Here is a 49342-nt window from a genome sequence, read left to right on the forward strand (position 1 = left end):
CCGTGCCGCCCGGCGGCACGCAGCCGCACCTCGACCTGAGACCGGGCCAGCCGGATCTCTCCGCGTTCCCGCGATCCGCCTGGCAGCGCGCCTACGTCGCCGCGGCACGATCCGCAGCCACCGACGAGCTCGGGTACCCGGCCGCCGCCGGCATGCCGACCCTGCGGCGCACGATCGCCCGCTATCTCCGCCGCGTGCGCGGCATCAGCGCGAGCCCGGATGAGGTGGTGATCACCCTCGGCACCGCGGCCGGTGTGAGGCTGCTCGCGCGCGCCCTCGTCGCACGGGGAGCCTCCGAGCTGGTCGTCGAAGAGCCAGGGTGGCAGGTGCTGCCCGCGGTCGCCCGCGACTGCGGGTTGAGGATCACGCCGTGGGCCGTCGACGAGGAGGGGCTCGTGCTCGAGGGGCTTCCCCGCGCGGACGCCGCGCTCGTCACGCCCGCCCACCAGTTCCCCTCCGGGGCCGCGATGTCACCGGAGAGGCGGCGGGGGCTCCTCGCCTGGGCGTCGGCGCACGGCGCGTTCGTGATCGAGGACGACTACGACGCCGAGTTCCGCTACGACCGGCGCCCGGTCGGCGCGCTCGCCGGCCTGGATCGCCACCGCGTCGCCTACCTCGGATCGGTCAGCAAGACCCTCGCTCCCGGGCTCCGACTCGGCTGGCTGGTGGTCCCTCCCGAGCTGCGCCCGGCGGTCGACGCGGTGCTTCCGCTGCACGCGCTGCCGTCCGCGCTGGATCAGCTCGCCCTCGCCCGGCTGATGGAGTCCGGCGCGTACGACCGGCACCTCCGCGCGATGCGTCACAGATACCGCGAGCGCCGCGACGCTCTGGTGGCGGCGCTGCATCGCGAATCGCCCGGGACCGTCGTCGGCGGGATCGCGGCGGGTCTTCATCTGTCGCTTCCGCTGGGCGACCCCGGGAGGGCTCAGGAGGTCGCCGCCTCCCTGGCCCGAGCCGGCGTGCTCGTCGCCGGCCCGGAGCGCTACTCGAGCACGTCGACAGGGGCGATCGTGCTGAGCTACGCCCGGCTCCCCGTCGAGCGCGCGCCGGAGGCGGCCCGCCTCATCGCCCGATCCCTTCGCTGACGCGCACGTCGGCGGCGACGCTCAGCTGAGGCTGCCGGCGCTCCCCGCGGCCGCGAGGAAGAACGCCCCGAGAACCACCGCGAACACGAGGAAGAGCACGGTGAGCACAAGGAAGATGTAGCCGAGCACGAGCCCCGTGACCGCCATCCCCTTGCCGCCGAGGCCCTCGCGCCGGATCTGGCCGAGCGCGATGTGCCCGAAGATCACCGCCGCGAGCGGGAGCAGGGGCGTGAACCATCCGATGACCGGAATCCACGAGACGAAGACCGGGAAGGAGGACAGGATCCCGAGGATCATCGCCGTGATCGCCGTCCCGCTGTTGCGGGGTCCGGCGGGCACGAGGTAGGCCGGGGCGTACACCTGCATCGGCTGCGACGGCGCATACTGCGGCTGCGTCGGCGGCTGCAGCGACTGCGGCTGATGCTGCGGCGGCTGATCCGGATACGTCATGCGGCTCCCCCTCGGTCTGCGCTGTGCGCGGTGCGCTCTGAGCGTAGCGGTCCGACAGGAGGCGAGGGACCGCGGCGCATTCCCGCACCGCGCCGCGTGCGACGGACCTTCACAGCTCGTTCACCTTCGGGCCACCGTCACGACAGGCGGATGGGGAGGAGTCCCCCTAGGTTGCCGGAGTCGGCCATACAGCTCGACTCGTCCCGGGCCGGCATCCTCCTGCATTCCACATACCCGGAAGGTACTCATGCAGACCACCCTGAAGCGCGGCCTCGCGCTGACCGCGGGCCTCACGCTCGCATTCGGACTCGCCGCCTGCTCGTCCACCCCCGCCGCGGAGGAGACCCCCGCCGGCGACGCGGCCGCCGAGGCTCCCGCGACCGAGGGCACGTTCGCGAAGGACGAGAACACCATCGTCTTCGCCACGCTCCCCGACCACGAGGGCGCCGACCAGGATGCGCAGCCGATCGCCGACTGGATCGCCGAGATCACCGGCAAGACGGTCGACTTCTTCCCGGCCACCGACTACACCGCCGTCGTCCAGGGGCTCGCCTCGGGTCAGATCGACGTGGCGCAGATCTCGGCCTTCACGTACTACCAGTCGCAGGCGGCGGGCGCTGAGATCGAGCCCATCGGCGCGCAGATCACCGAAGAGGGCGCCGAGCCCGGCTACTACTCGGTCGCCATCGCCAACCCCGAGTGGGACGGCTCCACTCTCGCGGACTTCGCCGACGAGCCCATCTGCTTCGTGAACCCCACGTCGACGTCGGGCTTCGCCGTGCCCATGGGCGGCCTTGTCGGCGCCGGTGTCGAGGTCGCCGACGAGAACATCATCGCCCCCGAGGGCGGCTCGCACGACCTGAACGCCGCCAAGGTGGCCGAGGGCACCGAGTGCCAGGTCGGGTTCGCGCAGGACATCGACGCCGACCCGCTCATCGAGTCGGGCGACCTCGTTCAGGTCGAGCGCGTGCTCGCCCCCGGCGCTCCGATCGTCATGCAGGCCGCGCTGCCCCAGGACGTCAAGGACCAGCTGACCGCCGAGATCGCCGACTCGACCCAGGAGTCGCTGACCGACGCCGGCATCGAGCTGAACGACTTCCTCAAGGAGAGCTGGTTCGGCTTCGGCAAGGTCGACGACGCGTACTACGACCTGATCCGCGACCTCTGCACCGAGGTCGCCGACAAGGTCGAGGCCTGCCAGGCCTGACCTTTCCAGGATGGGGGCCGCCCGCGGGCGGCCCCCATCCCGCCCTTCCCGGCCCCGACACGGAAAAGAACTGAGATGACGAACCCCGCCTCCCCTGCCGTCGAGATCACCGGCCTGGGGAAGACCTACCCCGGCGCCGCAAGCGCCGCTCTGACGGGGGTGTCGCTGTCGGTCGCCCGTGGCGAGATCGTCGTGCTGCTCGGCTTGTCCGGATCGGGCAAGTCCACGCTGCTGCGGCACATCGACGGGCTCGAGAGCCCGACTGCCGGAACCGTCGTCTCCCTCGGTGAGGACGTCGCCTCGCTGAAGGGCCGCGCCCTGCGCGAGCTGCGGGGCAAGATCGGCTTCATCTTCCAGCAGTTCGAGCTCGTCGGCCCGCTGACGGTGCTCGAAAACGTCCTCGCCGGCGCCCTGTCGACGCTCTCCGGTCCGCGCATCGGCATCTGGATGTACCCGGCGTCGCTGCGCCGCAAGGCGCTCGAGCACCTCGAACGGGTGGGCCTGCTCGAGCGTGCCTACCAGCGCGCCGACACGCTCTCCGGCGGTCAGCAGCAGCGCGTGGCGATCGCCCGCGCGCTCATGCAGGACCCGGAGATCCTGCTCGCCGACGAGCCGGTCGCATCGCTCGACCCCGAGTCGAGCAGCCAGGTCATGGCCCTCATCCGCGAGATCGCGGCCGAGCGCGGCCTCACCGTCGTCTGCTCGCTGCACCAGGTCGAGCTCGCCCTCGGCTGGGGCGACCGCATCGTCGGACTGCGCGCGGGCGAGGTCGTCCTCGACACCTCGACCGACGGCCTGAGCAAGGACCAGGTCATGGAGATCTACGGCCGCGTCGCGACGTCCACGAGCGAGATCATCGCCATCGAAGCAGAACTCGCGGCCGCCCGCGAGCAGGTGCTCGCCGGAGAGATCCGCCACGCCGCCGCCGCCGAGCGCCTCGCTCAGGACACCGCGAACGAGGACCCGGCATGACAACGCTGACCGAGGCGGCCCCGGCCTCCCTCGCGGAGCGGATCGCCACCGTCCCGCGCCCTCGGCCTCGCCTTGCGACGATCGTCAGCGCGGCGACGCTCATCGCCATCGCCGTCCTCGGGGTCGTGTCGTTCATCGGCCTCGACTACAGCGTCAAGACGCTGGATGCGACGTGGGGCAACATCGCCCGATTCCTCGGCATGGCCACGCCCATGCAGTGGCCGGGCTGGGAGGTCTCGGGAGTCCGCGGCTCCGAGGGCACCGTCTACACGACCACCTGGGTCGGCGTCGAGCCGATCTGGCACATGGTCGACATCATCCTGCTCACGCTCGCGCTCACGATCGCCGGCACCGCGGTCGCCGTGCTGCTGTCGATCCCCGTCGCGTACGGCGCCGCCGCGAACACCAGCCCTCACCCCGCCGTGCGCGCCATCTGCCGTGGCATCGGCGTCGTCTGCCGTGCGATCCCCGACGCGGCCATCGCCGTCTTCCTCATGTTCCTCTGGTTCGGCGCGGGAATCCTTCCCGCCATCGTCGCGGTCGGCATCCACTCCGTCGGCATGATCTCGAAGATGTTCGCCGACGCGATCGAGCAGACCGACGAGGGCCCGCGCCAGGCGATCCGCTCGGCCGGCGGATCCGACGTTCAGCAGTTCTGGGCGGGAGTCTTCCCCCAGGCGCTTCCCGCGTGGATCGCCGTCGCGCTTCACCGCGCCGACATCAACCTTCGCGGCACGGTCATCCTCGGCTACGTCGGCGTCGCCGGCATCGGCGCTGAGCTCAGCGGTGCCCTGCACGCCGGGCCGGCAGGCATGCGCCGGGTCATCCCGCTCGTTGTCATCATCATCGCGCTCTGCATCGTCTTCGAGGTCGTCTCGTCCGCGATCCGCGCCAGGCTTCTCAACGTGCGCCCTACGGGCAAGGGCGCCGGCGACACGATCGTGCGCAACGCGATGAAGCTCGCCGAGAAGGCGGCCGCGGCGAGGTCGGACGATCGCGCCGCACGCATCGAGACGACGATGCAGCGCCCGTGGGATGGCGCGCGCGTGAGGACGATGATCTGGATCTGGGCGGGCGTCCTGATCGTGATCGCCTCGTTCGTCTACGTGCAGCCCGATCTCACGCGCCTCTACTCGGACTGGCGCTTCGATCAGGTGCACAACGAGGCGCTCGACCGCGCCGTGTGGCCCATCACGATCGGCGACCGCGGCTGGGACACGGTGCTCGCGGCGGCCTTCGTGACACTCGAGGTCGCGTTCGCGGCGACCCTCATGGGCGCCGTCATCTCGGCCGTCGTCGGTCCCCTGTCGGCGCGCAACGTCGCCCCCAACAGTGCGGTGCGCAACTTCTTCCGCGGCCTCGCGGTGTTCATCCGCGCAGTGCCCGATCTTGTCGTGGCGATCCTGTTCATCATCGCGACGGGATTCGGCCCGCAGGCAGCCGCGCTCGCGCTGGGCGTCGGCGGCGTCGGCCTCCTCGCGAAGCTGATCGGCGACTCGATGGAAGAGGTCGACAGCGGCCCGGAACGCGCCCTCGTCGCGGGCGGATCCACCCGGTCGCAGGTGTTCTTCGCGTCCACGGTCCCGATGTCGGTCCCGGCACTGGTGAGCCACGTGCTCTACCTGCTGGAGCAGAACATCCGCTCGGCGACCGTGCTCGGAATCGTCGGCGGCGGCGGCATCGGCTTCCTGCTGCTGAACGCCATGAACGGGCGTCATTTCGACCAGATGCTCGCGTTCCTGCTCGTCATCATCGCGATGGTGGTCGTGGTCGAGTCGGCGTCGCTGCTGATCCGCCGCGCCCTGAAGTGATGCCCGACCGCTACGACCTCGCGGTCGTCGGCGCCGGCATCGTCGGCCTCGGCCACGCCGCCGCGGCGATGGAGCGCGGCCTGAAGGTCGTCGTGATCGACCGCGCCACAGCGATCACCGGCGCCACGGTGCGCAACTTCGGCCACGTCGGCACGACGATGCAGGCCGGCGAGGGCCGCGACTACGCGGAGCGGGCGCGGGAGCTGTGGCTGCGCTACGCACCGCGCGCCGGGTTCTGGCTGCGTCAGACCGGCACGCTCATCGTCGCGCACGCCGAGGACGAGCTCGCGGTGCTGAGCGAGTCGGTGCCCGGTCAGCTGCTCGACGGCGAGGCAGTGCGCCACCGCGTGCCCGTGCCCGGCGCGATCGGCGGCGCGTTCCTGCCCCGCGACCTGCAGGTGGACCCACGGGAGGCGGCGCCCCGGCTCGCCGACTACCTGTCGCGCCGCGGGGTCGACTTCCGCTGGCGCACCGCGGCCCTCGGCGTCGAGCCAGGCATGCTGCACACGAGCCGCGGCGAGATCTCGGCGGCCGCGATCGTCTTCGCCGTGAACTTCGACGTCGACCATCTCTTCCCCGGCATCGCCGAGGAGCACGGGATCGTGCGCTGCGGGCTCGACATGATGCTCGCCGACGGCGTCGGCCTCGGGGTGCCGCTGCTGACCGGATCGTCCCTGCTGCGGTACTCGGCGTTCGCCGGCACGCCGTCCGTCGCCCGGTTGCGCGAACGCCTGCGCACCGAGCAGCCCGAGCTGATCGCGCACGACGTGAACCAGATGTACACCGAGCGTCCCGACGGCACGCTCGTCGTCGGCGACACGCACTACCGCGACGTGACCGTGACGCCGTTCCAGGACGAGGCGGCGTTCGAGCTGCTGGAGCGACGCGCGCGCGAGCTGTTCGGCCGATCCGAGCTGCGCATCCGCCAGCGCTGGCAGGGCGTCTACGCGTCGGCACCGCGGGACTTCCTGCGGGCCGCCCCGATGGACGGTGTGCGCGTCGTGTCGGTCACGACGGGCATCGGCATGACGACGGGCCTGGGCCTCGCCGAGTCGGTCGTGTCGGACCTGTTCGGCTGATCGCGCCGCGACCGGTCGTTGAGCGGAGTGAGCGCCAGCGAGGAGTCGAAGCCATCGGTCGTGGACCTGTTACGGCGGCTTCGACTCGCTGGCGCTCGAGCGCCAGCGAGGAGTCGAAACCACCGGCGGTGCGCCGCGGGTCAGTCCTCGCTGCCGAAGATCCGCTTCAGGATGCCGGTCTTCTTCTTCGGGTTGAGCTGCTTCTGCAGGTACACGGTGCCGAGCCAGCGGTCGAACTTGTAGCCGACCTTGCCCATCCGGCCCACCTCGACGAAGCCGAGCTTCTCGTGCAGCGCGATCGAGCTCTCGGCGCCCTTGTCGCTGATCACGGCGACGAGCTGGCGCAGGCCGATCTCCTCGCAGGCCTCGATGAGCGCCTCGAGCAGCGCGCGCCCGAGGCCCTTTCCCCGCGCCGCCTGGCCGAGGTAGATCGAGTTCTCCACCGTGTAGCGGAACGCCGACTTGCCCGCCCACGGCGACACCAGCGCGTATCCCAGCACCTGGCCGCTCGGGCTCACTGCCACGAGGAACGGCAGGCCGAGCTTCTGCAGGTGGTCGGACTTCTCGCGCCACCGCTTGTGGCTCCAGGCCTTCTCGTCGAAGGTGACCACCGAGTTTCGCACGTAGTAGTTGTAGATCTCGCGGATGTCGGGGATGTCCGCGGGCGTCGCCGGCCGGATCTCGTACGTGAAGGGCCGCTCGGGGTCGGGCCGCTTCTGCAGGTGCCGCGGCAGCACGCGGCGCTTCTGGTACTCCTCCTCCAGCATGGGTCTCAGCCTAGGCGGGGATGCGCCAGTCGATCGCGGCGGCGCCCTGCTGCTCGAGCAGGGAGTTCACGCGCGAGAACGGCCGGGATCCGAAGAATCCGCGGCTCGCCGACAGCGGCGAGGGGTGCGCCGACTCGACCCGGGGCACCGCGCCGAGCATCGGCTTCAGGCTCGAGGCGTCGCGCCCCCACAGGATGGCGACGAGCGGCGCGTCCCGCTCGACGAGCGTGCGGATCGCGTGCTCGGTCACCTTCTCCCAGCCCCAGCCCCTGTGCGATGCGGGAGAGCCGGGACGCACGGTGAGCACCCGGTTGAGCAGCATGACCCCCTGGTCGCTCCAGGCCGACAGGTCGCCGTGCGGCGCGGGCGCGATGCCGAGGTCGTCCTGCAGCTCGCGGTAGATGTTGCCGAGGCTCCGCGGCAGCGGGCGCACGTGCTTCTCGACCGCGAAGGACAGGCCGATCGGATGCCCCGGGGTCGGGTACGGATCCTGGCCGGCGATCAGCACGCGCACGTCCGCGAGCGGCCGTTGGAAGGCGCGCAGCACGTGCTCCCCGGCCGGCAGATAGCCATGCCCGGCGGCGACCTCGCCGCGCAGCCTCTCCCCGAGGGCGGCGATGTCGCCGGCGACGGGCGCGAGCGCCTCGGCCCAGCCCGGATCCATCAGTCCGGCCGCGGCGAGCTCCGGCAGGGTCATCGCCATCTCAGGCCGATGCCTCCAGGCCCGCGTCCTCCTCGCGCACGGTTCCCTTCCATGACCACGGGAAGTCGATCCACAGATCGGTCGCCTTCCAGGCGTAGTCCGGCTCGATGATCGTCGTCGGCTTGGTGTAGATCGTGACGGAGCGCACATCCGCTCCCCGGCCCTTGAGCAGGTCGACGGCGAGCGCGAGCGTGCGACCCGAGTCTGCGACGTCGTCGACGAGCAGCACGCGGCGTCCGTCGAGGTACGCCATGTCGAGCTCGGGGGGAAGCACCTCGGGAGCATCGAGCACCGTGCCGATGCCGGTGTAGAACTCGACGTTCAGGGCGCCGCAGTTCTTGGCGCCGAGGCCGTACGCGATCGCTCCGGCCGGCAGCAGCCCGCCGCGCGCGATCGCGACGACGACCTCCGGCTCGAAGCCGTCGGAGAGGATGCGCCGCGCGAGATCGCGGGTCGCTTCGCCGAAGCCGTCCCAGGTGAGCCGCTCGCGGATGTCGGTGTCTGCCACGCAGGTCCTTCCAGTCGTGTGTGGGTGATCAGTCGCGCGGCGTCAGGGGGCCGCGCGCGAGGATGTGCTGGGCCGACTGCGCGACGGGGCGCATGGTCACCAGGTCGAGGTTGACGTGGCCGGGCGCGTTCAGCGAGTAGGCGATCACGTCGGCGACGTCCTCGGCCACGAGCACGCCGTCGACGCCCTCGTACAGCGCGTCCGCGGCGGCCTTGTCACCCAGGCGGTTGAGCGTGAACTCCTCGGTGTGCACCATGCCGGGGGCGATCTCGATCACCCGGATCGGCTCGCCGTTGAGCTCCTGCCGCAGGGCCTTGACGAGCATCCCCTCCCCCGCCTTGGCGGCGTTGTAGCCGCCGCCGCCCGGGTAGGCGACCTGCGCCGCGGTCGAGGTGACGAACAGGGTGTCCGCGTGGCCCGATCCGGATCGGATGGCGTCGCGCAGCTGGGGCAGCAGGGCCTTCACCAGACGCTGGGCCGAGAGCACGTTGACCTCGAACATCCAGGTCCAGTCGTCCGCGTCGCCGTCCTCGATGCGGTCGGTGCCGCGGGCGCCGCCGGCGACGTGGACGAGCGCGTGGATGCCGCCGGTGGCCGCGATGTGGGCGGCGAGCGCGTCGATGTCGACCTGAGCGGTGAGGTCCGCCGCGAAGACCGCGGCACCGGTCTCATCCGCGAGGGCCTGGAGTCTGTCGGCGCGGCGCGCGACGCCGAGCACGTCCCATCCGCTCGCCCGCAGGGCGCGCACCGTGGCGGCCCCGATCCCCGAGCTCGCTCCCGTCACGACCGCGCGCCGCGGGGCGCCTGCTTCGGTGTTCGTCACCTCTCAAACCTACCGGCCGTCATGCGGACGTATGTGACGCCGCGTGTCCGCTCCGTTGCCCGGCTCCGACGGCGGACGTAACGTCGGTGCAAGGCCGCGCACGGCCCGCCGACTTCACCCTGACCGGAGGTTCCCATGGCCGAGAACACCTCGTCGCCGCAGCTGCGTTTCGAGACCCTGCAGATCCACGCCGGCGCTGCGCCGGATCCGGTCACGGGCGCCCGCGCGACGCCGATCTACCAGACGACGTCGTACGTGTTCCGCGACTCCGACCACGCGAAGAACCTGTTCGCGCTGGCGGAGCCCGGCAACATCTACACGCGCATCCAGAACCCGACGCAGGATGTCGTCGAGCAGCGCCTCGCCGCCCTCGAGGGCGGCACGGGCGCGCTGCTGGTGGCGAGCGGGCAGGCCGCCGAGACCTTCGCCGTGCTGAACATCGCGCAGGCCGGCGACCACATCGTCTCGTCGTCGTCGATCTACGGCGGCACGTACAACCTGTTCAAGTACACGCTCGCGAAGCTCGGCATCGAGGTCTCGTTCGTCGAGAACCAGGATGACCCCGGCGCCTGGCGCGCGGCCGTCCGCCCGAACACGAAGCTGTTCTTCGCCGAGACGATCGGCAACCCGCAGATCAACGTGCTCGACATCCGCACGGTCGCCGACATCGCCCACGAGAACGGCGTGCCGCTCATCGTCGACAACACGATCGCGACGCCGTACCTGATCCGCCCCTTCGAGCACGGCGCCGACATCATCGTCCACTCGGCGACCAAGTTCCTCGGCGGTCACGGCACGGTCATCGGCGGCGTCATCGTCGACGGCGGCCGCTTCCGCTGGTCGGAGAACGGCGAGAAGTTCCCGGGTCTCACCACGCCCGACCCCTCGTACCACGGCGCCGTCTACACCGATGCGGTCGGCGACGAGCTCGCCTACATCATCAAGGCGCGCGTGCAGCTCCTGCGCGACCTCGGCGCCTCGATCGCACCCCAGAGCGCCTGGCAGCTCATCCAGGGGATCGAGACCCTGTCGCTGCGCGTCGAGCGCCACGTCCACAACGCGCAGCAGGTGGCCGAGTGGCTCGAGAACCACCCCGACGTCGCGACCGTGAACTACTCGGGGCTTCCCACCTCGCCCTGGTACGCCGCGGCGAACACGTACGCCCCGAAGGGCGTGGGCGCGGTGCTGTCGTTCGAGCTCAAGGGCGGCGTCGACGCGGGTCGCACGTTCGTCGACTCGCTGCAGCTGTTCAGCCACCTGGCGAACATCGGCGACGTGCGCTCGCTCGTCATCCACCCCGCCTCGACGACGCACTCGCAGCTGACCCCCGAGCAGCAGCTCAGCGCGGGCGTCACGCCCGGCCTCGTGCGGCTGTCGGTCGGCCTCGAGAACGTCGACGACCTGATCGCCGACCTCGAGCAGGCGCTCGCCGCGGCGCGCAGCATCTCGTCTGCCCGCTTCGCGGGGTAGTGCATCGAACGCGATCGATCGCTCGCCCGACGCTTCGCGCCGGGACTCGCGCTCGATGTGCTGTCACTCCGCTCCATCGACGACGGACGTCACATTCTCGGGACGGTCGGCAGTCGCTGCGCTCCACGCTCACTTCGTTCGCACCGCGCCTCCCTGACGGAAGAGCCCGCCCCTCGTAATACGGCACGGTCTCTCCCCGCGGCCCGGGCAGAATGAAGCGCATGGACTGGCAGATCTCCGAGGACACGGTGCCGTCGAGCATGGTGACGGAGGCCGACGCCCGGTCGATGGTCGGCCGTCCCCCGGCCTCGGGCGCCTGGCGCGACGGCGACCCGGCCGGCGACCGCCGGTTCGCCTCCTTCGGCGAGCTGCGCCTCGAGGGCGGCGGCATCCTGCCGTCCTTCCGGATCGCGTACGAGACCTGGGGCGAGCTGAATCCGGCGCGCGACAACGCCATCCTGATCGCGCACGCGCTCACGGGCGACAGCCACGTGCGCGGCGACGCCGGCCCCGGGCATCCGACGGCCGGCTGGTGGGGCGACATCGTCGGCCCCGGCGCCCCCATCGACACCGACCGCTGGTTCGTGGTGGCGCCGAACATCCTCGGCGGCTGCCAGGGATCGACGGGCCCCGCGAGCATCCACCCCGACGGCGAGGCGTGGGCGGCACGATTCCCGTATCTGACCGTGCGCGATCAGGTGGCGGCGCAGGCGCGACTCGCGGACGCCCTCGGCATCGACGTCTGGGCGGCGGTGATCGGCGGCTCGATGGGCGGGATGCACGCGCTCGAGTGGGCCGTCGGAGAGCCGGATCGCGTCGCCCGCCTCGCGGTGCTGTCGGCGCCTCCCGTGACGACGGCCGACCAGATCGCCCTGAACTCGGTGCAGCTCGAGGCGATCCACATCGACCCGCGCTTCCGCGGCGGCGAGTACTACGAGGCCGCGGCCGGCGACGGACCGCATCGGGGCCTGGCGCTCGCCCGCCGGATGGCGCTGCTGAACTACCGCAGTCCCACCGAGCTCAACTCGCGGTTCCAGCGCTCGTGGCAGTCGGGCGTCAGCCCGCTCGGGCACGGGGGTCGGTTCGCGGTCGAGTCGTACCTCGACTTCCACGGCAACAAGTTCACGCGGCGCTTCGACGCGAACTCGTACATCCGACTCGTCGGCGCGATGGACTCCCACGACGTCGGCCGCGATCGGGGCGGCGTCGAGGACGCCCTCGGCCGCGTGACGGCGACGTCCCTTGTGCTCGGCATCGACTCGGATCGCCTGTTCCCCATCGACGGCCAGCACCGGATCGCGCGCGGCATCCCGCGGACGCTCGACGGGGACGAGGCGGTCGTGCTGAACAGCGACTTCGGGCACGATGGATTCCTGATCGAGACCGCCGCGGTCGGAGCGCATCTGCGGCGCCTGCTCGCGAGCGACTGACCGAGGGGAGCCGCCGATGGATCCGGCATGGACCGCCGCGCTGCTCGCCATCGCCTCCGGCACCGTCTCGGGCCTGCGTCCCTACTTCGTCGTGCTGACGCTCGGCGCGGTGAAGGCTCTCGTCCCGCTCGATGCCGCCGGCCCCGCCGCCGGCGTGATCGAGGCGATCCCCGACATGCTCGCCCAGCCGTGGGTGCTGATCGTGGTGGGCCTGCTCGCCCTCGGCGAGGTCGTGGTCGACAAGCTGCCCTACCTCGACTCGGCGTGGGACGGCATCCATCTCGTCCTGCGTCCGCTGTTCGGCGCGGCGCTCGGCTACGGCATCGGCGTCGACGAGGGAACGGGCGTGGCCGTCGGCGCCGCCGTCGCGGGCGGTGTCACGGCGGCGGGCGTGAGCTTCGGCAAGACCGCGACCCGGGCAGTGGTCAACATGCTGCCCGAGCCGGTGTCGAACGTGCTGGTGAGCTTCGGCGAGGACGCCGCGGCCGTCATCCTGCTCGTGCTGAGCTTCCTGCTGCTGCCGCTCGCGGCCGTCCTCGCCGTGCTGCTGCTGGTGGGCGCCGTGATGCTGATCGTGCGGATGCGGCGGAAGCTCGCCGAGCGCCGACGGCGCGCCGCCGGGGCCGCGGGCTCGAGCTAGTCGAGCCGCGACCCCGCGGTCAGACGCTCGCGAGGGCTTCGGCGACGACGTCGAGACCCTCGTTCAGCAGCTCGTCGCCGATGGACAGCGGCGGCAGGAACCGGATGACGTTGCCGTACGTGCCGCAGGTGAGGACGATGACGCCCTCGGCGATGGCGGCCTTCGCGACCGCCGCCGCCAGGGCCGCATCCGGCTCCTTCGTGGTGGGATCGACGAACTCGACGGCCATCATGGCGCCGAGACCGCGCACGTCGCCGATGCGCGCGTCACCCGCCTGCAGCGCGGTGAAGCGGTGGCGGATGATCGCGCCGACCTCGGCCGCGCGTGCGGGGAGGTCCTCGGTCTCGTAGGCGTCGATCGCGGCGAGCGCCGCGGCGCAGGCGATGGGGTTGCCGGCGTAGGTGCCGCCCAGGCCGCCGGGGTGGGCGGCGTCCATGATCTCGGCGCGGCCCGTGACCGCGGCGAGCGGGAGGCCAGCGGCGAGCCCCTTGGCCGTGGTGATCAGGTCGGGCACGATGCCGAAGAGCTCGCTCGCGAACATGGCGCCGGTGCGGGCGAACCCGGTCTGCACCTCGTCGGCGATGAACACGACGCCGTTGTCGCGGCACCACTCGACGAGGGCGGGAAGGAAGCCGTCGGCGGGGACGATGAAGCCGCCCTCGCCCTGGATCGGCTCGATGATGACGGCGGCGACCTGGTCTCCGCCGATCTGCTTCTCGATCATCGAGATCGCGCGCGCGGCGGCCTCGGCGCCCGTCAGCCCGTCGCGGAACGGGTACGACAGCGGGGCGCGGTAGACCTCGGGGGCGAAGGGGCCGAACCCGCTCTTGTATGGCATGGTCTTCGCCGTGAGCGCCATGGTGAGGTTGGTGCGGCCGTGGTATCCGTGGTCGAAGGCGACGATCGCCTGACGGCCCGTGTGCTTGCGCGCGATCTTGACCGCGTTCTCGACCGCCTCGGCGCCGGTGCTGAACAGGGCGCTCTTCTTCGCGTGGTCGCCGGGGGTGAGACGGTTCAGCGCCTCCGCCACGGCGACGTACGACTCGTACGGCGAGACCATAAAGCAGGTGTGGGTGAACGCGGCCGCCTGGCGCTGCACGGCCTCGACCACCTTGGGATGCGCGTTGCCGACCGTTGTCACCGCGATGCCCGAGCCGAGGTCGATCAGGGAGTTGTCGTCGGCGTCGACGATCACTCCCCCGCCCGCGGCGACGGCGGAGATCGGGGCGGAGTGACCGACGCCCACGGCGACGGCCTCGGCCTTGCGCGCCAGCAGCTCCTGCGAGCGGGGCCCGGGGATCGCGGTGACGAGGCGGCGCTCCTGCGGGAGGGAGGGACCTCCCACGACGGTGCCGGCGGCGAACGACTCAGTGGTGACGGTCATGCGCCGATTGTAGGCGGCGCCGCGGCATCCGGCCGGAGCTCAGGCCTGCAGGACAGGGATGCGCTCCGCGCGCTTCTCGAGCGCGAAGCTCGCGAGCACCATGCCGACGCCCAGCACCGCCAGGACGATGCCCAGCCACGCCGGGGCGACGTAGCCCCAGCCGAGGGCGATCACGCCGCCGCCGAGGGCGGCGCCGAGGCTGTTGCCGATGTTCATCCCCGAGTGGTTGAGGGCCGCCGCGATCGTCGGGCGGTCGCCGGAGACGTCCATCAGTCGGGTCTGCACCGCGGGCCCCGCCAGCGCGCTGATCGCGCCGAACAGCAGCATCGCGATCACCAGCGTCACGGGGTTGTGCGCGGCGACGCCGACGACCGCCGAGCCGACCGCGAGCAGCACGAAGGCGGCCACCAGGGCGCGCGCGAGGTTGCGGTCTGCCACGACGCCGCCCACGAGGTTGCCCACCGTCATGCCGAGGCCCGTCGCGACCAGCACGATCGGCACGGCCCACTCGGGGGCGCCGGCGACCTCGGTCATGATCGGCGAGATGTAGCTGTAGATCGCGAAGAACGAGCCGAAGCCGATCGCGCCGACGCCGAGCGTCATCCAGACCTGCCCGAGCCGGAAGACGCCGAGCTCGTGCCGCAGGGAGCGGGATCCCTCGCTCGGCATCGACGGGACGACGAGCGCGATCATCAGCACGCCGAGGGCGAAGATCCCGACCACCACGGCGTAGGCGGTGCGCCATCCGGCGACCTGCCCGAGCCACGTCCCGAGCGGCACGCCGACGACGTTCGAGACGGTCAGACCGCTCATCACGATCGAGACCCCGCGCGCCCGCTTGCCGGGGCCGAGCAGGTCGGCGGCGACGATCGCCGCGATGCCGAAGTACGCGCCATGCGGAAGGCCGGCGATCAGCCGCGCGATCGCCACGGTCTCGAAGGTCGGCGCGAGCACGGTCAGCAGATTGCCGACGAGCAGCAGAGAGGCGAGGACGATCAGCACGAGATGACGCGGGAACCGCGCCGCGTAGCCCGCGATGAGCGGAGCGCCGATCACGACGCCGAGCGCGTACAGGCTGATCAGCAGGCCGGCCTGCGCGATCGCATCCGCCTGGCTCGTCGCCCAGGCGGTCGCGAGCAGGTCGCGTGCGATGCCGGGAAGCAGCCCCATGGAGACGAATTCGGTCATGCCGATGCCGAAGGAGCCGATGGCGAGGGAGAGGAGCGCCCACATCGCCGCCCCCCCTCGACGGGGTCGAGGAGGTCATGCGTACAAGCCTAAGGGGCTCCGGAGGGCTCCGAGCGCACGGCGGCCGGGACCGGGGTCAGCGGTCGGACTCGTCGATCGCCGCCTCGAGGCGGGCGATCTTGCCGTCGATCTCGCCCGAGTAGCCGGGGCGGATGTCGGCCTTGAGCACGAGCGAGACGCGCGAGCCGAACGGCATCACGGCCTCGGTGGCGCGCTTGACGACATCCATCACCTCGTCCCAGGTCTCGCCCTCGATCTCGGTGAACATCGACGTTGTGCGGTGCGCGAGGCCCGACTCGCGCACGACCTTGACGGCCGCGGCGACGGCGTCGTGAACGGATCCCTCGGGGTTCTCGGCGTTCGAGCCGGACGGGGCGACGGAGAAGGCGACGAGCATTGGTTGTCTCCTGTTTCGTGATCAGACGGCGGCGGGAGCCGGCGCGACGGGATGCCGCGCGGCGGAGCGGATCGGCACCCGCGCGAGGCGCACGATCGCCCAGATCATGAGGATCACGAGCACGATGTTGCGCGCCGTGAGGACGGTCACCGCGGTGACGTCTGCCGCGAGGAGACCGCCGTAGAGCAGCGGGTACACCGCCTGCGTGAGCGCCGCGGCCAGCAGCCCCAGCACCACGAACGGACGGGCGCCGCGCCGGTCGAGGACGATCCAGAGGACGAGCGGCGGGATGAGCCAGTCGTGGAACTGCGGGGATCCGACCTTGTTCAGCGCGATCAGCACGACGACCAGCGCGAGCGCGAGCGGGGGAAGCAGCCGCACGATCGAGGCGCCGCGCCGGGCCTTCAGCGCGCCCAGCAGCACAACGGCGACCGCGGCGAGCGCGAGCAGCGGCGTCATCGCGGCGATCACGAGGTCGACGTTCGGGCCCGTCACCTGGAAGGTCAGGATGTTCTCGTCGTAGAACAGCCACCACCCGTCGAGGTGCAGGGCCGCGCCCCAGAGGTACACGCTGCTGACCGGCGCCTCGAGCTGGAGTCCCCGGCCCGTCTGCGCCGTCACGAAGCCGAGCAGGTGCGCCGCTCCCCCGGCCAGCACCACGACGGCCACGACCAGAGCGGAGGCGACGAGCGCTCCCGTGACGACCTCGAGCCGGCGGCGGAGGGCGACGAAGGCCGCGGCGAGGAGGGCCACCGGCCACACCTTGATCCACGCGCCCGCGGCGAGCAGCCCCGCGGCGAGCACGGGGCGGCGGACGATCCAGAGCAGCCCCACGATCGCGAGCGGCACGGTGATCGCGTCGATCCGGTACATCCCCACCGGCCCGAGCAGCAGGATGAACGCGAGCCAGAACCACGCGGCCGTCGACCGCGAGCGCGACCGGCCGTCGCCGAGCAGTACCCAGAATCCGGCCGCGTTGCACAGCGTCACGAGCACCGCCCACGCGACGGTGTAGCCCCCGAGCCACGCGAAGGCGTGCGCGAGGATCATCGGCGCGAGCGCGAGGTGCGGGTAGACCCACGACTCCGTGATCCCGACGATGGATGCCCCGTGCAGGGCGGCGTTCGACCACGGCTCGTAGACGAAGTACACATCGCCCATCGGCTGATTCGGCAGCTGCCAGCCGAGCCAGCCGACGAGCACGTGGACGAGCGCGAAGGCGAGCCAGGGAAGCAGTCGCCGACGCACGATGCTCATCCTAGGAGGCGCCGGTGTCCTGCTCACGCGCGGCGAGCGCTGCGGCATACGCGGCGGGGAGGTGCGCGGCGACATCGAGGGCGGTGATCGGATGCCCCGTTCCGCCTCCGGTCACGCCGGCGGCGAGCCGCGCCGCGTGGCCGTGCAGCCAGGCGCCGGTCGCCGCGATCTTCGCCAGGGCCTCGGCGTCGACGGGGCCGGTCGCCGCCGCCGTCGCCGCCACGGCGCCGATCGCCCCGGCGAGCACGTCTCCCGTTCCCGCGGTGGCGAGCCACGGGGTGCCGGCCCGCACGACCGTGAACCAGCCCGTGGGCGAGGCGACGATCGTGGCGGTGCCCTTCAGCAGCACCGCTCCCCCGAGCGCCACCGCCGTCTCGCGGGCCACGAGCAGGCGCTCGTCGAAGCCGCGCTTCAGCCGGCCCTTGAGGGGGTCGTCGCCCTCGACGTCGTCGACGCCCAGCCCCAGCGGGATGCGCACCTCGGCGAGCTCGCCGTCGTGCGGCGTGACCACGATGGGGCCGCGCGACTCGGCCGCGAGGTCGAGCGCTCCGGCGTCGACGACCACCGGCGCGCCCGAGCGCAGGATGTGGATCATCGCCGACCGCACGTCGTCGGGCCGCGTGCGCGCGTCCACGCCCGAGCCGATCACCCACGCGTCGGCCCGGCCCTCCCCGGTCACGACCTCCGGCCGTCGCTGCAGCACGAGCCGCGCGACATCCGGGTCGCCGATCCAGCGCACCATCCCCGCGCCGCTGCGTGCCGCGCCCTCGGCGCCGAGCACCGCGGCACCGGGGTACGCGGGCGATCCGGTGCGCAGCGCCACCACGCCCCGGGAATACTTGTGCGAGGCCGCCGTTGGCATCCGGAGGACCGATGCCGCATCCGCCGCGGTCCACTCGCGTGCTTCCATGCCGTCACCCTAATCCCCGTCCCGGGCGCCGTCCCGGTCACGATCGGAGTTCCATGAGCCTGCTGTTCACCCCGCTGACGCTGCGTGATGTCACCGCCCGCAACCGACTGTGGGTGGCGCCGATGTGCCAGTACAGCGCCGAGGACGGCATGCCGAACGACTGGCACCACGTGCACCTCGCGCAGTTCGCCTCGGGCGGTGCGGGCCTGGTGGTCGCCGAGGCGACCGCGGTGGTGCCGGAGGGCCGCATCTCGCCGCGCGACGTCGGGCTGTGGAACGACGCACAGCGCGAGGCGTGGCGACCGATCGTCGCCGCGATCCACGCGCGCGGAGCCCTCGCCGGCGTCCAGCTCGCCCATGCCGGCCGCAAGGGATCGACCTGGTGGCCGTTCGCGGGACAGGACGGCACCGTCCCGTCCGAGGAGGGCGGATGGACCACCGTCGCGCCGTCGGCGATCGCGTACCCGGGATTCGCTGCCCCCGTCGCGCTCGACGCCGCGGGCATCGCGGCCGTTGTCGAGGCCTTCCGCGCTGCGGCGCGGCGCGCGCTGGACGCCGGCTTCGACGTACTCGAGGTGCACGCCGCGCACGGCTACCTGCTTCACGAGTTCCTCTCGCCACTCACCAACGAGCGCGAGGACGAGTGGGGCGGCAGCCTCGAGAACCGCGCCCGCATCGTGGTCGATGTCGTCCGCGCCGTCCGCGCGGAGGCCGGCGAGGGAGTGCCGGTGCTCGTGCGCTTCTCGGCCTCGGATGCCGCGCCGGGCGGCCTCGTCCCCGAGGACGTCGCGCAGGCGGCGCGCTGGGTGGCCGACGCAGGCGCCGATCTCGTCGACGTCTCGAGCGCGGGCCTGGTCGCTCACCAGCAGCTGTCCGTGGGCCCCGGCTACCAGGTGCCGTTCGCGGAGCGCATCCGCGAGCTCGCCGAGGTGCCCGTCGCCGCCGTGGGCATCATCACGACGGGCGAGCAAGCCGAGCGGATCCTGCAGGACGGCTCGGCCGACGCGATCTTCGCGGCGCGCGAGTGGCTGCGCGACCCGCACTTCGGACTCCGCGCCGCCACGGAGCTGGGCGAGGACCCCGAGGGCCTCTGGCCGCCGCAGTACCTCCGCGCCTTCCGCCCGCGCCGCTGAGGCGCTGAGCCCGCGCCGATCGGTGCGGATCGGCCCCTCCGCGTCCGCGGGAGGGCCGATCCGCACCGCAAGACGTCAGCGTCGGCGTCGTGTGGCGTCGTGGACCTCGCCGATGAGCTCCTCGAGGATGTCCTCCAGGAACAGCACCGCCGTCGTCCGCCCCTCCGCGTCGCGCACGCGCGCAAGATGGCGGCCCTGGTGGCGCATCACCGCGAGGGCGTCCTCCAGGTCGGTCGTCTCCAGCACCGGCACCATGTGATGGATGCGCTTGGGCGGGATCGGACGCGCGTACTTCGCGGGCACGTCGCCGTCGTCCGCGGCCTTCAGGACGTCCTTGAGGTGCACGTAGCCGACCGGCTCGCCCTCCGGATCCACGATCACGTAGCGCGAGTAGCCGTGCTTGGCGACCGCGCGCTCGATCTCATCCGGCGTCGTCGTCTCCGGCAGCGAGACGATCTCGCTCAGCGGCACGGCGACGTCCTTCGCCTTCTTGTCCGTGAACTCGACCGCGGCGGCGACGGCTCCCGACACGTCGTCGAGGACACCCTCGCGGCGCGACTGCGTCACGATCGTCGCGACCTCGTCGAGCGTGAACGTCGACGCGGCCTCGTTCTTCGGCTCCACACGGAACAGGCGCAGCACCGCGTTCGCGACCCAGTTCAGCGCCCAGATGACCGGATGGAACACCTTCGACACCCACACCAGCGGCGTCGCCAGCAGCAGCACGGCACGGTCGGGAACGGAGAACGCGATGTTCTTCGCCACCATCTCGCCGAACACCACGTGGAGGTACGACACGAGAAGCAGCGCGATGACGAACGCGACCGTGTCGACGAGCCCCTCGGGCATGCCGGTGAGACCCAGCGGCCCCTCCAGCAGGTGATGGATCGCCGGCTCCGACACGTTCAGGATCAGCAGCGAGCAGATCGTGATGCCCAGCTGCGAGGTCGCGAGCATCAGCGTCGCGTGCTCCATCGCGTACAGCGCGGTCTTGGCGGCGCGCGAGCCGCGCTCGGCGAGCGGCTCGATCTGCGAGCGGCGCGCCGAGATGACGGCGAACTCGGCGCCCACGAAGAAGGCGTTCACGAGCAGCAGCACCACGAGCCATGCGATTCCGGCCCAGTCGTTCATCGCTCGCCTCGCTTCTCGGAGCCGCGACGCGACTGTCCGGCACGCGATCCCTGGTCGCTCGAGCGCCGCTCGATGATCGGATCCGGCTCGGGCGGCGGGTCGGGGGTGAACCGCACGCGATCGACGCGGCGTCCGTCCATCCGCTCGACCGACAGCGTCCCGCCCTCGATGCGCACGGAGTCGCCCACGCTCGGGATGCGCTCAAGGACGCTCATGATGTAGCCGCCGACGGTGTCGTAGGCGTCGTCCTGGGGCACCTCGACCTCGGCGCGGTCCTCGAGTTCGTCCGGACGCAGCTGGCCGGGGAACGTGATCGAGTCGCGGTGGCGGACGACGCCGGCCAGGCGCCGGTCGTGCTCGTCGGCCACCTCGCCCACGATCTCCTCCACGAGGTCCTCGAGGGTGACGACGCCCGCGGTGCCGCCGTACTCGTCCACGACCACCGCCATCTGGTAGCCGCGCGAGCGCAGCTCGGACACGAGCTGGTCGAGGTGCACGGTCTCGGGCACCCGCAGCGGCTCGGTGGCGAGCGCGGCCGCGGGGACATCGGCCCTGCGCTCGCGCGGCACGGCCACTGCGGCCTTGAGGTGAACGACGCCGACGATGTCGTCCATCGACTCGTCGAACACCGGGAAGCGGCTGTGGCCGGTCTGACGCGCGAGCTCGATCACGTCGTCGGTCGAGTCACCGGCGGCGACCGCGTGCACCCGCGGGCGGGGGGTCATGACGTCGCCGGCGCTGAGGCGCGAGAAGTTCAGGCTGCGGTCGAGCAGCGTCGCGGTGTCCTCCTCCAGCACGCCGGCGAGGGCCGACCGCCGCACGAGGGACGACAGCTCCTCGGCCGTGCGCGCGCCGGAGAGCTCCTCCTTCGGCTCGATGCCGAAGGCCCGCAGCACGGCGTTCGCGCTGCCGTTGAGCAGGGCGACAGCGGGGCGGAACACCGCCGTGAAGGCGATCTGGAACGGTGCCACGAGCTTCGCGGTAGCGAGAGGTACGGCCAGAGCGAAGTTCTTCGGCACGAGCTCGCCGAGGATCATCGACAGGATCGTCGCGATCGCGACGGCGACGACCGTCGCGATGGGCGCGACGGCGGCCTCCGCGAGCCCCCACGACAGCATGACCGGCTCGAGAAGATGCGAGAACGCCGGCTCGAGCGTGTAACCCGTGAGCAGCGTCGTGAGCGTGATGCCCAGCTGGGCGCTCGAGAGGTGCGTGGAGGTCTGGCGCAGCGCCGCGATCGTCATGCCGAGGCGCGTCTCGCCGCGATCGCGGCGGGCCTCGAGATCCGCGCGGTCGAGGTTCACCAGGGCGAACTCGCTCGCGACGAAGAGGCCGGTGCCGACCGTCAGAAGGAGCCCCACGCCGAGCAGGATCAGGTCCATGCGGACCCACCTCCGCTCATCGCGAAGGCCGGGCAGTGGGGCGATCTACTACTGGGAGGGTCGTCCATAGGTATCCGAGTCTAGGGCCGGCGGCTATGCGGCGGCCGAGGAATCCGAGCGCCGCTCTCCACATCCGCCCCCCCACCAGCGGTGTGCCCGCGCGTCCGGCGCGACGCCGGGCGCGCGGGCAACGGCGTCAGAGCGCCGAGTCGTCGCCGGTCGCGACGTCGGCCGCCGGGGCCGCCTGGCGCACCGGTGCCGCGGGCGTGGTCGCGGGGCGCATGCCCTCGCCGATCGCCTCCCCGACCGCGCGGCCGGCGATGATCGCGGAGAGGTCGACGCCGGTCGCGGCCTTGACCGCGTCGAAGGTCGCGCGCATTCCCACCGCCTGCTCGTTCGCGAGGTGCGCCGACGCGCCGCCCTCGCCGCCGAGCACGGTGATCGATCCGACGCGCTGGTAGCCCTTGGCGAACTCGGCCATCATCGGCACAACGGCCTCGATCGCACGCTGGGCCATGAGGGCCTCCTCGTGCTCCGCGATCGCCGCGGCCTCGGCCTTGATGGCCGCGGCCTTCGCCTCACCCGCGAGCCGGATCGCCTCGGCCTCCGCCTCGGCGCGGAACTTCGTCCCCTGCGCCTCCTGCTGCGCCGAGAACGCCGCGGCCTCGGCCGCCGCGCGCGCGGCGGTCGCATCGGCCTCGGCGGCAAGGCGCACCGTCTCGGCGTCCGCCGCGGCACGGGTCTTCAGCTCGAGCGCCTTCTGCTCGGCGATCATCGCCTGCGCCTCGGCCTCCTTGAAGCGCGCGTACGCCTCGGCATCCGCGGCCTTCTGCTGCTCGTACGCCTCGGCATCCGCCTTCTGCTGGCGCTCATACGTGGCGGCCTCGGCCACGCGGCGCACCTCGGCGTCGAGCTTCGCCGACTGGTTCATGGCGGCCTGCTCGAGAACCGCCTGCTCGAGCTTCTCGCGGGCGAGCTTCTCGGCGGCCTCGGCCTCGGCGTTCGCGCGGCCGATCTCGGCCTTCGCGTTGGCCGTGTTCTTCTGGTACGCCGTGTACTCGACGAGGTTCTGCTCGTCGGTCGCGATCTTGTTGCGCTGCACCTCGCGCTGCGCCGAGATGCTCGCCACCTGGGCGTCGCGCTTCACACGCTCGATCTCGCTCGCGCCGAGCGACTCGATGTAGCCGTTCTTGTCGGTGATTCCCTGGATCTGGAACGAGTCGAGGATGAGACCCTGCGCCTCGAGGTCGCCCTTGATGTTCTCGGCGATCTGGTCGGACAGCTGCTGGCGATCGCGCATGAGCTGCTCGACCGTGAGCATCGCGACCACGCCGCGCAGCGAGCCCTCGAGCTGCTCGCGCGTGAACTGCTCGATCGCGTTGTCCTGCGACGCGAAGCGCTCGGCGGCGCGGCGCACCTGCTCGGCCTCCGAGCCGATCTTGAAGAGCGCGACACCGGTGACGTCCACCGTGACGCCGTTCGACGACTGGGCGGTGGGCTCGACGTTGATCTGGCGGGCCCGCAACGAGATCAGCTCGGCGCGCTGCGTGATCGGGTTGACGATCGCGCCGCCGCCCGTGACGACCGTGATCCGGGACGTCGCCCCGTCCGCGCCTCGCTGGTTCTTTCCGACGATCACGAGCGCCTCGTCGGCCTTCGCGATCCGGTACCAGGCGCGGAACAGCAGCAGCACGATCAGCGCGACGACGATGACGCCGACGACGATGGGCGCCACCGTGAAGAACAGGGTGAAGGGATCCACGGGAATGCTCCGATTCGATATCGCGGACGCGCCCCCTGCGCGACCGCATGCCCGCTCAACATAGCGACCCAGGGGGACACGGCGCATCCGTCCTGAGAGGGACCTCCGCGTGGCACCTGCAGGCGGAGGGCGACGGACGATCTGAGCTAGGCTTTTGGGCGCGCCCGCGCCACGCAGGCAGCCGTGTGGGCGCAAGACGACGGGTACCGCCCAAGGGGTATCCGGGTCCAGGATTTCACCGATGAAAGAAGGCGATTCGGCCGTGTCGAGCCAGGGAACGGGCACCGGAACCGCGAACGACGGAGAGTTCGGAGCCAATCAGTGGCTCGTGGATGAGCTCTACGAGCAGTTCACGGCCGACAGGAACTCGGTGGACAAGGAGTGGTGGCCGATTCTCGAGGCCTACCAGGCAGGTCGCACCGGACAGCCCGCGCCGAGCGCTCCCGCCGCGCCGGCCGCCGCGGCTCCGGCACCGGCCGCGCAGCCGGCGACCCCCGCCGCGAAACCGGCCGAGGCCCCGCAGGAGGCCGTCGCCGCCCCGCAGCCCACCGGCCAGCAGCCCGTCGCGCGGACGACCGCGAAGCCCGCCGCCCCCGCGCCGATCCCGGCCGACGCTCCGCAGAAGGCGAAGGCTCCCGCGGAGCCCGCCGAGGCGAAGGTCGACGAGGACGTGGTCACCGTCCTGCGCGGCATGCCCAAGACCCTCGCCAAGAACATGGACGAGTCGCTCACGGTCCCCACGGCCACGAGCGTCCGCACCATCCCGGCGAAGCTGATGATCGACAACCGCATCGTCATCAACAACCACATGTCGCGCACCCGCGGCGGCAAGGTCAGCTTCACGCACCTCATCGGCTGGGCCCTGATCCAGGCGCTGAAGGAGTTCCCGAGCCAGAACGTGTTCTACGCCGAGATCGACGGCAAGCCGTCGGTCGTCGCCCCGGCGCACGTGAACCTCGGCATCGCGATCGACCTCCCGAAGCCCGACGGCACCCGCGCCCTGCTCGTCCCGAGCATCAAGAACGCCGACACGCTGTCGTTCACCGAGTACCTCGCCGCGTACGAGGACCTCGTCAAGCGCGCGCGCGGCAACAAGCTCACCGCCGCCGACTTCGCCGGCACGACGGTCTCGCTCACCAACCCGGGCGGGATCGGCACGGTCCACTCGGTGCCGCGCCTGATGAAGGGCCAGGGCTGCATCATCGGCGCCGGCGCCCTCGACTACCCCGCCGAGTTCCAGGGCGCCAGCCAGAAGACGCTCAACGAGCTGGCGATCGGCAAGACGATCACGCTCACGAGCACCTACGACCACCGTGTCATCCAGGGCGCCGGCTCCGGCGAGTTCCTCAAGAAGGTGCACGAGCTGCTGATCGGTCAGCGCGGCTTCTACGAGGGCATCTTCGCCGCGCTGCGCATCCCCTACGCGCCCATCGCGTGGAACAGCGACGTCGCCGTGGACCTCGCCGAGCGCGTCGACAAGACCGCCCGCGTGCAGGAGCTCATCAACAGCTACCGCGTCCGCGGCCACCTGATGGCCGACGTCGACCCGCTGGAGTACGTCCAGCGCCTCCACCACGACCTCGAGATCGAGTCGCACGGCCTGACCTTCTGGGACCTCGAGCGCGAGTTCGTCACGGGCGGCTTCGGCGGCAAGCGCACGATGAAGCTGCGCGACATCCTCGGCGTCCTGCGCGACTCGTACTGCCGCACGACCGGCATCGAGTACATGCACATCCACGACCACGAGCAGCGCGAGTGGTTCCAGCAGAAGCTCGAGCTGAAGTACACCAAGCCCGACCACGACGACCAGCTGCGGATCCTGCGCAAGCTGAACGAGGCCGAGGCGTTCGAGACCTTCCTCCAGACGAAGTACGTCGGCCAGAAGCGCTTCTCGCTCGAGGGTGGCGAGTCGCTCATCCCGCTGCTCGACCGCATCCTCGAGGGCGCGGCCGATTCCGGGCTCGAGGGCGCCGCGATCGGCATGGCCCACCGCGGTCGCCTGAACGTCCTGACGAACATCGCCGGCAAGACGTACGGCCAGGTGTTCCAGGAGTTCGAGGGCGCGCTGCCGGGCAACAAGCGCGGCTCGGGCGATGTGAAATACCACCTCGGCACCGAGGGCACGTTCGTGTCCGAGAGCGGCGCCGAGCTCTCGGTCTACCTCGCCGCGAACCCGTCCCACCTCGAGACCGTCGACGGCGTGCTCGAGGGAATCGTCCGCGCCAAGCAGGACCGCAAGCCGGTCGGATCCTTCACCTGGCTGCCGATCCTCGTCCACGGCGACGCGGCATTCGCGGGCCAGGGCGTCGTCGTCGAGACGCTGCAGATGTCGCAGCTGCGCGGCTACCGCACGGGCGGCACGGTGCACGTCATCGTCAACAACCAGGTCGGCTTCACGACGCTCCCGCAGGACAGCCGCACGTCGGTCTACGCCTCGGATGTCGCCAAGACGATCCAGGCGCCGATCTTCCACGTGAACGGCGACGACCCCGAGGCCGTCGCGCGCGTGGCCGAGCTGGCGTTCGAGTACCGCGAGCGGTTCCACCGCGATGTGGTCATCGACCTCGTCTGCTACCGCCGCCGTGGCCACAACGAGGGCGACGACCCGTCGATGACGCAGCCGCTCATGACCGACCTGATCGAGGCGAAGCGCTCCACCCGCCGCCTGTACACCGAGGCGCTGGTCGGCCGCGGTGACATCACCGAGGAGGAGTACGAGGAGGCGAAGCGCGACTTCCAGGAGCGCCTCGAGATCGCCTTCGCCGAGACGCACGCCGCCGAGACCGGATCCATCCCGGTCGTCGACGCGTCGGGTCCCGTCGCCGCCGAGCCGGCGGGCGAGCCCGAGTCCACCGGCGTCCCCGCCGAGGTCATCGCGCAGATCGGTGACGCGCACGCGAACAAGCCCGAGGGCTTCACCGTTCACCGCAAGCTGCAGCAGGTTCTCGACAAGCGCGTGCAGATGAGCCGGAACGGTCAGATCGACTGGGCCTTCGGCGAGCTGCTGGCGTTCGGCTCCCTCCTGATCGAGGGCACCTCGGTGCGCCTCGCCGGTCAGGATGCGCGCCGCGGCACGTTCGCCCAGCGCCACGCGACGTTCCACGACCGTGTGAACGGCCAGGAGTGGCTGCCGCTGGTGAACCTGTCCGAGAACCAGGGCCGCTTCTGGGTGTACGACTCGCTGCTCAGCGAGTACGCCGCCCTCGGCTTCGAATACGGCTATTCGGTCGAGAACCCCGACGCGCTCGTGCTCTGGGAGGCGCAGTTCGGCGACTTCGTGAACGGCGCGCAGTCGATCATCGACGAGTACGTCACGGCGGCCGAGCAGAAGTGGGGCCAGGAGTCGAGCGTCGTCATGCTGCTCCCCCACGGCTACGAGGGTCAGGGGCCCGACCACTCGTCGGCCCGCATCGAGCGCTTCCTCCAGATGTGCGCGCAGGACAACATGACGGTCGCCCGTCCCTCGACGCCCGCGTCGTACTTCCACCTGCTGCGCCGCCAGGCGTACATGCGCCCGCGCCGTCCGCTCGTGGTCTTCACCCCGAAGGCGATGCTGCGTCTGCGCGGCGCCACCAGCGAGGTCTCCGACTTCACGGCGGGCCGCTTCGAGCCGGTGCTCGACGACAACCGCGGCATCGACAAGAACGCGGTCACGAAGGTCCTGCTTCACTCCGGCAAGATCCACTGGGATCTGCGCGGCGAGCTCGACAAGCGCCCGAACGACGGCATCGCGCTCGTGCGCCTCGAGCAGTTCTACCCGGCTCCGGTCGACCAGCTGAACGCGGTGCTCGACACCTACACGAACGCCGAGCTGGTGTGGGTGCAGGACGAGCCCGAGAACCAGGGCGCGTGGCCGTTCATCGCGCTCCAGCTCGCGAGGAGCCTCAAGGGCCGCGCCATCAGCGTGGTCTCTCGCGTCGCATCGGCGTCGCCCGCCACCGGCTCGTCGAAGGTCCACGCGAGCGAGCACGCCGACCTCATGAAGCGCGCGCTCGCCTGATCCGGCGCCGTCGCGCGAAGCGGCCGGTCCCCTCGGGGGCCGGCCGCTTCCGCGTTGTGCGGCAGGGCTTCGTGAGGAGATCCGGCCTCGCGAGGAGGATCTGCCGCCGAATCTCCTCTGCAGCGCGGATCTCCTCGGCTGGGACTGCCGCTAGCGTGACCGGATGGACTCCCACCGGCTCGGCGCGGCGCTTCCGCGGGTCATCGGCTGGCTGAACCGCTTGAACGCGCGCCACCCCTGGAGCCACAACGACCGCCTCCACCGCTGGATCGCGCGGCGGCTTCCGGACCGCCGGGGCTCGGCCCTCGACGTCGGCTGCGGGCAGGGCCTGCTCGCCTGGCGGCTGTCCCACCGGTTCGGGCGCGTGCTGGCGATCGACGTCGACGCGCCGCAGGTCGCCGCGACCACCGCGCGCTGCGCCGACCGCCCGAACGTGACCGCCCGGGTGGCGTCCTTCGCCGAGGTCGACGGCACCTTCGACGGAATCACGATGGTCGCGGTGCTCCACCACCTCGATCTCGAGGATGCGCTGCCCAGGATCCGCCGCCTGCTCGCGCCCGGCGGCCGCCTGCTCGTGATCGGCCTCGCCCGCTCCGAGACCCGGATCGACCTCGCATGGGACCTGCTCTCGGCCATCACGAACCCGCTGATCGGGGTGATCCTCCATCCCCGTCCGGTGCTGGATCCGCCCTCCGGGGATCCGTTCCCCACGAAGGACCCGGATGTCACGCTCTCGGAGCTGCGCGGGGCGTTCGCCCGTCACCTTCCGGGCGCGCGCTTCCGGCGCCGGCTCGGCTTCCGCCACACGATCGAGTGGACCGCTCCGGCGCGCTGAGCCCCGTCAGGCGCGGCGCTCGCGCAGCCACACCGCGGCGAGCGCGCCGGCGATGGCTCCGAAGAGGTGGCTCTGCCAGGAGACGCCGACCTGTCCGGGCAACACGCCCCACAGCAGCGCGCCGTAGAGCGCGGCGACCACAACGCCGATCAGGATCTGCCCGATGCGCCGGTTGAACAGCCCGCGCAGGATGACGTAGGTCAGCCACCCGAAGATCAGGCCGCTCGCGCCGAGGTGGACGGTGCCCGGGCCGCCGGTGAGCCACACGGCTGCTCCCCCGCCCAGCCAGATGACCGCGGTCGCCGCCAGCCCGCGGCGGTAGTCGACCGCGAGGGCGAGGAACCCGAGCACGAGGGCGGGCACGGTGTTCGCGACGAGGTGCGGCCATCCGGCGTGAAGCAGCGGCGCCCACAGCACGCCCCAGACGCCGTCGGGCCGCCACGGCTCGATCCCCTCGCGGTCGAGGCGGTTGAACATCAGCGTGTCGACGACCTCGATCACCCACAGCGCGATCACGAACACGCCGATCGTGACCGCCGCCGGTCCGATCGCCCACCGAGCGCGGGCGGGAGCGGCTGACTGGGTCACGTGGCGATGATATCCGCGCCCGCTCGGCGTCCGTCCGTCCGGGTTCTCAGGCGAGCGGCCTCACGACCACCGGCACCGGCTCGACGCCGACCGTGACGCGCTCCTCGAACTCGAGGCGCTCCGACGCGGCGTGCTGCAGGCGCAACAGCGTTCCGTCCTCCGTGCGCACGACGGTGCGACGCAGGGATCCGAGGAACGTCGACTCCTGCACAACGGCGGGGATGGTGCCGCCGAGCCGGACGTTCTCGGGACGCAGGAACGCCTCCGCGGCGCCGTCGGCCGCCTCGCCCACCACCGGCACCTCCACGCCGAGCACTGTCGCGACGCCGCCCGACACCACCGCCGGCACAACGGAGGACAGCCCCACGAAGGCCGCGACCCCGGGCGTCGCCGGGCGCAGGTAGAGCTCCTCGGGCGTGCCGATCTGCTCGATCCGTCCCGCGTTCATGACGGCGATCCGGTCGGAGACGGCGAGCGCCTCCTCCTGGTCGTGCGTGACGAACACCGTCGTGGTGCCGAGGCGCAGCTGGATGCGGCGGATCTCGTCGCGCAGCTGCACGCGCACCTTGGCGTCGAGAGCCGACAGCGGCTCGTCGAGCAGCAGCACCCGCGGCTCGGTCACCAGGGCGCGGGCGAGGGCCACGCGCTGCTGCTGTCCGCCGGACAGCTGGTGAGGGAAGCGGTCGGCGAGATGCCCGAGGCCCACGAGGTCGAGCGCGTCGCCCGCGCGCGTTGTCGCCTTCGCGCGCGCGACGCCGCGCCGGCGCAGGCCGAACGCGGTGTTGTCGATGACGCTGAGGTGAGGGAAGAGGGAGTACGCCTGGAAGACCATGCCGATGTCGCGCTTGTTCGTCGGCGTGGCCGAGACGTCCTGCCCGCCGAGCAGGACGGATCCGCCGGTCGCCTGCTCGAGGCCGGCGAGCACACGCAGGGCCGTCGTCTTGCCGCAGCCCGAGGGGCCGAGCAGCGACACGAACTCCCCCGGGCGGATGTCGAGGTCGATGCCGTGAAGCACGCGGGTGGATCCGTAGTCCTTCACCACGCCGCGGAACTCGACACGGGTGCCCTCGCCCGCCTCGGCGAGCAGGGCGTTGCCGGAGGTCTGCGGCAGCCCCAGCGGGATGTCGTCGATGGCGGTCATTGCGGCTTCGCTTTCGTGAGGGGGCGCGGGGTGCGCACGGCCTTCGGGCCGCCGATCCCGCCGATGACGAGGAGCAGGATGAACACGAACACCAGCGCGATCAGGGTGAAGATCGCCGGCGCGTAGACGTCCTGTTTGCTGACGAGCACCATCGCGGTCTGCAGGACCTGCCGGTTCAGCAGCGACGCGATCGTGAACTCGCCGAGCACCACGGCGACCGAGATGAGGGATGCCGCGAGCAGCCCCTGGCGCAGGTTCGGGGCGAGCACGCGCAGCACGACGGTGATCCAGCCGGATCCGAGCGAGCGCGCCGCCTCGGAGAGCGTCCGGATGTCGATCGCGTCGACGGATGCCTGGATCGCCCGGTACGCGAAGGGAAGCACCGTGATGCCGTACGCGAAGGCGAGAGTCCACGCCCCGGTGCCGAGCGTGCGCGACACCTGCAGGTAGATGGGCGCGAGCCCGACCACAAGCACGATCGCCGGGATCGAGATCGGCAGCAGCGCGACGAACTCGAACGCGCGCTTGAGCTGCGGGAATCGGAGGTTGACGAGGATGATCGTCGGCGCGATGAGCACGAGCACGATCGCCACCGTCACGAGGGCGAGGATGAGCGAGTTGCCGAGTCCGATCCACAGCGGGCGGAGCGTGCCGGCCGCGGCGGGATCGAACAGGCCGGTCCAGTTGGCGACCGAGTAGCCGTCGCCGTCGCGCAGCGTGTGAAGCAGCGTCGCCGCGAGCGGCACGAGGAAGGCGACGCCGACCAGCACGCCGATGATCCAGCGGGTCGTGCGCGACGGCGCGATCAGCCCGGCGCTCATCGCTGCCACCGCGCGGCGCGCTTCTGGATGACCGAGTAGCCCCACATCGCGAGGGCGACGACGGCGATCATGCCGAGGGCGAGGGCACCGGCGAGGTTCTCGCGCCCGAGCACCGTCTCGCTCGTCAGTGCCGCGCGGATCTGCAGCGGGATGATCGGCGCTCCCTGGCTGACGAGCGCCGCGGCCGTCGCGTACGACGAGAACGCGTTGGCGAACAGCAGCAGCAGGCTGGCGAGGAATGCGGGGGCGAGCACCGGGATGCCGACCTGCGTCCAGAAGCTCGCGCGCGTGCCGCCGAGGGTGAGGTTCGCCTCCGCCCACTGCGGCTTCAGCGCCGACAGGGCCGGCATGAAGGTGATGACCATAAGCGGCACCTGGAAGTAGAGGTAGGGGCCGATGAGGCCCGGCAGGTCGTAGAGCCACATGCCGCCCTCGTAGATGTCGACCCCGAGCACGCTCTGGATCAGCAGCGTGACCACTCCCTGCGCGCCGAACGCGGCGATGAAGACGAACGCGAGCATGACACCGCCGAACTGGGCGAGGACCCCGGCGGCCGCGTCGACGGCGCGCCGCACCGGGCTGTGCTCCGACAGCCCGAGCAGCGCGTAGCAGACGAGGGCGCCGATGACCGCGCCGACGACGGCGGTCAGCGCGGACACCCAGATCGTGCTCCAGAAGCCCGCCAGGATGACGGGGTCGGCGAGGGCGGACAGGTTATCCCACGTGAACGCGCCCTCGCTGTCGAAGAGCCCGGATCCGAGCGCGAGCACGGTGGGCAGCAGGAGGAAGAGCGCGATGTACGCGGCGAACGGCGCGAGCCCGAGCCACGCGAGCACCGCGGCCGCGCTGCGGCGGCGCGCGGGGGTCGCGCGCGCCGCCGCGTCGCCGGCCGNNGCGGAGCCCGGGGTGGGCTCCGCGGCCGGCAGGGTGAGGACGGTCACTTGACCGCCGCGGCCCATTCGGCGCCGAGCAGCTCGCCGGCGGCCGTGCTCTGCTCCTCGGTGGGCACCAGCGTCTCGGCGGGCGTCGCCGGCAGCGCCGCGGCGAGGTCGGCGTCGATCGTGCCGGCCTCGGTCATGGCGTCCATGCGCACGGGGCGGGCGCCGCCCTTCAGCCACAGGTTCTGCGCCTCGTCGCTGTAGAGGAACTCCTGCCACAGGCGCGCGGCCGCGGGGTGCGGGGCGTCCTTGTTGATCGCCTGGTTGTAGTAGCCGGCGTAGCCGAGGTCGTCGAACACGACGACCTCCCAGTTCTCGTTGTCGGCGGTGTGCACCGCGTTCAGGTAGTCCCAGTCGAAGACGACGGGCGTCTCGCCGCTGGCGATCGTGGCCGGCGTCACGTCGAGCTTCAGGAAGTTGCCCGCGTCGTTGAGCTTCTCGAAGAAGTCGATGCCGGGCTGGAAGTCGTCGAGGTCGCCGCCCGACTGCAGCGTCGCGAGGCCCACGCCCGCGAACGCCGCGCCGGCCTGCGTCGGGTCGCCGTTCAGCGCGACCGAGCCCTTGAACTCCGGGGCCAGCAGGTCGTCGAGGGCGGTGATCTCCGGGAACTTCGACGAGTCGTAGCCCACGGACATGTACCCGCCGTAGTCGCCGACGAACAGGCCGGTCGGCTCCTTCAGCGCGTCGGGGATCTCGTCCCACGTCTGCACCTGGTACGGCGCGAAGTGGTCGGTGCTCTGGAGCGCGACCGCGAGTCCGAGGTCGAACACGTCGGGGGCGATGTCGAGGCCCTTGTTGGTCTCGGCGGCCTCGATCTCCTCGGCGCTCGAGACGTCGGGCGACTGCTCGTTGATCGCGATCTCGGGGTACTTCGAGGCGAACAGGTCGAGGATCTCGCCGTAGTTCGCCCAGTCGCGCGGAAGCGCGATGACGTTGAGCGCGCCCTCGGCCTTGGCGGCCTCTTCGAGCGCCTCGAACGAGCCGAAGTCCTCGACGCTCGTGGCCGTCGCGGCGTCGACGGCGCCCTCGGCGGCGGCGGGGGCGGCCGCGGGCGAGGCGCAGCCGGTGAGGGCGAGGGCGGATGCGGCGACGAGGCCGAGCCCGGTGAAGAGGGAACGACGGATCATGGATGTCCTCCAGGGAAGGGAAGGCCCGCGCTGTGGTGCGGGCGCGCTCGGGTGGCGCTCGTCTCGGGGGGAGACATCCCGAACGCTAGGGACAACACATGAACGTCCCACTCTCCGGGAGGTGAACGACGTTCCCGACCATGGTTACCGGCTGGTGACGCGCCTCTCGGATCGCCGCGGACGCGTGAGGCGGCCCGTCCCTCGAGCGGCCGCCTGAGCCGTGCGCCCGGCTCAGTAGACGATGCTGAGGAAGGGCGCCCGCGGCGCACGCAGCGCGGCGTCCACCGCATCCACCGTCTCGGCCGAGCCTGAGACGCGCCCCGCGGCGCGCAGCACCGCGAGCGAGAACCCGCCGAGGTAGACGGCGGACAGCTCGATCACGGACAGCTCGATGTCCGGGGCCGCGTCGGCCGTCGCCACCGTCGCCTTCCCGTCCGCGATGTCGACCCGCCAGGTCCCGTCGGCGTACCCGAGCGGATCCGTCACCCTCACCGTGAACGAGGCGGGAGCCGCGTACGCACGGGCCTCGAGCGCGGCGGGGACGTCGAGGATGCGCAGCCAGCCGTGGTCCTTCTGGCTCGAGACGGGCACGCGCGCATCGTCGACGAACCAGGGCAGCGGCTCATCGACCGGACGCATCGGTGCGACCACGGTGCCCACGAGGTCGTGCTCGATCGCGAAGCGCCAGAGCGCGGCGAGCGCCTCGTCGTGCTCGGCGATCAGGTATCGGATGCGGAGAACGCCGCGGCCGTCGTCCTCCGGGTCCCCCTCGACGCTGTACGCCATGACGCCGCGGGGCTCCCCCGCCGCGTCGACGTACCGCACGGTGCGGACGGCGGCGTTCTTGTCTTCGGCGAGCGCGACGCGCCCGCGCCAGCGCCGCGGCCAGCCGGGGATCTCGCCCACGCGATGGGGCAGCGTCCGCTCGTGCAGCTCGCCCATCAGGCGCGCGGCGTCCTCACGATCGAGGTACTGCACGCGACCGGGCGCATCCGGCCCCGCCCACCGCGCCCGGCGCGTGTCGACCTTCCAGGTCGCGATCCTCGTGGCGGGCGCGAAGCCGTAGCGGCCGTAGATCGTCGCCTCGCTCGCCGTCAGGCCCGCCGCGGGAACCCCGGCGGCATGCGCATCGCGCAGCTCGGCCTCGAGCAGCGCCCGCGCCACGCCGCGGCGACGATGGGTGGCGGCGACGGTGATGGTGCTGATCGACCACGACGGCAGGACGCCGCCGGGCACGGTCATCGGCGCGACCCACGAGCTGGCGGTCGCGACGGGCCGTTCGGCCTGCGGGGTCGAGAGGTCGTAGACACCCGTGACCCGTCGCCAGGACATCGGCTCGCGCCACTCGGCGATCTCGTCGTCGGACAGCTCTGGCCCCGCGAAGCCTCGGCGCACCGCGTGCGACCAGGCATCCATGATCGCGGCGCGCTCGTTCTCTATCAGGCGATACTCGAGGCCGCGTTCCGCGAGCGCCGCTCGCGTGGTCTCATCGAGGGGAAGCGTGCGGGCGTCGGGAAGCTCTGCCATGCCTCCGACACTATCCAGCGCCGGGACGGCTCAGCACGCCCTTGCGCGGGAGCGCCGGATGGGTCAGTGCGCCGCCTGCGCGTCGCGCAGCCGCGCCAGCACGAGGTCCTTGAGCTCCTCGGGTGCCGTCTCCTTGCAGGCGCGCGCGACGACCTCGGTCAGCGTGCGCGAGACCAGCGCCTCGTCGCGGCACGCGGCGCACGTCGCCAGGTGCTCCTTGATGTCGGCGTGCTCCGTCTTGCAGACCTCGTTGCGGAGGTACTCCTCGAGGTCCTGGCGCGCCTTCTCGCAGCCGCAGTCGATCATCTCTCACTCCTGTTGGGACGTCGGCTCGCGGGGCGCGCGCCGGCGGGGGTGTCGGTCGCGGCCTGGATCCCTCGCTCGGCCGCGTAGTCCTTCAGCAGGTCGCGAAGCAGGCGCCGTCCGCGGTGGAGGCGGCTCATGACCGTGCCGATGGGGGTCTTCATGATGTCGGCGATCTCCTGATAGGCGAAGCCCTCGACATCCGCGAGGTACACCGCCATCCGGAAGTCGTCCGGGATGGACTGCAGGGCCTCCTTGACGACGGATGCCGGCATCCGGTCGATCGCCTCCGCCTCGGCCGACCGGCTGCTCATGGCGGTGGTCGACTCGGCACCGCCGAGCTGCCAGTCCTGGAGGTCGTCGATCGTGCCCTGGTAGGGCTCGCGCTGCTTCTTGCGATACGTGTTGATGTACGTATTGGTGAGGATCCGGTACAGCCACGCCTTGAGGTTCGTCCCCTGCGTGAAGGACGCCCACGACGCGAACGCCTTGACGAACGTCTCCTGGACGAGATCCGCGGCGTCGCTCGGATTGCGCGTCATGCGCATCGCGGCGCCGTACAGCTGATCCATGAACGGCAGCGCCTGCTCCTGGAACTGGTCGCGAGCCGTCTCGGGACCCGCCTCCCCAGCGGGGCTCGCACCAGAGCCCGACTGCGCGGTCACGTCGTCGGTGGGTGCCAGATCGAGCTCGTCATCCATCACGCGCCAGTCTAGGCCGGTCACCCGTGAGGACACGGGGGCGTACCCCACGCGCTCAGGCGCCAGAATCGTGGCAGTCATCCAGGTCCTCGCTTTCACTAGGCTGGAACCGATGAGCTCGCGCGTGTATTCCCCCGAGGCCCCGCAGGGCGAGTACGCCGCGCCCGTCGCGGACGCCCCGCTCAACGCGGCGCTGGCGATCCCCGGCTCCAAGTCGCTCACCAACCGCGAGCTGATCCTCGCTGCGCTCGCCGAGGGCCCGAGCCGGCTGATCGCGCCGCTCCAGTCGGACGACTCGCGCCGGATGGTCGAGGGCCTCCGCTCTCTCGGCGTGGTGGTCGAGGAGGTGCCGGGCGAGAGCCCGTTCGGACCCGATCTGCTCGTTCACCCGGCTTCGCCGTTCACCGGTGGCGCCACTATCGACTGCGGCCAGGCGGGCACCGTGATGCGGTTCCTCGCGCCGCTGGCGGGCTTCGCCTCCGGCGACGTCCTCGTCACCGCCCACGAGAGCGCGCTGCATCGCCCGATGGCCGAGATGATCCGCGCGATGCGCGACCTCGGCGTCGACATCGACGACGGCGGCCACTGGTCGCTGCCGTTCACCGTGCGCGGTCACGGCCACGTCCGCGGCGGGGAGATCGCGATCGACGCCTCGGTCTCGAGCCAGTTCGTCTCGGGGCTGCTGCTCGCGGCCCCGCGCTTCGACGTCGGACTGCACCTGCGTCACGTCGGCGCACGGCTGCCCAGCGTGCCGCACATCGACATGACCGTCGAGGCCCTCGCGCGCCGCGGCGTGCACGTCGAGCGTCCCGCGGCGGGCGAGTGGATCGTGCCGGCGGGAAGCCTGCGTGCCAAGGACATCGCCATCGAGCCCGATCTGTCGAACGCGGCGCCGTTCCTCGCCGCGGCGATGGTCGCCGGCGGATCCGTGACGGTCGCGGGCTGGCCGCCGCACTCGACCCAGCCGGGTGCGCAGCTCGCCGACATCCTGCAGCTCATGGGCGGTCGCGTCAGCCGTCGCGGCGGCGCCCTCACGGTCGCGGCAGGTCGCGGCATCCACGGCGTCGAGCTCGACCTGTCGGCCGTGAGCGAGCTCACGCCGACGCTCGTGGGCCTGGCGGTCTTCGCCGATTCCCCGACGACCTTCCACGGGATCGCCCACATCCGCGGTCACGAGACCGACCGCATCGCGGCGCTCGCCGCGAACGTGACCGCGCTCGGCGGATCGGCCGAGGAGCTGCCCGACGGCATCCGCGTCATCCCGCCCGCGGTGACGGGCAAGACGCTCACGAGCGGCACGTGGCGAGCCCACCACGACCACCGCATGGCGACAACGGGAGCGCTGATCGGCTTGCGTGTTCCCGGCGTCGTCGTCGACGAGATCGGCACGACGGCGAAGACCCTCCCCCAGTTCACGCAGCTGTGGGACGAGATGCTGGGCGGGCGATGACGCCCTCGCGGAGCGGGCGGAGCGGGGCGAAGTGCGCCGTGCTGAGCGAGCGGAGCGAGTCGAAGTGCGCCGTGCTGAGCGAGCGGAGCGAGTCGAAGTGAGCTGGCTCGACGACCCCCTCGACGACGAGGACGAGCCGCTCTTCGACGAGAGCGACGTCCGCGTCCGCCCGAACCCCAAGGCGAACCGGCCGCGGACCAAGCGTCGCCCGGCGCACGAGGACGCCACCATCGCGCGCGTGCTGGGCGTCGATCGCGGCCGGTACACGGTGCTCGCCGGCGAGGACACCCCGGAGGAGCGCCAGCTCACCGCCGTGCGCGCCCGCGAGCTGCGGAAGATGCCGATCGTCACGGGCGACCGCGCGCGCGTGGTCGGCGACACCTCCGGCGAGGAGGGGACGCTCACCCGCATCGTCGGCATCGAGGAGCGCACCTCGCTCCTTCGCCGCAGCGCAGACGACACCGACCAGGTCGAGCGCGTCATCGTGGCCAACGCCGATCAGATGCTGCTCGTCGTCGCCGCGGCCGATCCCGAGCCGCGCCCCCGGCTCGTCGATCGGTACCTGATCGCCGCGCTGGATGCGGGAATCCGGCCGCTGATGGTCATCACGAAGACCGACCTCGCGGATCCGGCGCCGTTCCTCACGCACTTCGAGGGTCTCGACGACCTGCGCGTGTTCACCAGCGCGCGGGATGAGACTCCCGTGGACGAGATCGGCGCGGCCCTGATCGGGCACTCGACAGTGTTCGTCGGCCACTCGGGCGTCGGCAAGTCGACGCTCGTGAACGCGCTCGTGCCGACCGCGGGACGAGCGACCGGTCACGTCAACGTCGTCACGGGTCGTGGGCGGCACACGTCCTCTTCGACCGTGTCGCTGCGGTATCAGGGCGAGGGCGGATCCGGCTGGGTCATCGACACCCCGGGCGTGCGGTCGTTCGGGCTCGGGCACGTCGACCCGGCGAACATCATCCGCGCGTACCGCGACCTCGAGCCGGTCGCCGAGCAGTGCCCGCGTGGATGCACGCACCTCGCCGATGCCCCCGACTGCGCGCTGAACGAGGCCGTGGCCGAGGGCGCCCTGCCGGCGTCGCGCGTCGACTCGCTGCAGCGCCTGCTCGCGACCTTCAAAGACCGCACCGACTACTAGCCTCCCCGCTCGACCCGGTCGTCGAGCGAGCGCAGCGAGTCGAGACGCCCAAGCCTCACGAGGGACGGCCACACTTGCGCCCCCGCTCGTTAGGCTTGACGGGTGACTGAGACGCGCCTCGAACCCGGTACTCCCGCTCCCGACTTCACGCTGCAGGATCAGGATGGCAAGTCCGTCTCGCTGGCGGACTTCCGCGGCGGCAAGGTCGTGCTGTACTTCTACCCCGCGGCGATGACGCCCGGCTGCACGACCGAGGCGTGCGACTTCCGCGACAGCATCGCCTCCCTCTCCGGCGCCGGCTACACGGTGCTCGGCGTCTCGCGCGACGAGCCGGCCAAGCTCGCCGAGTTCCGCGACCGCGACGGCCTGACGTTCGGGCTGCTGAGCGACCCGGATGCCGCCGTGCACCGCGCCTACGGGGCGTGGGGCGAGAAGATGAACTACGGCAAGGTCGTCGAGGGCGTCATCCGCTCGACCTTCGTCCTCGACGAGCAGGGCACCATCACGAAGGCCCTCTACAACGTCAAGGCCACCGGCCACGTCGCCCGCCTGCGCCGCGAGCTCGGCATCGACTGACGCTCGGCGGCACTAGGGCGCTAGCCGACGCGGCTGACGCGGGCAAGCCCATCGGTGCCGCCGGACGGGCATGCCACGATCTCCGCATGTCCGTCACGGAGCACTCCCGACACCCACGCCCCGGATCCCCTCGCCTGACCCGGCACGTCGCGCCCGGGGCGCATCGCCTCGAGCAGGCGCACGTGAACTGCTACCTGATCGAGGACCAGGGCCAGGTGACGATCGTCGACACCGGCCTGCCCGCGACCTGGCGCGTCCTCCCCGATGCCCTCGCGGCCATCGGCAGCGCGCCCTCGGCGGTGCAGGCCGTCGTGATCACGCACGCGCACTTCGACCATCTCGGCTTCGCCCGCGCGATCCGAGACCGGTGGGGAGTGCCGCTGCACGGCCACCCGGGGGATGCGGGCCTCGCCGCGCACCCCTACCGGTACGCTCACGAGTCGCCGCGGATCCGGTATCCCTTCCGCTACCCGGCCTCCGTGCCGGTCCTGGCCCGCATGACAGCCGCGGGCGCCTTGCGGGTGCGCGGCGTGGATGGCCTGCGCGCGATCCAGCCCGACGAGGTGCTCGACGTCCCGGGGCGTCCCCGAGTGGTGTTCAGCCCCGGCCACACCTCCGGCCACTGTGCACTCGTCATCCCGGAGCGCGATGTCTTGTTGAGCGGCGATGCGCTCGTCACCTTCGACCCATACACCACCGAACGGGGACCGCGGGTGGTGGCCGCCGCGGCGACCGCCGACGTCGCCGAGGCGTTCCGCTCGCTGGCCCGGCTCGACGAGACGGAGGCCTCCGTCGTTCTGCCGGGGCACGGTGACCCCTGGCGCCAGGGCGTGCGGTCCGCGACCGCCGTCGCCCGGCGGGTCGGCGCCCGCTGAGCGAGTTCCCTCGTCGGCGCCGTTGCCCGACGCGGACCCCGGCACACGAAGAACGCCCTCCCGCGATGCGAGAGGGCGTTCTTCACCGAGCGGTGGGGCTCAGAAGTCCCAGTCCTCGTCGTCCGTGGCCTCGTGCTTGCCGATGACATACGACGAGCCCGAGCCCGAGAAGAAGTCGTGGTTCTCGTCCGAGTTGGGCGAGAGCGACGACAGGATGGTCGGGTTCACGTTGGTGACCGACGAGGGGAACATCGCCTCGTAGCCCAGGTTCATGAGGGCCTTGTTGGCGTTGTAGTGAAGGAACTTCTTGACGTCCTCGGTCAGCCCGACCTGGTCGTAGAGGTCCTGCGTGTACTGCACCTCGTTGTCGTAGAGCTCGTAGAGCAGCGAGAACGTGTAGTCCTTGATCTCGTCGCGCTCGGCCTGGCTGACCAGTTCGAGGCCCTTCTGGAACTTGTAGCCGATGTAGTACCCGTGCACTGCCTCGTCGCGGATGATGAGGCGGATCAGGTCGGCCGTGTTCGTGAGCTTCGCGCGGCTCGACCAGTGAAGCGGCAGGTAGAAGCCCGAGTAGAACAGGAAGCTCTCGAGCAGGGTCGAGGCGACCTTGCGCTTGAGCGGCTCGTCGCCACGGTAGTACTCCATGACGATCTGAGCCTTCTTCTGCAGGTTCGGGTTCTCCACCGACCAGCGGAACGCCTCGTCGATCTCCTGCGTCGAGCACAGCGTCGAGAACACCGACGAGTAGCTCTTGGCGTGCACCGACTCCATGAACGCGATGTTGGTGTACACCGCCTCCTCGTGCGGGGTCAGCGCATCCGGGATCAGCGACACCGCGCCCACCGTGCCCTGGATCGTGTCGAGCAGCGTCAGGCCCGTGAACACCCGCATCGTCAGCTGCTGCTCGGCCGGCGTGAGCGTGTTCCACGACTGGATGTCGTTCGACAGCGGCACCTTCTCGGGCAGCCAGAAGTTGTTCACGAGGCGGTTCCACACCTCGACGTCCTTATCGTCCTGGATGCGGTTCCAGTTGATTGCCTGGACGTGATCCAGGAGCTTGACTGCTTCGGTCATGATTCCTTCTTCAGCATTTCGACTCGCGTGATGACCGCGGGCATCAGAGCGTGCAGGAGACGCACTGGTCGATGTCGGTGCCCTCGAGCGCCATCTGACGCAGGCGGATGTAGTAGATCGTCTTGATCCCCTTGCGCCATGCGTAGATCTGCGCCTTGTTGATGTCGCGCGTGGTGGCGGTGTCCTTGAAGAACAGCGTCAGCGACAGGCCCTGGTCGACGTGCTGCGTGGCCGCGGCGTACGTGTCGATGACCTTCTCGTAGCCGATCTCGTAGGCGTCCTGGTAGTAGTCCAGGTTTTCGTTCGTCATGAACGGCGCCGGGTAGTAGACGCGGCCCAGCTTGCCTTCCTTGCGGATCTCGACCTTCGACGCGATCGGGTGGATCGACGACGTCGAGTTGTTGATGTACGAGATCGAGCCCGTCGGCGGCACGGCCTGCAGGTTCTGGTTGTAGATGCCGTGCTGCTGGATCGATGCCTTCAGCTCGCGCCAGTCATCCTGCGTCGGGATGTGGTGCGCCGCGAACATCTCCTTGACCTTGTCGGTCTTCGGAAGCCACGCCTGCTCGGTGTACTTGTCGAAGAACTCACCCGAGGCGTACTTCGAGTCCTCGAAGCCCTCGAAGGCGACGCCGCGCTCGATCGCGAGACGGTTCGACGCGCGCAGCGCGTGGAACAGCACCGTGTAGAAGTAGATGTTCGTGAAGTCGACACCCTCCTCCGAGCCGTAGTAGACGCGCTCGCGGGCGAGGTAGCCGTGCAGGTTCATCTGGCCGAGGCCGATGGCGTGCGACTTGTCGTTGCCGTCCTCGATCGAGCGGACCGAGCGGATGTGGCTCTGGTCGCTGACCGCGGTGAGGGCGCGGATCGACGTCTCGACGGTCTGACCGAGGTTCGGCGAGTCCATCGCGAGCGCGATGTTCAGCGAGCCCAGGTTGCAGGAGATGTCCTTGCCGATCTGGTCGTACGAGAGGTCCTCGTTCAGCGTCGTCGGCGTGTTCACCTGCAGGATCTCGCTGCAGAGGTTGGACATGTTGATCCGGCCCTTGATCGGGTTGGCCTTGTTCACCGTGTCCTCGAACATGATGTACGGGTAGCCCGACTCGAACTGGATCTCCGCGAGCGTCTGGAAGAACTTGCGCGCGTTGATCTTCGTCTTCTTGATGCGCGGGTCGTCGACCATCTCGCGGTACTTCTCGGTGACCGAGATGTCGCCGAAGGGCACGCCGTAGACGCGCTCGACGTCGTAGGGCGAGAACAGGTACATGTCCTCGTCGTTCTTCGCGAGTTCGAACGTGATGTCCGGCACGACGACGCCGAGCGACAGCGTCTTGATGCGGATCTTCTCGTCGGCGTTCTCGCGCTTGGTGTCGAGGAACTTCATGATGTCGGGGTGGTGCGCCGAGAGGTACACCGCGCCCGCGCCCTGGCGTGCGCCGAGTTGGTTCGCGTAGCTGAACGAGTCCTCGAGCAGCTTCATGACGGGGATGATGCCGCTCGACTGGTTCTCGATCTGCTTGATCGGGGCGCCGGCCTCGCGGATGTTCGACAGCAGCAGCGCCACGCCGCCGCCGCGCTTGGACAGCTGCAGCGCGGAGTTGATGCCGCGGGCGATCGACTCCATGTTGTCCTCGATGCGCAGCAGGAAGCAGCTGACGAGCTCGCCGCGCTGCGCCTTGCCGGCGTTGAGGAAGGTCGGCGTCGCGGGCTGGAAGCGGCCCGAGATGATCTCCTCGACGAGGTTCCACGCGAGATCCTGGTCGCCGTCGGCGAGCGCGAGGGCGGTCATCACGACGCGGTCCTCGAAGCGCTCGAGGTAGCGCTTGCCGTCGAACGTCTTGAGCGTGTAGCTCGTGTAGTACTTGAACGCCCCGAGGAAGGTCTCGAAGCGGAACTTCTTGCCGTAGGCGAAGTCGTTCAGGCGCTCGATGAACTCGAACGGGTACTTCTCGATGACGGCGCCCTCGTAGTACTCCTTCTCGACCAGGTAGTCGAGACGCTCCTTGAGGGAGTGGAAGAACACCGTGTTCTGGTTGACGTGCTGCAGGAAGTACTCCCGAGCGGCGCGCTTGTCGGCGTCGAACTGGATCTTCCCGTTCTCGTCGTACAGGTTCAGCATCGCGTTGAGGGCGTGATAGTCCATGCCCTCGAACTTCGCGTTGTGCTTGAAGTCGACTTCCGTGGTCAAGGCCGCTGCTTCCACCATCGTTCCAATCCGTCGCTGACGTTCGCGACGTCGTCGGGTGTGCCGAAGAGTTCCAGCCGATACAAGTGAGGCACGTTGCACTTGCTGCTGATGATGTCGCCGGCGATGCAGAAGCCATCGCCGAAGTTGGTGTTCCCCGCCGAGATGACCCCTCGGATCCATCGCCGGTTGCGTTCGTCGTTGAGGAACCGGATGACCTGCTTGGGAACCGCGCCCCGCCCGTCACCCCCGCCGTAGGTGGGGGTGACGAGCACGTAGGGCTCTGCGACGACGAGGTCGTCGTCGCCGCGGTGGAGAGGGATCCGCTCGGACCGCATCCCGAGCTTCTCGATGAAACGTGCGGTGTTGCCCGACACGCTCGAGAAGTAGACAAGGAGCGGCGCTTCAGTCGCGGTGACTGCTGCGGTCATGTCTCCTCACTCCTCCGTGTACCGGACCCGCCGGCATCTCGACTGGATCGGCGAGTTCCTCGATCGAGGAACCGGAACCGGTCAGGCGAGGCGCGTGGCGAGCTCGTCGATCATGTCGGGGCGGAAGCCCGACCAGTGGTCCTCGTCGGTCACGACGACCGGCGCCTGCATGTAGCCGAGCGCCTTGACCTGCTCGAGCGCGTTCGGGTCCTGCGAGAGGTCGACGACCTCGTACGCGATGCCCTTGGAGTCGAGAGCGCGGTACGTGGCCGTGCACTGGACGCAAGAAGGCTTGGTGTAGACCGTGATCGCCATGACGCTGCTTCCCCTTACAAATCGTCTGAGCCTCGGCGAAGCGCCGCCGGGACCTCAATACTACATATGGGTACGGACATTCGGGCCCACCACTAGGACTAGTAGTTACACGGTTGTCATTTTCCACTGTTCTCCACCGCCTCACCACAGGTCTGTCCACCGATCCATCCACAGACGGGGCCTTCGGAAGAGGGCCCGGCTGAGGCGGGAAATCGCGGTTCGCGGACGTGGCGCGACGGCTTCTCCACAGGTACAACGCTAGGGAGGGCCACCGACATCCCACAGGGTGTGGATCCGGTCGCCCCGGCGTGTCGCGGCGTGTCGCGCGGCGGGTGTCGGCACCGCCCTCGGCGGGCCGTTTCTGCCCTGTCTCCGCCCAGCCTCACGGGGATCCCAGCCGATAATCTCAAGGGATGTCCTCTTACCGTGAGCTGGCCCGCACCCCGGGCGTCGGCCGGATCATCGCCGCACAGCTGACGGCGCGATTCCCCTCTGGCATGGTCAGCCTCGGCCTCCTCATCCACGTCGAGCATCTGACCCACTCCTACGCCGCGGCCGGCATCGTCCTCGCGGCGATGTCGATCGGCCAGGCCGCCGCGGGTCCCATCACCAGCCGCTGGATGGGCCGCTGGGGGATGCGCCCGGTGCTCACGCTGCTGACCGCGCTGTACGCCACCACGATCGCCGTCCTGGCGCTCGCCCCGCTGCCCGTGCCGGCGCTGATCGTGCTCGGCCTCATCGCCGGCGTCTCGACGCCGCCGGTGCAGTCGGCGGTGCGCACCATCTACCCCAAGATGGTGAACTCCCGCCAGCTCGGAGCGCTGTACTCGCTCGACGCGTCGCTGCAGGAGATCATCTGGGTCGCCGCGCCCGTGCTCGTCACCTTCCTCGCGCTGCAGGTCTCCTCGGTGGTCGCGCTGCTCGTCATCTCGGTGATCGCACTCGGCGGCGGGGCGTGGTTCATCCTGTCCCCCGAGGTCGGCCGGGTGCGCATCCCGCGCAGCCGCACCGCGCTCGGCCGGGTGCTGCGCAAGCCCACGGTGCTGCTCACGACCGGGATCGGCGTGCTGTTCATCGGATCGGCCGCCGCGATCGAGGCAGGCGTGGTCGCCGCCTTCGGCGAGGGCGGCGTCGAGTCGGGCCTGGTGCTCGCCGCGTACGCGCTGGGCAGCCTGACCGGCGGACTCGGCTCCGGCGGCATCCCGATGAGCCGGTGGTCCGCGGCCCGCCGACTCGTCATCGTCGCGATCGGCAGCGCCCTCACCCTGGTCTGGGTGAGCAACCCGTTCTGGCTCGCCTTCGCCCTGTTCATCGCCGGCGTCGGCTTCGCTCCGGCTCTCGCCGTCATGCTCGCCGGCACCTCCGCGAGCGTGAAGTTCAGCGAGACGGCCGAGGCGTACGGATGGATCAACACGGGTCAGCTGATCGGCGCCGCGCTCGGATCCATGGCCGCCGGGTTCGCCATCGACGGCAACGGCCCCGTCGGCGCCTACCTCGTGAGCATCGCGATGGTCGTCGGGGCGGCGATCATCGCGGCGGTCTTCCACCGCGCCTTCCCGGATCTCCGCCACCGCGACGCCTCGCCGATCCCCGACACCGAGCAGCTCCCCGTCATCACCTGACGGGGGCGGGCCGGCGGATGGCGGCGACCGTAGGCTGATGCCATGGTGTCTGCTCCCCTGACTCTGCCCCGGATGCACTGGGGTGACCCGGCGTCAGCCCGCCGCGCCCTGCTGGTGCACGGTCTCGGATCGTCCGGTGCCCTGATGTGGCGCTTCGGCGTGGCGCTCGCGGATGCCGGGTGGCACGCGACCGCCGTCGATCTGCGCGGGCACGGCGACGCGCCGCGGGCCCTCGACTACTCGGTCGCCGCCTACGCGGCCGACGTCGCCGGGGTGCTGCCCGACAACAGCGGCGCGTGGGACGCGGTGATCGGCCACTCCCTGGGAGGCGCGGCCTCGACGGTCGCCGCGGCCGACCACCCCGACTGGACGCGGAAGCTCGTCCTGGTGGATCCGGCGATCGTCGTCGACGGGCACGACGCGGGCATCATCCGGCGCAGCCAGGAGCGGGCGTTCGCGGACAACCGGATCGAGACCGTGCGCGAGGAGCACCCGCACTGGCACCCCCAGGACCTCGAGCTGAAGGTCGACGGCGTCGCTCGCGCGAGCCGTTGGGCCGTCGAGCAGACCAGCGCGCAGAACGCGACGTGGGATGTGCGCGAGGCCGCGTCGCGGCTGCGGGTCCCCACGCATGTGATCGGCGCGGACCCCGCCGTGTACAGCCTCTTCACCGGCGCGAACGCCGACGCCGTGCTGCGCAATCCCGCGGTGACGATGTCGATCGTCCCGGGCGCCGGCCACTCCCCGCATCGGGACAAGCCGGAGCGGACGATGCGGCTCCTCGCGGAGGTGCTGTCGTGAGCGTCTTCGATCCTCGCGACATCCTGACCGACGAGCTCGTCGAGCGGATCCGCTCGCGCGCGGCCGCCGTCGACGCCGGCAACGTCTTCCCGGACGAGGATCTCGACGAGCTGCGGGATGCCGGCTATCTGCGCGCGCTCGTGCCGTCGGACCGGGGCGGGCTCGGGCTGTCGCTCGCCGAGGTCTCGCTGCTGCAGCAGCGCCTCGCCGAGGCGGCGCCGGCCACAGCCCTCGCGGTCAACATGCACCTGGTCTGGACCGGCGTGGCGAAGGTCATGCAGGACCGCGGGATCGACGACCTGCGCTTCGTGCAGGAGGGCGCCGCGGCGGGAGAGGTGTTCGCGTTCGGGATCAGCGAGGCAGGCAACGACCTCGTCCTCTTCGGCAGCGACACCGAGGCCGCCCCGCAGCCCGACGGGTCGTATGCCTTCACGGGCACGAAGATCTTCACCTCGCTCGGCCCGGTCTGGACGCAGCTCGGGCTTCACGGGCTCGACACGACGTCGCCCGATGCGCCGCAGATGGTCTACGCGTTCGTCGGCCGCGACGAGCGCGTCGTGACACGCGACGACTGGGACACCCTCGGCATGCGCGGCACGCAGAGCCGCACCACCGAACTGCACGGCGCGACCGCGCCGGCCGACCGGGTCGTCCGCCGTGTCGCTCCGGGCCCGAACCCCGATCCGATCGTGTTCGGCATCTTCAGCGTCTTCGAGATCCTGCTCGCCTCGGTGTACACCGGCATCGCCCGCCGCGCGCTGGACCTCGCGGTCGAGACCGCCCAGAAGCGCCGCTCGAAGAAGACCGGCCGGTCGTACGCGCAGGATCCGGACATCCGCTGGCGGATCGCGGAGATGGCGCTTGCGTACGACGCCCTGCCGCCGCAGCTCGCCGCGATCGCCGGCGATGTCGACCACCGCGCGGACCACGGCGCGCGCTGGTTCTCGCTGCTGTCCGGCATCAAGCACCGGGCGACGGCGACCGCGAAGCGGATCGTCGACGACGCGATGCTCGTTGCGGGCGGCTCGTCGTACTTCGCATCGAACGAGCTCTCGCGTCTCTACCGCGATGTGCTCGCGGGCGCCTTCCACCCGTCGGACCCCGAGTCGGCGCACGCCACGGTCGCCTCCGCCTGGCTCGGTCCGATCGAGCAGTAGACCGTCTCGGGCGTCAGCGTCCGTCGAAGTCGAATGCGCGCAGCAGTTCGGCGACGGCCTGCTCTCGGTCGTCCTCGGCACCGCTCTCGAACATGTGCGTCACGTGCGTGCGCAGGTGGTTCTCGAGCAGCAGGCGGTTCAGCGACTCGAGTGAGCGCTGGATGGCGCGTGACTGCGTGATGATGTCCATGCAGTAGTCCTCGTTCTCGATCATCCGACCGAGGCCGCGCAGCTGGCCTTCGAGGATGCGAGTGCGGTGCAGAGCGCGCTTCTGGATGTCTTCGATCACACCGCGAGAGTACCCCCGCCGGGTATGAAGAGCGTGCGAGGATGGCGGGCATGGCGACCCTCGAGCTGCTCTCACCCGCCGACCAGGAGCGCTTGCGCGGCCTGCGCCGTATGAAGGCCGTGGCCCTCGGAGCGCTGATCTTTATGGCCGTGCTGTTTGTGTTCGGCTTCGCGCTGCAGGACCGGATCCATGCCTTCGCGTACGTGCGCGCCGCGGCGGAGGGCGGGATGGTGGGCGCCCTCGCCGACTGGTTCGCGGTCACGGCACTGTTCCGACGGCCACTCGGGCTGCCGATCCCCCACACGGCGATCATCCCGACCCGCAAAGACGAGATCGGACGCAACCTCGGGGAGTTCGTGGAGACGAACTTCCTCGAGGGCGGCGTCGTGCGGGCCAAGCTCGCCTCCACGCCGATCGCCGCGCGCCTCGGTGCCTGGCTGCGCCAGCCGGAGCACGCGGAGCGCGTGGCGTCCGAGGGCGCGGCCGTCGCGCAGGGAGTGCTGCGCGCGCTGAGCGATGACGACGTGCAGGATGTCATCGAGTCACTCGCGCGCCGTCACCTCATCGAGCCCGGCTGGGGAGACCCGCTGGGCGGCTGGCTCGAGCGCGTGATCGACACGGGCGCGCATCACGGCGCCGTCGATCTGGCGGCCGAGACGATCGCCGCCTGGCTCGACGCGAACCCGGAGGCATTCCAGGGGCTGGTCTCCCGTCGGCTTCCCTCGTGGGTGCCGTCCATGGCGCAGCGGCTCGTGGATCACACCGTCTACAACGAGGCGGTCGCGTTCGTGGGCGCCGTCCAGGCGGATCCGGATCATCCCGCCCGTCGCGCGATCGACGGCTATCTCTCGCGGCTTGCCCACAATCTGCAGCACGACGACGCGACACAGGGCCGCCTCGAGCACGCCAAGTCGACGCTGTTCGACAGCCCGGGCGTACGCCGTCTCGCCGCCGAGGCGTGGGGGGCCGCCAAGCAGGGCCTCCTCCGCGAGCTCGAGCAGCCGGACAGCGCGCTGCGCCTCCGCCTCCGCGACGCACTGGCGGAGGTGGGCGGGCGGCTCGAGGAGGACCCGTCCCTCCGTGAGCGCGTGGACACCTGGGTGACGGATGCCGCGGTGTTCGTCGTCGATCGCTATCGCCACGACATCGCGTCGCTGATCACGGACACGGTCGAGCGGTGGGACCCCCAGGAGACGACCGAGAAGATCGAGCTGATGGTCGGGCGCGACCTGCAGTACATCCGCCTCAACGGCACGGTCGTCGGCGCCCTCGCAGGCCTCGTGATCTTCACGATCGCCCACGCGCTGCTCGGCTGAGTCAGTCGACGCGCTCCACGCGGCCGCCCGTCAGCCGCACGAGCTCGTCGAATGTCAGCGGGAACACCGAGTGCGCGGTTCCCGCCGCGGCCCAGAGCTGAGGGTACGTCTGGAGGTGTTCGTCGACGATCGTCTCGATCGGTTCCGGGTGCCCCGTCGGGGCCACTCCCCCGATGACCTGCCCGGTAGCCTCGAAGACCTGCTCCGCGGAGGCGCGCCTGATGGCGCCGCGACCAAGGCGCTCAGCGAGCGCCGCGGTGTCGACGCGGTGGGCGCCGCTCGTCATGACCAGCAGCGGTCGATCGTCGCACCAGAACACGAGGCTGTTGGCGATCGCCCCGACCTCGACGCCGAGGGCGGCGGCCGCCAGAGCTGCGGTGGACGCGGCATCCGGGAGGATGACGATCTCGCCGGGGATGCCGGCCTCGCGGAGCCTGTCGGCGACGCGGAGATTACGGGGATGAAGCTGCGCGCTCGTCATGCGCGCAAGTCTACGAGCGACAAGAACACCCGTATAAATGCAGAAGGGCCACCCGTCGTTGGGTGGCCCTTCTGTTCACGTGAAGTCCGGCGG

General features: G+C 70.9%; 46 protein-coding genes (1 of these 46 running past the window's edge). 19 read left to right on the forward strand and 27 right to left on the reverse strand.

What is annotated here, in order from left to right:
* Window positions 1-1085: the 3' portion of a MocR-like pyridoxine biosynthesis transcription factor PdxR gene (gene pdxR, locus ABD161_RS13015; RefSeq protein ID WP_344003666.1), read on the forward strand. Its footprint begins 301 nt before the window's first position; the window shows 1085 of its 1386 coding nt (coding positions 302-1386); the start codon falls outside the window, past its left edge; it ends in the stop codon at window positions 1083-1085.
* 21 nt (window positions 1086-1106) lie between these two features.
* On the opposite strand, the gene ABD161_RS13020 is transcribed toward pdxR, so the two are convergent.
* Window positions 1107-1535 (reverse strand): DUF4190 domain-containing protein, encoded by a 429-nt coding sequence (locus ABD161_RS13020; protein ID WP_344003669.1) that lies wholly within the window; start codon window positions 1533-1535, stop codon window positions 1107-1109.
* Between the two features lie 247 nt (window positions 1536-1782).
* Between ABD161_RS13020 and ABD161_RS13025 the strand changes: the two genes are divergently transcribed.
* The 4 genes from ABD161_RS13025 (at window position 1783) to ABD161_RS13040 (ending at window position 6604) form a co-directional block, all read left to right on the forward strand.
* Window positions 1783-2742, forward strand: a complete 960-nt coding sequence (locus tag ABD161_RS13025) for a PhnD/SsuA/transferrin family substrate-binding protein (RefSeq protein ID WP_344003672.1) — start codon at window positions 1783-1785, stop codon at window positions 2740-2742.
* Window positions 2743-2817: 75 nt separating this feature from the next.
* Window positions 2818-3714, forward strand: coding sequence for a phosphonate ABC transporter ATP-binding protein (phnC, locus tag ABD161_RS13030; RefSeq protein ID WP_344003675.1), 897 nt, complete (start codon window positions 2818-2820; stop codon window positions 3712-3714).
* Window positions 3711-5525 (forward strand): PhnE/PtxC family ABC transporter permease, encoded by a 1815-nt coding sequence (locus ABD161_RS13035; RefSeq protein WP_344003678.1) that lies wholly within the window; start codon window positions 3711-3713, stop codon window positions 5523-5525. The genes phnC and ABD161_RS13035 overlap by 4 nt, the downstream gene beginning before the upstream one ends.
* A complete protein-coding gene (locus ABD161_RS13040; RefSeq protein WP_344003681.1) occupies window positions 5525-6604 on the forward strand; it encodes a TIGR03364 family FAD-dependent oxidoreductase in 1080 nt (359 codons plus the stop codon). The genes ABD161_RS13035 and ABD161_RS13040 overlap by 1 nt, the downstream gene beginning before the upstream one ends.
* 140 nt (window positions 6605-6744) lie before the next feature.
* Here the strand turns inward: ABD161_RS13040 and ABD161_RS13045 are convergent, their stop codons facing one another.
* The 4 genes from ABD161_RS13045 to ABD161_RS13060 are packed head-to-tail and all read right to left on the reverse strand — an operon-like array spanning window position 6745 to window position 9405.
* Window positions 6745-7371: a GNAT family N-acetyltransferase gene (locus ABD161_RS13045; RefSeq protein ID WP_344003684.1), complete on the reverse strand. Its 627-nt coding sequence runs from the start codon at window positions 7369-7371 to the stop codon at window positions 6745-6747.
* Between the two features lie 10 nt (window positions 7372-7381).
* The gene (locus tag ABD161_RS13050) at window positions 7382-8074 is read right to left on the reverse strand and encodes a uracil-DNA glycosylase (protein ID WP_344003687.1); all 693 of its coding nucleotides are present in this window, start codon (window positions 8072-8074) and stop codon (window positions 7382-7384) included.
* 1 nt (window position 8075) lies between these two features.
* Window positions 8076-8582, reverse strand: coding sequence for a phosphoribosyltransferase (locus tag ABD161_RS13055; protein ID WP_344003690.1), 507 nt, complete (start codon window positions 8580-8582; stop codon window positions 8076-8078).
* 28 nt (window positions 8583-8610) lie between these two features.
* A complete protein-coding gene (locus ABD161_RS13060) occupies window positions 8611-9405 on the reverse strand; it encodes an SDR family oxidoreductase (protein ID WP_344003693.1) in 795 nt (264 codons plus the stop codon).
* A 135-nt stretch (window positions 9406-9540) separates the two neighbouring features.
* On the opposite strand from ABD161_RS13060, the gene ABD161_RS13065 reads away from it, so the two are divergent.
* The 3 genes from ABD161_RS13065 (at window position 9541) to ABD161_RS13075 (ending at window position 12945) form a co-directional block, all read left to right on the forward strand.
* A complete protein-coding gene (locus ABD161_RS13065; RefSeq protein WP_344003696.1) occupies window positions 9541-10875 on the forward strand; it encodes a bifunctional o-acetylhomoserine/o-acetylserine sulfhydrylase in 1335 nt (444 codons plus the stop codon).
* 221 nt (window positions 10876-11096) lie between these two features.
* On the forward strand, window positions 11097-12305 hold the full coding sequence (metX, locus tag ABD161_RS13070; RefSeq protein ID WP_344003698.1) for a homoserine O-acetyltransferase MetX: 1209 nt from the start codon (window positions 11097-11099) through the stop codon (window positions 12303-12305).
* Window positions 12306-12321: 16 nt separating this feature from the next.
* Window positions 12322-12945 (forward strand): DUF4126 domain-containing protein, encoded by a 624-nt coding sequence (locus tag ABD161_RS13075; RefSeq protein ID WP_344003701.1) that lies wholly within the window; start codon window positions 12322-12324, stop codon window positions 12943-12945.
* 19 nt (window positions 12946-12964) lie between these two features.
* Here ABD161_RS13075 and gabT read toward each other — a convergent pair whose 3' ends face one another.
* The 5 genes from gabT to ABD161_RS13100 form a co-directional block, all read right to left on the reverse strand.
* Window positions 12965-14329, reverse strand: coding sequence for a 4-aminobutyrate--2-oxoglutarate transaminase (gene gabT / locus ABD161_RS13080; RefSeq protein WP_344003704.1), 1365 nt, complete (start codon window positions 14327-14329; stop codon window positions 12965-12967).
* Between the two features lie 39 nt (window positions 14330-14368).
* Window positions 14369-15562, reverse strand: coding sequence for an MFS transporter (locus ABD161_RS13085; protein ID WP_344003708.1), 1194 nt, complete (start codon window positions 15560-15562; stop codon window positions 14369-14371).
* Window positions 15563-15653: 91 nt separating this feature from the next.
* Entirely contained in the window at window positions 15654-15974 is a 321-nt protein-coding gene (locus ABD161_RS13090) for a thiamine-binding protein (RefSeq protein WP_344003711.1), read from the reverse strand.
* Between the two features lie 21 nt (window positions 15975-15995).
* Window positions 15996-17231: a hypothetical protein gene (locus tag ABD161_RS13095; protein WP_344003713.1), complete on the reverse strand. Its 1236-nt coding sequence runs from the start codon at window positions 17229-17231 to the stop codon at window positions 15996-15998.
* 1 nt (window position 17232) lies between these two features.
* The gene (locus tag ABD161_RS13100; RefSeq protein ID WP_344003716.1) at window positions 17233-18141 is read right to left on the reverse strand and encodes an ADP-dependent NAD(P)H-hydrate dehydratase; all 909 of its coding nucleotides are present in this window, start codon (window positions 18139-18141) and stop codon (window positions 17233-17235) included.
* Window positions 18142-18194: 53 nt separating this feature from the next.
* Here ABD161_RS13100 and ABD161_RS13105 point away from each other — a divergent pair, with 53 nt between their 5' ends.
* The gene (locus tag ABD161_RS13105; protein WP_344003719.1) at window positions 18195-19274 is read left to right on the forward strand and encodes an NADH:flavin oxidoreductase/NADH oxidase; all 1080 of its coding nucleotides are present in this window, start codon (window positions 18195-18197) and stop codon (window positions 19272-19274) included.
* Window positions 19275-19349: 75 nt separating this feature from the next.
* Here the strand turns inward: ABD161_RS13105 and ABD161_RS13110 are convergent, their stop codons facing one another.
* The 3 genes from ABD161_RS13110 to ABD161_RS13120 all read right to left on the reverse strand — a co-directional run bounded on the left by ABD161_RS13110 (window position 19350) and on the right by ABD161_RS13120 (window position 23549).
* Window positions 19350-20405, reverse strand: coding sequence for a hemolysin family protein (locus ABD161_RS13110; protein ID WP_344003722.1), 1056 nt, complete (start codon window positions 20403-20405; stop codon window positions 19350-19352).
* Window positions 20402-21787: a hemolysin family protein gene (locus ABD161_RS13115; protein WP_135114305.1), complete on the reverse strand. Its 1386-nt coding sequence runs from the start codon at window positions 21785-21787 to the stop codon at window positions 20402-20404. Before ABD161_RS13115 ends, ABD161_RS13110 begins: the two co-directional genes overlap by 4 nt.
* A gap of 196 nt (window positions 21788-21983) precedes the next feature.
* The gene (locus ABD161_RS13120; protein WP_344003725.1) at window positions 21984-23549 is read right to left on the reverse strand and encodes an SPFH domain-containing protein; all 1566 of its coding nucleotides are present in this window, start codon (window positions 23547-23549) and stop codon (window positions 21984-21986) included.
* A 262-nt stretch (window positions 23550-23811) separates the two neighbouring features.
* Here ABD161_RS13120 and ABD161_RS13125 point away from each other — a divergent pair, with 262 nt between their 5' ends.
* Complete coding sequence (locus ABD161_RS13125; protein ID WP_344003800.1) at window positions 23812-27549, forward strand: multifunctional oxoglutarate decarboxylase/oxoglutarate dehydrogenase thiamine pyrophosphate-binding subunit/dihydrolipoyllysine-residue succinyltransferase subunit; 3738 nt, start codon at window positions 23812-23814, stop codon at window positions 27547-27549.
* 163 nt (window positions 27550-27712) lie between these two features.
* Complete coding sequence (locus tag ABD161_RS13130) at window positions 27713-28384, forward strand: class I SAM-dependent methyltransferase (protein WP_344003727.1); 672 nt, start codon at window positions 27713-27715, stop codon at window positions 28382-28384.
* 6 nt (window positions 28385-28390) lie between these two features.
* Here the strand turns inward: ABD161_RS13130 and ABD161_RS13135 are convergent, their stop codons facing one another.
* The 8 genes from ABD161_RS13135 to ABD161_RS13170 form a co-directional block, all read right to left on the reverse strand.
* Complete coding sequence (locus ABD161_RS13135) at window positions 28391-28972, reverse strand: rhomboid family intramembrane serine protease (protein ID WP_344003729.1); 582 nt, start codon at window positions 28970-28972, stop codon at window positions 28391-28393.
* A 46-nt stretch (window positions 28973-29018) separates the two neighbouring features.
* The gene (locus ABD161_RS13140) at window positions 29019-30113 is read right to left on the reverse strand and encodes an ABC transporter ATP-binding protein (protein ID WP_344003732.1); all 1095 of its coding nucleotides are present in this window, start codon (window positions 30111-30113) and stop codon (window positions 29019-29021) included.
* Complete coding sequence (locus tag ABD161_RS13145; RefSeq protein WP_344003734.1) at window positions 30110-30934, reverse strand: ABC transporter permease; 825 nt, start codon at window positions 30932-30934, stop codon at window positions 30110-30112. The genes ABD161_RS13140 and ABD161_RS13145 overlap by 4 nt, the downstream gene beginning before the upstream one ends.
* Entirely contained in the window at window positions 30931-31893 is a 963-nt protein-coding gene (locus tag ABD161_RS13150; protein WP_344003737.1) for an ABC transporter permease, read from the reverse strand. The genes ABD161_RS13145 and ABD161_RS13150 overlap by 4 nt, the downstream gene beginning before the upstream one ends.
* Complete coding sequence (locus ABD161_RS13155) at window positions 31872-32999, reverse strand: ABC transporter substrate-binding protein (RefSeq protein ID WP_344003740.1); 1128 nt, start codon at window positions 32997-32999, stop codon at window positions 31872-31874. The genes ABD161_RS13150 and ABD161_RS13155 overlap by 22 nt, the downstream gene beginning before the upstream one ends.
* 231 nt (window positions 33000-33230) lie before the next feature.
* On the reverse strand, window positions 33231-34526 hold the full coding sequence (locus tag ABD161_RS13160) for a GNAT family N-acetyltransferase (protein ID WP_344003743.1): 1296 nt from the start codon (window positions 34524-34526) through the stop codon (window positions 33231-33233).
* A gap of 63 nt (window positions 34527-34589) precedes the next feature.
* Entirely contained in the window at window positions 34590-34832 is a 243-nt protein-coding gene (locus tag ABD161_RS13165) for a zf-HC2 domain-containing protein (protein ID WP_135114316.1), read from the reverse strand.
* The gene (locus tag ABD161_RS13170) at window positions 34829-35611 is read right to left on the reverse strand and encodes a sigma-70 family RNA polymerase sigma factor (protein WP_344003748.1); all 783 of its coding nucleotides are present in this window, start codon (window positions 35609-35611) and stop codon (window positions 34829-34831) included. The genes ABD161_RS13165 and ABD161_RS13170 overlap by 4 nt, the downstream gene beginning before the upstream one ends.
* 31 nt (window positions 35612-35642) lie before the next feature.
* Between ABD161_RS13170 and aroA the strand changes: the two genes are divergently transcribed.
* From aroA to ABD161_RS13190, 4 genes are all read left to right on the forward strand, one after another.
* Window positions 35643-36980, forward strand: coding sequence for a 3-phosphoshikimate 1-carboxyvinyltransferase (aroA, locus tag ABD161_RS13175; RefSeq protein WP_344003752.1), 1338 nt, complete (start codon window positions 35643-35645; stop codon window positions 36978-36980).
* A gap of 97 nt (window positions 36981-37077) precedes the next feature.
* Window positions 37078-38127 (forward strand): ribosome small subunit-dependent GTPase A, encoded by a 1050-nt coding sequence (rsgA, locus tag ABD161_RS13180; protein WP_344003755.1) that lies wholly within the window; start codon window positions 37078-37080, stop codon window positions 38125-38127.
* Between the two features lie 102 nt (window positions 38128-38229).
* The gene (gene bcp, locus ABD161_RS13185; protein WP_344003758.1) at window positions 38230-38703 is read left to right on the forward strand and encodes a thioredoxin-dependent thiol peroxidase; all 474 of its coding nucleotides are present in this window, start codon (window positions 38230-38232) and stop codon (window positions 38701-38703) included.
* 86 nt (window positions 38704-38789) lie between these two features.
* On the forward strand, window positions 38790-39578 hold the full coding sequence (locus ABD161_RS13190) for an MBL fold metallo-hydrolase (protein ID WP_344003761.1): 789 nt from the start codon (window positions 38790-38792) through the stop codon (window positions 39576-39578).
* 99 nt (window positions 39579-39677) lie between these two features.
* Here ABD161_RS13190 and nrdF read toward each other — a convergent pair whose 3' ends face one another.
* The 4 genes from nrdF to nrdH form a co-directional block, all read right to left on the reverse strand.
* Complete coding sequence (gene nrdF / locus ABD161_RS13195; protein ID WP_344003764.1) at window positions 39678-40652, reverse strand: class 1b ribonucleoside-diphosphate reductase subunit beta; 975 nt, start codon at window positions 40650-40652, stop codon at window positions 39678-39680.
* A 43-nt stretch (window positions 40653-40695) separates the two neighbouring features.
* Window positions 40696-42858, reverse strand: coding sequence for a class 1b ribonucleoside-diphosphate reductase subunit alpha (gene nrdE / locus ABD161_RS13200; RefSeq protein ID WP_344003767.1), 2163 nt, complete (start codon window positions 42856-42858; stop codon window positions 40696-40698).
* Window positions 42837-43268, reverse strand: a complete 432-nt coding sequence (gene nrdI, locus ABD161_RS13205; RefSeq protein WP_344003770.1) for a class Ib ribonucleoside-diphosphate reductase assembly flavoprotein NrdI — start codon at window positions 43266-43268, stop codon at window positions 42837-42839. The genes nrdE and nrdI overlap by 22 nt, the downstream gene beginning before the upstream one ends.
* Before the next feature lie 81 nt (window positions 43269-43349).
* Window positions 43350-43583, reverse strand: a complete 234-nt coding sequence (gene nrdH / locus ABD161_RS13210) for a glutaredoxin-like protein NrdH (protein ID WP_135114326.1) — start codon at window positions 43581-43583, stop codon at window positions 43350-43352.
* Between the two features lie 413 nt (window positions 43584-43996).
* Between nrdH and ABD161_RS13215 the strand changes: the two genes are divergently transcribed.
* From ABD161_RS13215 to ABD161_RS13225, 3 genes are read left to right on the forward strand one after another with little or no spacing between them, the layout of a single operon-like run.
* Window positions 43997-45205, forward strand: a complete 1209-nt coding sequence (locus tag ABD161_RS13215; RefSeq protein ID WP_344003775.1) for an MFS transporter — start codon at window positions 43997-43999, stop codon at window positions 45203-45205.
* Between the two features lie 42 nt (window positions 45206-45247).
* Window positions 45248-46006, forward strand: a complete 759-nt coding sequence (locus ABD161_RS13220; protein WP_344003778.1) for an alpha/beta fold hydrolase — start codon at window positions 45248-45250, stop codon at window positions 46004-46006.
* Window positions 46003-47163: an acyl-CoA dehydrogenase family protein gene (locus ABD161_RS13225; protein ID WP_344003781.1), complete on the forward strand. Its 1161-nt coding sequence runs from the start codon at window positions 46003-46005 to the stop codon at window positions 47161-47163. Before ABD161_RS13220 ends, ABD161_RS13225 begins: the two co-directional genes overlap by 4 nt.
* A gap of 13 nt (window positions 47164-47176) precedes the next feature.
* Here ABD161_RS13225 and ABD161_RS13230 read toward each other — a convergent pair whose 3' ends face one another.
* On the reverse strand, window positions 47177-47452 hold the full coding sequence (locus ABD161_RS13230; RefSeq protein ID WP_135114329.1) for a metal-sensitive transcriptional regulator: 276 nt from the start codon (window positions 47450-47452) through the stop codon (window positions 47177-47179).
* Between the two features lie 50 nt (window positions 47453-47502).
* Here ABD161_RS13230 and ABD161_RS13235 point away from each other — a divergent pair, with 50 nt between their 5' ends.
* Window positions 47503-48768: a DUF445 domain-containing protein gene (locus tag ABD161_RS13235; RefSeq protein WP_425560903.1), complete on the forward strand. Its 1266-nt coding sequence runs from the start codon at window positions 47503-47505 to the stop codon at window positions 48766-48768.
* Window position 48769: 1 nt separating this feature from the next.
* Here ABD161_RS13235 and ABD161_RS13240 read toward each other — a convergent pair whose 3' ends face one another.
* Window positions 48770-49249, reverse strand: coding sequence for a YbaK/EbsC family protein (locus tag ABD161_RS13240; protein ID WP_344003788.1), 480 nt, complete (start codon window positions 49247-49249; stop codon window positions 48770-48772).
* Between the last annotated feature and the right edge of the window lie 93 nt (window positions 49250-49342).

Origin of the sequence: Microbacterium paludicola, from assembly GCF_039529675.1 — a bacterium.
Classification (GTDB): domain Bacteria; phylum Actinomycetota; class Actinomycetes; order Actinomycetales; family Microbacteriaceae; genus Microbacterium; species Microbacterium paludicola.

What these genes read in the sequence shown, in the direction of transcription:
- gabT (WP_344003704.1), bottom strand. Translation starts at nt 14,329, where the DNA reads ATGACCGTCACCACTGAGTCGTTCGCCGCCGGCACCGTCGTGGGAGGT.
- ABD161_RS13040 (WP_344003681.1), top strand. Translation starts at nt 5,525, where the DNA reads ATGCCCGACCGCTACGACCTCGCGGTCGTCGGCGCCGGCATCGTCGGC.
- ABD161_RS13090 (WP_344003711.1), bottom strand. Translation starts at nt 15,974, where the DNA reads ATGCTCGTCGCCTTCTCCGTCGCCCCGTCCGGCTCGAACGCCGAGAAC.
- ABD161_RS13155 (WP_344003740.1), bottom strand. Translation starts at nt 32,999, where the DNA reads ATGATCCGTCGTTCCCTCTTCACCGGGCTCGGCCTCGTCGCCGCATCC.
- ABD161_RS13190 (WP_344003761.1), top strand. Translation starts at nt 38,790, where the DNA reads ATGTCCGTCACGGAGCACTCCCGACACCCACGCCCCGGATCCCCTCGC.
- ABD161_RS13170 (WP_344003748.1), bottom strand. Translation starts at nt 35,611, where the DNA reads ATGACTGCCACGATTCTGGCGCCTGAGCGCGTGGGGTACGCCCCCGTG.
- metX (WP_344003698.1), top strand. Translation starts at nt 11,097, where the DNA reads ATGGACTGGCAGATCTCCGAGGACACGGTGCCGTCGAGCATGGTGACG.
- nrdH (WP_135114326.1), bottom strand. Translation starts at nt 43,583, where the DNA reads ATGGCGATCACGGTCTACACCAAGCCTTCTTGCGTCCAGTGCACGGCC.
- ABD161_RS13035 (WP_344003678.1), top strand. Translation starts at nt 3,711, where the DNA reads ATGACAACGCTGACCGAGGCGGCCCCGGCCTCCCTCGCGGAGCGGATC.
- ABD161_RS13115 (WP_135114305.1), bottom strand. Translation starts at nt 21,787, where the DNA reads ATGGACCTGATCCTGCTCGGCGTGGGGCTCCTTCTGACGGTCGGCACC.
- ABD161_RS13075 (WP_344003701.1), top strand. Translation starts at nt 12,322, where the DNA reads ATGGATCCGGCATGGACCGCCGCGCTGCTCGCCATCGCCTCCGGCACC.
- phnC (WP_344003675.1), top strand. Translation starts at nt 2,818, where the DNA reads ATGACGAACCCCGCCTCCCCTGCCGTCGAGATCACCGGCCTGGGGAAG.
- ABD161_RS13215 (WP_344003775.1), top strand. Translation starts at nt 43,997, where the DNA reads ATGTCCTCTTACCGTGAGCTGGCCCGCACCCCGGGCGTCGGCCGGATC.
- nrdE (WP_344003767.1), bottom strand. Translation starts at nt 42,858, where the DNA reads ATGGTGGAAGCAGCGGCCTTGACCACGGAAGTCGACTTCAAGCACAAC.
- aroA (WP_344003752.1), top strand. Translation starts at nt 35,643, where the DNA reads ATGAGCTCGCGCGTGTATTCCCCCGAGGCCCCGCAGGGCGAGTACGCC.
- ABD161_RS13240 (WP_344003788.1), bottom strand. Translation starts at nt 49,249, where the DNA reads ATGACGAGCGCGCAGCTTCATCCCCGTAATCTCCGCGTCGCCGACAGG.
- ABD161_RS13160 (WP_344003743.1), bottom strand. Translation starts at nt 34,526, where the DNA reads ATGGCAGAGCTTCCCGACGCCCGCACGCTTCCCCTCGATGAGACCACG.
- ABD161_RS13085 (WP_344003708.1), bottom strand. Translation starts at nt 15,562, where the DNA reads ATGTGGGCGCTCCTCTCCCTCGCCATCGGCTCCTTCGGCATCGGCATG.
- ABD161_RS13110 (WP_344003722.1), bottom strand. Translation starts at nt 20,405, where the DNA reads ATGAACGACTGGGCCGGAATCGCATGGCTCGTGGTGCTGCTGCTCGTG.
- ABD161_RS13235 (WP_425560903.1), top strand. Translation starts at nt 47,503, where the DNA reads ATGGCGACCCTCGAGCTGCTCTCACCCGCCGACCAGGAGCGCTTGCGC.
- nrdF (WP_344003764.1), bottom strand. Translation starts at nt 40,652, where the DNA reads ATGACCGAAGCAGTCAAGCTCCTGGATCACGTCCAGGCAATCAACTGG.
- ABD161_RS13145 (WP_344003734.1), bottom strand. Translation starts at nt 30,934, where the DNA reads ATGAGCGCCGGGCTGATCGCGCCGTCGCGCACGACCCGCTGGATCATC.
- ABD161_RS13165 (WP_135114316.1), bottom strand. Translation starts at nt 34,832, where the DNA reads ATGATCGACTGCGGCTGCGAGAAGGCGCGCCAGGACCTCGAGGAGTAC.
- ABD161_RS13025 (WP_344003672.1), top strand. Translation starts at nt 1,783, where the DNA reads ATGCAGACCACCCTGAAGCGCGGCCTCGCGCTGACCGCGGGCCTCACG.
- ABD161_RS13220 (WP_344003778.1), top strand. Translation starts at nt 45,248, where the DNA reads ATGGTGTCTGCTCCCCTGACTCTGCCCCGGATGCACTGGGGTGACCCG.
- ABD161_RS13100 (WP_344003716.1), bottom strand. Translation starts at nt 18,141, where the DNA reads ATGGAAGCACGCGAGTGGACCGCGGCGGATGCGGCATCGGTCCTCCGG.
- ABD161_RS13105 (WP_344003719.1), top strand. Translation starts at nt 18,195, where the DNA reads ATGAGCCTGCTGTTCACCCCGCTGACGCTGCGTGATGTCACCGCCCGC.
- ABD161_RS13095 (WP_344003713.1), bottom strand. Translation starts at nt 17,231, where the DNA reads ATGAGCATCGTGCGTCGGCGACTGCTTCCCTGGCTCGCCTTCGCGCTC.
- ABD161_RS13140 (WP_344003732.1), bottom strand. Translation starts at nt 30,113, where the DNA reads ATGACCGCCATCGACGACATCCCGCTGGGGCTGCCGCAGACCTCCGGC.
- ABD161_RS13020 (WP_344003669.1), bottom strand. Translation starts at nt 1,535, where the DNA reads ATGACGTATCCGGATCAGCCGCCGCAGCATCAGCCGCAGTCGCTGCAG.
- ABD161_RS13130 (WP_344003727.1), top strand. Translation starts at nt 27,713, where the DNA reads ATGGACTCCCACCGGCTCGGCGCGGCGCTTCCGCGGGTCATCGGCTGG.
- ABD161_RS13065 (WP_344003696.1), top strand. Translation starts at nt 9,541, where the DNA reads ATGGCCGAGAACACCTCGTCGCCGCAGCTGCGTTTCGAGACCCTGCAG.
- ABD161_RS13050 (WP_344003687.1), bottom strand. Translation starts at nt 8,074, where the DNA reads ATGGCGATGACCCTGCCGGAGCTCGCCGCGGCCGGACTGATGGATCCG.
- nrdI (WP_344003770.1), bottom strand. Translation starts at nt 43,268, where the DNA reads ATGACCGCAGCAGTCACCGCGACTGAAGCGCCGCTCCTTGTCTACTTC.
- ABD161_RS13045 (WP_344003684.1), bottom strand. Translation starts at nt 7,371, where the DNA reads ATGCTGGAGGAGGAGTACCAGAAGCGCCGCGTGCTGCCGCGGCACCTG.